Origin of the sequence: Kitasatospora sp. NBC_00240 (assembly GCF_026342405.1) — a bacterium.
Classification (GTDB): Bacteria; Actinomycetota; Actinomycetes; order Streptomycetales; family Streptomycetaceae; genus Kitasatospora.
The window spans coordinates 8887137-8944807 of sequence record NZ_JAPEMU010000001.1 but is presented as its reverse complement, the minus strand read 5'-3'; the positions used below and the strand labels follow the sequence as shown (position 1 = coordinate 8944807).

38 protein-coding genes and 1 pseudogene (2 of these 39 cut by a window edge) are annotated in these 57671 nt (G+C 75.8%); 22 read left to right on the top strand and 17 right to left on the bottom strand.

Annotated features, from left to right (window positions below; translation table 11 throughout):
• Nucleotides 1-469, top strand: the end of a protein-coding gene (locus OG689_RS37975) for a PP2C family protein-serine/threonine phosphatase (RefSeq protein WP_266326104.1). The gene continues 725 nt to the left of window position 1, outside the view; only the last 469 of its 1194 coding nucleotides appear in the window; the start codon falls outside the window, past its left edge; its stop codon occupies nucleotides 467-469.
• 282 nt (nucleotides 470-751) lie between these two features.
• Here the strand turns inward: OG689_RS37975 and OG689_RS37970 are convergent, their stop codons facing one another.
• Entirely contained in the window at nucleotides 752-1288 is a 537-nt protein-coding gene (locus tag OG689_RS37970) for a GNAT family N-acetyltransferase (protein ID WP_266326102.1), read from the bottom strand.
• A 101-nt stretch (nucleotides 1289-1389) separates the two neighbouring features.
• Nucleotides 1390-2175, bottom strand: a complete 786-nt coding sequence (locus OG689_RS37965) for an alpha/beta fold hydrolase (RefSeq protein ID WP_266326100.1) — start codon at nucleotides 2173-2175, stop codon at nucleotides 1390-1392.
• Between the two features lie 374 nt (nucleotides 2176-2549).
• Between OG689_RS37965 and OG689_RS37960 the strand changes: the two genes are divergently transcribed.
• The 4 genes from OG689_RS37960 to OG689_RS37945 all read left to right on the top strand — a co-directional run bounded on the left by OG689_RS37960 (nucleotide 2550) and on the right by OG689_RS37945 (nucleotide 5911).
• Complete coding sequence (locus OG689_RS37960; protein WP_266326098.1) at nucleotides 2550-2981, top strand: VOC family protein; 432 nt, start codon at nucleotides 2550-2552, stop codon at nucleotides 2979-2981.
• Nucleotides 2982-2987: 6 nt separating this feature from the next.
• Nucleotides 2988-3401 carry an MmcQ/YjbR family DNA-binding protein gene (locus OG689_RS37955; RefSeq protein WP_266326096.1) on the top strand — a complete coding sequence of 138 codons (414 nt, stop codon included), beginning with the start codon at nucleotides 2988-2990 and terminating at the stop codon, nucleotides 3399-3401.
• Between the two features lie 231 nt (nucleotides 3402-3632).
• On the top strand, nucleotides 3633-4349 hold the full coding sequence (locus OG689_RS37950) for a hypothetical protein (protein ID WP_266326094.1): 717 nt from the start codon (nucleotides 3633-3635) through the stop codon (nucleotides 4347-4349).
• Between the two features lie 71 nt (nucleotides 4350-4420).
• Nucleotides 4421-5911 carry a bifunctional phosphatase PAP2/diacylglycerol kinase family protein gene (locus OG689_RS37945; protein ID WP_266326092.1) on the top strand — a complete coding sequence of 497 codons (1491 nt, stop codon included), beginning with the start codon at nucleotides 4421-4423 and terminating at the stop codon, nucleotides 5909-5911.
• A 55-nt stretch (nucleotides 5912-5966) separates the two neighbouring features.
• Here OG689_RS37945 and OG689_RS37940 read toward each other — a convergent pair whose 3' ends face one another.
• The 3 genes and pseudogenes from OG689_RS37940 to OG689_RS37930 all read right to left on the bottom strand — a co-directional run bounded on the left by OG689_RS37940 (nucleotide 5967) and on the right by OG689_RS37930 (nucleotide 9693).
• A complete protein-coding gene (locus OG689_RS37940; RefSeq protein WP_266326091.1) occupies nucleotides 5967-8303 on the bottom strand; it encodes a SpoIIE family protein phosphatase in 2337 nt (778 codons plus the stop codon).
• Nucleotides 8304-8651: 348 nt separating this feature from the next.
• Nucleotides 8652-8885 (bottom strand): annotated as a pseudogene (locus OG689_RS37935) (DUF6296 family protein); the annotation flags it as partial.
• A 232-nt stretch (nucleotides 8886-9117) separates the two neighbouring features.
• Complete coding sequence (locus OG689_RS37930; protein WP_266326089.1) at nucleotides 9118-9693, bottom strand: TetR/AcrR family transcriptional regulator; 576 nt, start codon at nucleotides 9691-9693, stop codon at nucleotides 9118-9120.
• Between the two features lie 70 nt (nucleotides 9694-9763).
• Here OG689_RS37930 and OG689_RS37925 point away from each other — a divergent pair, with 70 nt between their 5' ends.
• Entirely contained in the window at nucleotides 9764-10351 is a 588-nt protein-coding gene (locus tag OG689_RS37925; RefSeq protein WP_266326087.1) for a dihydrofolate reductase family protein, read from the top strand.
• 118 nt (nucleotides 10352-10469) lie between these two features.
• Here OG689_RS37925 and OG689_RS37920 read toward each other — a convergent pair whose 3' ends face one another.
• Both OG689_RS37920 and OG689_RS37915 read right to left on the bottom strand, forming a co-directional pair.
• A complete protein-coding gene (locus OG689_RS37920; protein ID WP_266326085.1) occupies nucleotides 10470-11675 on the bottom strand; it encodes a mechanosensitive ion channel domain-containing protein in 1206 nt (401 codons plus the stop codon).
• 190 nt (nucleotides 11676-11865) lie between these two features.
• Nucleotides 11866-12678 carry an alpha/beta fold hydrolase gene (locus tag OG689_RS37915; protein ID WP_266326083.1) on the bottom strand — a complete coding sequence of 271 codons (813 nt, stop codon included), beginning with the start codon at nucleotides 12676-12678 and terminating at the stop codon, nucleotides 11866-11868.
• A gap of 256 nt (nucleotides 12679-12934) precedes the next feature.
• Between OG689_RS37915 and OG689_RS37910 the strand changes: the two genes are divergently transcribed.
• Entirely contained in the window at nucleotides 12935-13078 is a 144-nt protein-coding gene (locus tag OG689_RS37910) for a hypothetical protein (RefSeq protein ID WP_266326081.1), read from the top strand.
• Between the two features lie 192 nt (nucleotides 13079-13270).
• The gene (locus OG689_RS37905; RefSeq protein WP_266326079.1) at nucleotides 13271-13444 is read left to right on the top strand and encodes a CsbD family protein; all 174 of its coding nucleotides are present in this window, start codon (nucleotides 13271-13273) and stop codon (nucleotides 13442-13444) included.
• A 93-nt stretch (nucleotides 13445-13537) separates the two neighbouring features.
• On the opposite strand, the gene nhaA is transcribed toward OG689_RS37905, so the two are convergent.
• The 3 genes from nhaA to OG689_RS37890 form a co-directional block, all read right to left on the bottom strand.
• Nucleotides 13538-15445 (bottom strand): Na+/H+ antiporter NhaA, encoded by a 1908-nt coding sequence (gene nhaA, locus OG689_RS37900; protein WP_266326077.1) that lies wholly within the window; start codon nucleotides 15443-15445, stop codon nucleotides 13538-13540.
• 209 nt (nucleotides 15446-15654) lie between these two features.
• Nucleotides 15655-16932, bottom strand: coding sequence for a GntR family transcriptional regulator (locus OG689_RS37895; RefSeq protein ID WP_266326075.1), 1278 nt, complete (start codon nucleotides 16930-16932; stop codon nucleotides 15655-15657).
• Nucleotides 16933-17297: 365 nt separating this feature from the next.
• On the bottom strand, nucleotides 17298-18506 hold the full coding sequence (locus tag OG689_RS37890) for an aromatic acid exporter family protein (protein ID WP_266326073.1): 1209 nt from the start codon (nucleotides 18504-18506) through the stop codon (nucleotides 17298-17300).
• A 202-nt stretch (nucleotides 18507-18708) separates the two neighbouring features.
• On the opposite strand from OG689_RS37890, the gene OG689_RS37885 reads away from it, so the two are divergent.
• The 4 genes from OG689_RS37885 (at nucleotide 18709) to OG689_RS37870 (ending at nucleotide 25672) form a co-directional block, all read left to right on the top strand.
• Nucleotides 18709-20118 carry a hypothetical protein gene (locus tag OG689_RS37885; protein WP_266326071.1) on the top strand — a complete coding sequence of 470 codons (1410 nt, stop codon included), beginning with the start codon at nucleotides 18709-18711 and terminating at the stop codon, nucleotides 20116-20118.
• A gap of 261 nt (nucleotides 20119-20379) precedes the next feature.
• The gene (locus tag OG689_RS37880) at nucleotides 20380-21651 is read left to right on the top strand and encodes a MoxR family ATPase (RefSeq protein ID WP_266326069.1); all 1272 of its coding nucleotides are present in this window, start codon (nucleotides 20380-20382) and stop codon (nucleotides 21649-21651) included.
• The gene (locus OG689_RS37875) at nucleotides 21648-22901 is read left to right on the top strand and encodes a VWA-like domain-containing protein (RefSeq protein WP_266326067.1); all 1254 of its coding nucleotides are present in this window, start codon (nucleotides 21648-21650) and stop codon (nucleotides 22899-22901) included. Before OG689_RS37880 ends, OG689_RS37875 begins: the two co-directional genes overlap by 4 nt.
• Before the next feature lie 254 nt (nucleotides 22902-23155).
• Nucleotides 23156-25672, top strand: a complete 2517-nt coding sequence (locus OG689_RS37870) for a DUF2156 domain-containing protein (protein ID WP_266326065.1) — start codon at nucleotides 23156-23158, stop codon at nucleotides 25670-25672.
• A gap of 30 nt (nucleotides 25673-25702) precedes the next feature.
• On the opposite strand, the gene OG689_RS37865 is transcribed toward OG689_RS37870, so the two are convergent.
• Together OG689_RS37865 and OG689_RS37860 are read right to left on the bottom strand one after the other, a co-directional pair.
• Complete coding sequence (locus OG689_RS37865; RefSeq protein WP_266326063.1) at nucleotides 25703-28279, bottom strand: right-handed parallel beta-helix repeat-containing protein; 2577 nt, start codon at nucleotides 28277-28279, stop codon at nucleotides 25703-25705.
• Nucleotides 28279-36543, bottom strand: coding sequence for a hypothetical protein (locus OG689_RS37860; protein WP_266326061.1), 8265 nt, complete (start codon nucleotides 36541-36543; stop codon nucleotides 28279-28281). Before OG689_RS37860 ends, OG689_RS37865 begins: the two co-directional genes overlap by 1 nt.
• 222 nt (nucleotides 36544-36765) lie before the next feature.
• Between OG689_RS37860 and OG689_RS37855 the strand changes: the two genes are divergently transcribed.
• Together OG689_RS37855 and OG689_RS37850 are read left to right on the top strand one after the other, a co-directional pair.
• Nucleotides 36766-37578: a hypothetical protein gene (locus OG689_RS37855; protein ID WP_266326059.1), complete on the top strand. Its 813-nt coding sequence runs from the start codon at nucleotides 36766-36768 to the stop codon at nucleotides 37576-37578.
• 110 nt (nucleotides 37579-37688) lie between these two features.
• Nucleotides 37689-37991 carry a WXG100 family type VII secretion target gene (locus tag OG689_RS37850; protein WP_073926773.1) on the top strand — a complete coding sequence of 101 codons (303 nt, stop codon included), beginning with the start codon at nucleotides 37689-37691 and terminating at the stop codon, nucleotides 37989-37991.
• Between the two features lie 104 nt (nucleotides 37992-38095).
• On the opposite strand, the gene OG689_RS37845 is transcribed toward OG689_RS37850, so the two are convergent.
• The 3 genes from OG689_RS37845 to OG689_RS37835 all read right to left on the bottom strand — a co-directional run bounded on the left by OG689_RS37845 (nucleotide 38096) and on the right by OG689_RS37835 (nucleotide 45520).
• A complete protein-coding gene (locus tag OG689_RS37845; RefSeq protein ID WP_266326057.1) occupies nucleotides 38096-42745 on the bottom strand; it encodes an FtsK/SpoIIIE domain-containing protein in 4650 nt (1549 codons plus the stop codon).
• A 166-nt stretch (nucleotides 42746-42911) separates the two neighbouring features.
• Nucleotides 42912-44912, bottom strand: a complete 2001-nt coding sequence (locus tag OG689_RS37840) for a hypothetical protein (protein WP_266326055.1) — start codon at nucleotides 44910-44912, stop codon at nucleotides 42912-42914.
• Nucleotides 44909-45520, bottom strand: a complete 612-nt coding sequence (locus OG689_RS37835) for a sigma-70 family RNA polymerase sigma factor (RefSeq protein ID WP_266326053.1) — start codon at nucleotides 45518-45520, stop codon at nucleotides 44909-44911. Before OG689_RS37835 ends, OG689_RS37840 begins: the two co-directional genes overlap by 4 nt.
• A 276-nt stretch (nucleotides 45521-45796) precedes the next feature.
• Between OG689_RS37835 and OG689_RS37830 the strand changes: the two genes are divergently transcribed.
• From OG689_RS37830 to OG689_RS37795, 8 genes are all read left to right on the top strand, one after another.
• Nucleotides 45797-46780: an RICIN domain-containing protein gene (locus tag OG689_RS37830; RefSeq protein WP_266326051.1), complete on the top strand. Its 984-nt coding sequence runs from the start codon at nucleotides 45797-45799 to the stop codon at nucleotides 46778-46780.
• Between the two features lie 250 nt (nucleotides 46781-47030).
• On the top strand, nucleotides 47031-47813 hold the full coding sequence (locus tag OG689_RS37825) for a glucosamine-6-phosphate deaminase (protein ID WP_266326049.1): 783 nt from the start codon (nucleotides 47031-47033) through the stop codon (nucleotides 47811-47813).
• Nucleotides 47814-48495: 682 nt separating this feature from the next.
• Nucleotides 48496-49704 carry a sedoheptulose 7-phosphate cyclase gene (locus tag OG689_RS37820; RefSeq protein ID WP_266326047.1) on the top strand — a complete coding sequence of 403 codons (1209 nt, stop codon included), beginning with the start codon at nucleotides 48496-48498 and terminating at the stop codon, nucleotides 49702-49704.
• Nucleotides 49701-50489 (top strand): SDR family oxidoreductase, encoded by a 789-nt coding sequence (locus OG689_RS37815; RefSeq protein ID WP_266326045.1) that lies wholly within the window; start codon nucleotides 49701-49703, stop codon nucleotides 50487-50489. Before OG689_RS37820 ends, OG689_RS37815 begins: the two co-directional genes overlap by 4 nt.
• A gap of 94 nt (nucleotides 50490-50583) precedes the next feature.
• Nucleotides 50584-52116, top strand: coding sequence for a GMC family oxidoreductase N-terminal domain-containing protein (locus OG689_RS37810; RefSeq protein ID WP_266327727.1), 1533 nt, complete (start codon nucleotides 50584-50586; stop codon nucleotides 52114-52116).
• Nucleotides 52113-53174 carry a Gfo/Idh/MocA family protein gene (locus OG689_RS37805; protein WP_266326043.1) on the top strand — a complete coding sequence of 354 codons (1062 nt, stop codon included), beginning with the start codon at nucleotides 52113-52115 and terminating at the stop codon, nucleotides 53172-53174. The genes OG689_RS37810 and OG689_RS37805 overlap by 4 nt, the downstream gene beginning before the upstream one ends.
• Before the next feature lie 131 nt (nucleotides 53175-53305).
• On the top strand, nucleotides 53306-54631 hold the full coding sequence (locus OG689_RS37800) for a sugar porter family MFS transporter (protein ID WP_266326041.1): 1326 nt from the start codon (nucleotides 53306-53308) through the stop codon (nucleotides 54629-54631).
• 66 nt (nucleotides 54632-54697) lie between these two features.
• The gene (locus OG689_RS37795; RefSeq protein WP_266326039.1) at nucleotides 54698-55300 is read left to right on the top strand and encodes an HAD family phosphatase; all 603 of its coding nucleotides are present in this window, start codon (nucleotides 54698-54700) and stop codon (nucleotides 55298-55300) included.
• 270 nt (nucleotides 55301-55570) lie between these two features.
• Here the strand turns inward: OG689_RS37795 and OG689_RS37790 are convergent, their stop codons facing one another.
• Nucleotides 55571-57472, bottom strand: coding sequence for a condensation domain-containing protein (locus tag OG689_RS37790; protein ID WP_266326037.1), 1902 nt, complete (start codon nucleotides 57470-57472; stop codon nucleotides 55571-55573).
• Between the two features lie 106 nt (nucleotides 57473-57578).
• A protein-coding gene (locus OG689_RS37785) for a hypothetical protein (RefSeq protein WP_266326035.1) crosses the window boundary here: on the bottom strand, nucleotides 57579-57671 show its final stretch. 804 nt of this gene lie beyond the right edge of the window; only the last 93 of its 897 coding nucleotides appear in the window; its start codon lies beyond the right edge, outside the window; its stop codon occupies nucleotides 57579-57581.

The following is a 57671-nucleotide window of genomic DNA, read 5'->3' as shown; positions in this document are numbered from 1 at the left end:
CCAGGCCGTGTACGGGCAGTACCGCGGCGAGGCCCATGTCTCCGTCCTCCTGCTGGAGTTCCATCTCGACACCGGCCTGGTGGAGATCGTCGACGCGGGCTCGCCCCGGCTGTTCCGGCTCCGCGCGGGCTCGGTCGAGCACATCCCGTTCGAGGCGCAGCTGCCGCTCGGTCTCGCCGACGACACCCCGTACGAGGCGCAGCGCATCCGGGTCGAGCGAGGCGACCGGTTGATCTTCGTCAGCGACGGCGTCCACGCGGTCGCCTCCAGGGCGGGTGAGCTCTACGGCGAGCGCGCCCTGGCCAGGGCCATCCTGGGGACCCGGTTGCTGCCCGCGGCCGAGGTGCCCCGCGCCGTCCTGACCGAGCTCGTCAGGCACCGCGACGACGACGCCCTGGACGACGCCCTGGTCGTCTGCCTCGACTGGTACGGCCGCCATCCGTCGCCCGCCGACGCCTTGCCCGCCTGAGTGGGCGCGGCCGCGGACGAACCGGTGACGGGCGAGCCCTGATCCGGCCCGTCGGGGCCGACCCGCAGGCGGGAGCACGTGCAGCCGCCCGGCGGACCGGTTCGCCGAGCTGCCGGCCGGGCCGGGCTCGACAGCTACCGGAAGCTTGGAACGTCCCGACGCGGCACTCAGGGACGTCGTCACGCGGCAGGCCTGACAGCGGTGGCCCGTTGCCGGGCGCGCATCACCGGCCCCACCAGACCATGGGCCCCCCTCCGGGGCGTCCGTGCCCGGCCCCGCCGCTCAGACGCCGGCCGGTTCGGCGGGCGCGAGCTCCTTGCCGTACCAGACCTCCGCGTAGGGGCCGCTGCTGTAGGCCGGGATCTCGGCGTAGCCGTGCCGGCTGTAGAGCGCGCGGGCCTCGACCAGGTCCAGCCTGGTGTCCAGCACGATCCGGCGGGCACCGAGCCCCCGGGCCGCCTCGTCCACGGCGGCCAGCAGCCGGGCTCCGCCGCCCGTACCGCGCACCTCGGACCGGACGAACACCCGGGTCAGCTCGACCGTGCCGGCGTCCCGCACCCGCAGGCCCGCGCAGGACTGCGGCCGGCCGCCGTGACGGCCGACCAGGAACAGCCCGGTGGGCGGCGCGAGGTCGTCGCTCGGGAAGGCCGCCAGCCCCTCCTCGATCTCGTCGGGGGTGGAGACCCGCCCCTGGTGGTGCAGGAAGTAGCGGTCGCTGACGTCGATCAGGTAGTCGCGGAGCAGCGCGGCCGCCTCCGGCGAGGTGACGGTGGCCGGGGCGACGGCCCAGGTCGGTGGGGTGGCGGTGCCGAGGGTCATACCGGACATTGTCGTCGGCGTCGGATGATCTTGCCAGGGAATTTCCGGCGCCCCGGACGCCGCCCCGGACACGGCCGCGTCCTGCCTCGCGGACGAGCCCGTCAGCCCGTCCGGCCCGGGGCGGCCGGCGCCGCCGCGAGGTCGCGCCGGATCCGGTCGGCGATCTCCTCCCAGGCCTCGGCCAGGTAGAAGTGCCCGCCGGGGAAGACCTGCACCCGGGCGCCCGCCGAGGTGTGCTCCGACCAGGCCTCGGCCTCGGCGACGCCGACCCTCGGGTCGGCGTCCCCCACCAGCACGGTGACCGGTGTGGCGACGGTGGCGCCCGGCGGGCAGCGGTAGGTCTCGACCGCCCGGTAGTCGGCCCGGACGCCCGGCAGGACCAGCGCACGCAGCTCCGGGTCGGCGAGCGCCCCGGGGGTGGTGCCCTGCAGGGCCTCGATCTCCGCCACCAGGGCGTCGTCGTCCAGCAGGTGGACCCGGTCGTCCCTGGTCCGGGACGGCGCCCGGCGGCCGGAGGCGAACAGGGCGAGCGGCGGCCGGCCCGCGCCGGCCTCCAGCCGCCGGGCCACCTCGAAGCCCAGCACCGCGCCCATGCTGTGCCCGAACAGGGCCAGCGGGCCGCCCGACCAGGGGCGCAGCGCGGCGGCGACCCGGTCGGCCAGCGTCCCGATGTCCTCCACCACCGGTTCGTGCCAACGGTCCTGCCGCCCCGGGTACTGGATCGCGAGCACCTCGATGTCGGGGGCGAGCAGCGCCGACAGCCGCAGGTAGAAGTTGGCCGAGCCGCCCGCGTGCGGCAGGCAGACCAGCTTCAGCCGGCTCGTCGGCGCCGGGTGGAAGCGCCTGATCCAGCGCGCTCCGTCGTCGGTGCTGCCCGTCGTGCTCATCCGGTGCCGTCCGCCCCTCGTCGTCCTTGGTCCGGCCTGCTCCTGCTGCCGGCCGGCTGCCCCTGGCCCGCGTGCGTCCGGCCGGCGTGGGCCGCGCCGCCAGGGCTTGGCCCGCCGCCGTCGCCGTCAACGCGGGACCGTACCGAGGATATCGGCGTCACCCGCCCGGTCCACCCCTGTTCCACCGCTCGGGCACCCCTGACCGTCGGCCCCCCTACCGCGCGGCCACCCCTACCGCGCGGCCACCCGGGTGAGGCGCGCCCCGGCGGCGGGTCGCCGGCGCCGACCCGGGGCCGCCGGGGGCGGGAGACTGGTCGGACAGGCGCCGCCGGCCGAGGACCGGGCGCCCCACCCGGACCGGAGGCGCACCGATCATGACCGACCCGACGCCCGCACCGCAGGTGTGGCCCTCACTGCGGGCGAGCGACGCCCGCGCCCTGATCCGCTTCCTGGTCGAAGCCTTCGGCTTCGAGGAGACGGCCGTGTACGGCGAGGGCGACCGCGTCGACCACGCGCAGCTCAGCTGGCCGGAGGGCGGCGGCGTGATGCTCGGCTCCACCCGGCCGACGGACGAGGCCGACCGGTGGCCGTTGCGGCCGGGCCACTTCGGCGCGTACGTGGTGACCTCCGACCCGGACGCCGTGCACGCCCGCGCCGTCGCGGCCGGCGCCGAGGTGGTCGACGGGCTGCACGAGACCGACTACGGCTCCCGGGACTTCGCCGTCCGCGACCCGGAGGGCAACCACTGGTCCTTCGGCACCTACCGCGGTGAGCCGCGCAAGTCGCCGCCGCCGGCGGCGGGCTGACCGGCCGTGCCGCCGAAGGAACCCCCCGTCGGACGGCCGGTCGACCCCACGGCCGGGCCGCCGGCCGCGCTGGAGCGGCTGCGCACGCTCTGCCTGGCGCTGCCCGGCTGCGAGGAGCGGGTGAGCCACGGGGAGCCCAGCTGGTTCGCCGGCGGCAGGCGGATGTTCGTCACCTTCGCCGACCACCACCACGACGACCGCACCGCCTGCTGGACGGCCGCGCCGGCCGGCGTCCAGGAACACCTGGTGGCCACCGACCCCGAGCGGTTCTTCCGCCCGCCGTACGTGGGCCACCGCGGCTGGGTCGGGGTGTACCTGGACCGGCCGGTGGACTGGCCGCACCTGGCCGACCTGCTGCTGGAGGCCTACCGCCTCACCGCCCCGGCCCGGCTGCGCGCCGCCCTCGACGAGCAGGCCTGACGGGCACGGCCGGCGGACGCTCCCGGCTGACGGCTCGTCGCGTCGGCCGGGCGGGCCGACCGTTCGCGGGCTGACGGGCCGTCCGCCGGCGGTGCGGGAGTGCGGCGGTCACGGTTGGGTGACCTTCCGCCCCGGGAAGTGGATCACCCTTTCGGCGCAGTCCCCGGGACCGATAGGTTGCGGCCTTCACCGCTTCCACCGGCCCCGGCCGGACCAGTCCGAAGGATCACGTTGTCCACTCCGCCCATCCAGGCCTTCCCCGGCGCCGAGCAGCACCACACCGCACCCGAGGGAGGCGGGGCGCCCTGGACCGCCCCCGGCCCGTACTGCCGCTTCTGCGGCTCGGTGCCCGCCGTGGAGGCCACCATCCGCGGCCACCAGGGCTTCCTGGTCATCATGAAGTTCCTCAAGCTCAAGGGCCCGTTCTGCAAGCCCTGCGGTGTGGCCGTGCACCGCAGGATGACGGCGGACAGCCTCTGGCAGGGCTGGTGGGGCCTCGCCTCCGCAGTGATCAACCCGGTCACCATGCTGATCAACCTGCCCCAGCGAGCGAAGATCAACAAGCTGGGCGAGCCCGTGCCCGGCGCCCCCGGGCAGCCCGCGGACCCGGGCAAGCCGCTGTACAGGCGCCCGGCGATCCTCGGCCTGCTGGTCCCCGTCGTCGCGGTCGGCCTGATCGCCTTCCAGGCCGGGCGGGACCCGTCCTACGCCGACGTCGGCGACTGCGTGCACAACAAGAACGTGATCACCACGGGCGTCGAGGACACCCACCCGGACGTGGTGGTGCTCTCCTGCTCCGACCCGGACGCCGACGCCCGGATCGTCGGCAAGGTGTCCGGCACCGCGAACGGTGACAGCGCCTGCGCGGCGTACGCCGACTCCGACGGCTACTACACCGAGGAGCAGGGCTCGACACGGTTCACCCTCTGCCTGCGCTTCCTGAAGTAGGCCGCGCGGCGGGGTCGCGCCGGGTGATGTCGCACAGGCCTGCCTGCGGGGATCCGGGGTAGCCTCCGGCCATGGCGACCCTGGACGCGATGGACCGTGCACTGTTCGACCGGGTGGCGACAGCCCGGCTGCCCGGGCTGCACCCGTGGCTGCCCCGGCTGAGCCGGGCAGCCGACCACGGCGTGCTGTGGCAGGCCTCGGCGGCCGCGCTGGCCGCGTTCGGCGGCCGGACCGGGCGGCGGGCCGCCCTGCGCGGCGTGGGTGCGCTGGCGCTGGCCTCCGCCGTGGCCAACGTCGCGACCAAGCACCTGACCCGGCGGCCACGACCGGTGCTGGAGCAGGTGCCGCTGACCCGGCAGCTCCTCCGGCAGCCGTTCACCACCTCCTTCCCGTCCGGCCATTCCGCCTCGGCGGCGGCCTTCGCGGTCGGGGTGGCGATCGAATCCCCGCTGCTGGGGGCGCTGGTGGCGCCGGTGGCGGGCGCGGTGGCGCTCTCCCGGGTGTACGTGGGGGTGCACTACCCCGGTGACGTGCTGGCCGGGGTGGCGCTCGGCGCCGGCGCGGCCGCGCTCACCCTGCGCTGGTGGCCCCGGCACGTGGCCGCGACCGTCCCGGCCGCGCCGCCGCGGGTGGCCGTCCCCGCGCTGCCCGGCGGCACCGGCCTCTGCGTGGTCGTCAACACCGGGTCGGGCGGCGGCAACGGCAACGGCGACGGGCCGGACCCGACGGCCGCCGAGCTGAGCGCGCTGCTGCCCGGGGCGGACGTCCGGCTGTTCGGCCCCGAGGACGACCTGGCCAAGCTGCTGGAGTCGGCCGCCGACGATGCGGCGGGCCGGGGCGGCGCGCTCGGCGTGTGCGGCGGCGACGGCACGGTCAACCTGGCCGCCTCGGTCGCCGCCGCCCGCGGCCTGCCGCTCGCGGTCTTCCCCGGCGGCACGCTCAACCACTTCGCGGTGGACCTGGGCATCAACTCGCTGCGCGCCACCGCCGAGGCGGTGGAGGGCGGCCACGCCTGCGCGGTCGACCTCGGGCTGGCCGCCGACGACGGCCGGCAACGAGTCTTCGTGAACACCTTCAGCCTGGGCGTCTACCCCGAACTCGTCCGTCTGCGGGAGAAGCTGGAGGGCCGGATCGGCAAGTGGCCGGCCCTGGCGGTCTCGGTGCTGCGGGTGCTCGCGACGGCCGAGCCGGTGGAGGTCGAGGTCTCGGGCGTACCGCGCCGGCTCTGGCTGCTGTTCGCGGGCAACGGCGCCTACGACCCGCCCGGCTTCGCGCCCACCCGCCGCGCGGGGCTGGCCGACGGACTGCTGGACGTCCGGACGGTGGACGGCAGCAGCCCGTTCGCCCGGACCAGGCTCGCCGGCGCGTTCCTGTCCGGCACCATGGGACGCTCCCGGGTCTACCGGGCGGCCCGGCTCTCCGGCCTGGAGGTGACCTCGCTCGGGTCGGCCCGGCGGATCTCGGTGGACGGCGAGTCGGTGCCGGCCCACGGCCGCCTGCTCCTGGCCAAGGCCCGCGCCGGGCTGACGGTGTACCGGCCGGCGGAGCCCGACCCGGCCTGACCGGCGCGCGGATGCGCCGGCGCCGGCCTGAGCACCCCTCCGGCCGGGCCCGCACTCAGGCCGGCGCGCCGTCGGCGGGGATCTCCGGGAACGGCTGCTCCGACCAGATCGTCTTGCCGGACCGGGTGTAGCGGCTGCCCCAGCGGCTGGACACCTGGGCGACCAGGAACAGCCCGCGGCCACCCTCCTCGGTGGCGAGCGCCCGGCGCATCCTGGGCTGGGTGCTGCTCGGGTCGGACACCTCGCAGATCAGCACGCCGGCCCGGATCAGCCGCAGCCCGACCGGCCCGCCCGCGTAGCGGACGGCGTTGGTGACCAGCTCGCTCACCACCAGCTCGGTCGGGAACACCAACTCGTCCAGGCCCCAGACGGCGAGCTGACCCGCGACCAGCTGCCGGGCCCGGGAGACCTCCTGCGGGTCGGCCGCCAGCTGCCAGGTCGCGGTGTCCTGCGCCTCCACCGTGCGGGTCCGGGCCAGCAGCAGGGTGACGTCGTCCGGCAGCCGGCCCGGCGTCAGTGCGGCGGTCACGTCCCGGCCGACGTCCTTCAGCGGGCGGCGCAGCACGTCCGCCTTGAGCAGCCGGGCCCGGAGGTCGGCCATGCCCTCGTCCAGGTCGTCGTCGCCGCATTCGACCAGACCGTCCGTGAAGAGCGCCAGCACGCTGCCGCGCTCCACCTCGAACTCCACCGGTTCGAAGGGCAGGCCGCCCACCCCGAGCGGCGGGCCCGGGTTCAGCTCGACGTACTCGAAGCTGCCGTCCGGGCGGATCACGGCCGGCGGCGGGTGGCCCGCGCTGGCCAGCACGCAGGTGCTGGAGACCGGGTCGTAGACGGCGTACAGGCAGGTCGCGCCGATCGCGTCGGGGGCGCCGCGCTCCTCGCGGTGCGGGGCGTCCTCCTCGTCCGGGTCGCCCAGCGCCTCGACGGTGAGCTGGGAGACCAGGTCGTCGAGGTGGCTCAGCAGTTCCTCCGGGTCGACGTCGAGGTCGGCCAGCGCGCGGACGGCGGTGCGCAGGCGTCCCATCGTGGCGGTGGCCTGCAGGCCGTGGCCGACCACGTCGCCGACCACCAGGGCGACCCGGGCGGAGGAGAGCGGGATGACGTCGAACCAGTCGCCGCCGACCCCGCCGGCGGCGTCGGTGGGCAGGTAGATGCTGTCGGTCTGGGCCGCGACGGTGTCGCTCGCCGCCGGCGGGAGCAGGCTGCGCTGCAGGCTGACCGCGGCCCGGTGCTCGCGGGTGTAGCGGCGGGCGTTGTCGGCGGCCAGCGCCGCGCGGCTGGCGATCTCCTCCAGCAGCGACTGGTTCTCCCCGTCGAACGGGGGGCGCTCCGGCCCGCGCCAGACGGTGACGGTGCCGAGGTAGCCGCCCCGGGCCCGCATCGGGGCGCTGATCGGCGGCCGGCTGCCCGGCCCGGGATCGGTCCCGGCGGTGGCGGTGCGGCGCAGCGAGGCGGGCCGCTCGTGCTCGGCGGCGGGCTCGTCCCCGGTGAGCACGGCCGTGGTGATGTCGATCGCGGCGGCGTCGGCCAGGGCCGGCACCAGGACGTGGACCAGGTCCTCGGTGATCCGGGTGACGGACAGCGAGCCGCCGAGGGCGACCGTCGAGGCGTGCAGCACCTCCAGGCGGCGCCGGGCCCGGTCGAAGTCGGTCATGTCGGTGAAGGCGATGGTGACGCCGAGCGGCGGCCCCTGGGGTTCCTGCAGGCGGAACGCGGTGAACATCATCACCCGCCCGTCGCCGAAGTCGTCGAGGGTCCGCACCCGGGTCTCCATGCCGAAGCGCGGCACGCCGGTGTCCAGCACCTCCCGCAGGTGGACGTTGATCGAGTGCGCGTCCTCGGGCTGGAGGAGGTCCTCCATCCGGAACCCGGTCAGGTCCTCGGGCACGCCGGTGTAGGGCAGGAGGTGGGAGTTGGTGCGCAGCAGGCGCAGGTTCTCGTCGAAGACGGCCAGGCCGATCCGGTCCTGCAGGAACAGCTCCTGGGTGAAGGCGTGGTCCTGGCGCCACTTGGAGACCAGGGCGGTCGGCGCGCCGAGGACGAGCAGGCGTCCGGCGTCGACCGGCTGCTGCCCTGCCGTGGCGGCGCCGGCGCCGTCGTCCAGCGGCATCACCCGGAAGTCGACCTCCAGCTCGCCGTCCCGGCCGTGCCGGAGCATGACCCGTCCCACCCAGGACGGCCCGTCGTCGCGCTGCTCCAACACGGTGGCCCACTGCTCGGGGTCGGAGAGCAGCTCGCGGACGGGCCGGCCGCACACCTCGGGAGCGGCGAGCCCGAGCATCCGCTCGGCCTCCGCGGACCAGCCCAGCACCGTCCCGTCCGCCGCGTCGACCAGGACCCCGGCGGTGCTCTCGGTGGCGAAAGGCGACTGGTAGCCGTCCGAGCCGCGCATATGTTCACACCTCACTCCGCACCGGATACCCCCATCATCCGATGCTTCGCGGCTGTCAGCACGGTGTGACCGGTGACCGGCCGGCCCGCCACGGTCCGTGCCCGGCCGCACCGCCGCGGCCGGGCGGTGCGGCCACCGGGTGCGGCCACGGGGTTCGGCGGGGCGGACGACCCGCGGGCTCCCCCGGGGCCCGCAGGTGCTCAACCGCTGCTCAGCCGCTGCTCAGCCGGTCGGTACGCCCTCCCGGACGACGGGACGGCTCGACCCGGCACTGATCCGCCGACCGTGCTCGCCGTCCTGGCCGAGGCCGGGCTCGCGCTCCCGGGGCGCGACGGCCTGCCCGGCCCGGCGGACCCGCACCGGCGAGGTGAGCAACTGGTGCGCCCCGGTGGCCAGCATCCGGGCCTCACCGCGGTCGCTTATCTCGGCGCAGACGATCCCGGTGGCGTCCAGGTAGACGGGGTGCCCGCCCGGGCCGGTGAGGGCGCTGCGGCGGACCACCACCGCGTCCGGCGCGCCGCCGGGGGCGGGCGCGGCGAAGAGGAGTTCGAAGCCGTCGAGGTCGTACCGGTCGTTGCTCAAGTGTTCTCCCTGGGGGCTGGGCAGCTCGGAGCGGCGGGCACCGCCGCCGTCGGGCGGGGGCCTCTGCCGCGGCCCCGCCTACCCCGGATCCCGGCGGCCATGCCCCCGACCGGCGGAAATCACCCGCACGGCCCGGCCCGGGCGGTGTCCGGCGGGGCGCCGGGCGCCGAGCGGGCGGTTCACCCGGCACCTGCGGTCGACCGACCGGGCCGGGCGCCCCCGGCCCGGCGGGTCACGGCCCCACGATGCGTTCGACCGCGGCCTGCACCAGCTGCTCGCGCTCGGCCTCCGAGAAGACGCCGGGCAGGGTGAGCTGTTCGACGATGAGCCAGTTGAACGCCAGGTACAGCAGCCGGACGGCGGTCGCGTCGCCGGGCAGGCCGGACTCCTCGTGGTAGGCCACGTTGGCGTCGACGTCGGCCCGGACCCGTTCGGTCAGCACCGCGCGCAGCTCGGGGCGCCGGGTGGCTTCGAGGCGCAGCTCCAGCAGCGCCAGGTAGCCGGTACGGAACCCGCTGATCCGGCCGACCGTCTCGCGCATCAGCAGCGCGTACGTCTCCCGGTCCGGGGTGGCCGCCCGCTGCCGCGCGACGGTCGCCTCGTCCGGCTGGAGCCGTTCGTAGACCCGGGCCCCGGCCTGGGTCAGCAGGTCGTCGCGGTTGGCGAAGTAGTTGGAGGCCGTGCCGGCGGGCACGGCGGCCTCCGCGTCCACCGCCCGGAAGGTCAGCCCGCGGGCGCCCTCCTCGGCCAGCACCTCGATAGCGGCGTCGACGAGGGCGGCCCGCCGCTCGGCATTCCTGCGCGCCATTGACACCACTCCATCCGTAGTACTACAGTCACACCACTTCAATCAGAGTACTACAAACGGAGTCAACTGCATGCGGAAGCTCGTGTACTACGTCGCCGTCACCCTCGACGGATACATCGCCGGCCCCGGCGGCGAGTACGACTTCTTCCCGCTCGGCGACGAGAAGCAGGCCGCCGCCTACGCCGAGTGGACCAACGCCCGCTACCCGGAGACGCTGCCCACCTTCCTGCGCGCCGCCAACGGCCTGGCGGACGCCCCCAACCAGCGCTTCGACACCGTCCTGATGGGTCTCGGCAGCTACCTCCCCGGCCTGCAGGCGGGCTTCACCAGCCCGTACGCCCACCTGCGCCAGTACGTCGTGTCGAGCACGCTCGCACCCGACACCGACCCGGCGGTCACCGTGGTCGGCGCCGACCCGCTCGCCCTGGTCCGCGAGCTCAAGCAGGAGGAGGGCCAGGACATCTGGCTCTGCGGCGGCGGCCTGCTCGCCGGCGCGCTGCTGCCCGAGATCGACGAGCTGATCATCAAGAGCTACCCCGTGGTCGCGGGAGCCGGGATCCCGGTCTTCAACGGGGACTTCGGCCCCACGCTCTTCCAGGTCACCGACCGCGCCTCCTTCGACAACGACGTCACGATCACATGGTTCGCCCGGCGGTGAAGCGGTCGGCGGCCGGGTCCCGGCGACGGGACCGGCCCGCCGACGGGCAGTGCACGGGCCGCCTCCGGCCGAACGCGCGGCCGGAGGCGGCCCGTGACCGCCAGGTCCCCACCCGGCGCTACCCGCCCTCCACCCGGCCCGCGCGGGACCGGGGCCGACCGGCCGCCGGCCCGTCGGGCGCACCGGCCTGAGGGCCGACATGCGGACGGGTGCGGTGCCCGCCGGACGGGGACTCCCCGCCCGGTGCGTGAGGTCCGTCCCCGGGCTTCCCCGGGTGGTCGTCGGCCCGCCCGGCGGCGTCTGCCAGGGCGACCTTGGGCAGGGCGTACGGGTGATGCTCGCGCAGATAGCCGATCAGCTCCTCCCGGGCCCAGCAGCGCAGCTCGAAGGCGTCCTCGCCGTTGCGCGCCGTCATCAGCAGCCGGACCACCACCGTGGTCGCGGTGGTGTCCACCACCTGCAGCGCCCAGCCCTCGCCGTCCCAGCGCTCGTTGCCCGCCAGCCGGCGCGCGAACTCCGCCCGGAGCTCGGCGACCGGCGTGCTGTGGTCCAGGTGGAGCACTGCCGTCCCGGTGATCCCGGAGCCACCGCGGGACCAGTTCTCGAAGGGCTTGCCGGCGAAGTACGAGACCGGCATCACGATCCGCCGCTGGTCCCAGGTGGCGATCACCACGGAGGTCAGGGTGATCTCCTCGACCGTCCCCCACTCCCCCGCGACGACCACCACGTCCCCGATCCGGACCATGTCCCCGAAGGCCAGCTGGATCCCGGCGAAGAGGTTGGCCAGCGTGCTCTGGGCCGCGACACCGACCACCAGGCCCACCAGCCCCGCCGAGGCCAGCAGGCTGGTGCCGACCGCCCGAACGGCGGGGAAGGTCATCAGGACGGCGGCCAGGGTCACCACCGCGATGCCCGCGTCGCAGATCCGGCCCATCAACCCGGCCTGGGTCCGGACCCGCCGGATCCGCGCCGGGTCGCGCCGGTCGGTGGCATAGCTGCGCAGGCCGGTGTCGATCAGCAGCGAGACCACCCGGGCCGTCAACCAGCCGCAGCTCACCAGGACGGCCAGCAGGAGGGCGTGCCGCGCCACCGGGCGTACGCCGTCCGCCAGCCGCATGGCCGGCTCGCCGGTGAGCAGCAGGACGGCGACCGCCGCCGCCAGGAACGGCACCCGGCAGCGGCGCAGCAGCGGCCAGAGGACGGAGGCCGGGCGTCTCGCGGCGAACCGTCCGAGGGCCCGGTCCATCAGCCGGTCGAGCCCCAGGACCACCACCAGGACCATGACCACCACGGCCAGCGGGCGCACCACACTCCAGATCTGCACGGGTCAGTCTCCTCCGGTCCCCCTCGTCACAGCCGCCAGGCCCCGGGAGGGGACCCGGGGCCTGGGCGATCGGCCGCTGCTCGGTGGCGCGGCCGCACACCCCTCGTCTGCCCCGGCCCCGGGCGGTAAACCTCGGGCGGTCGGCGGCCCGGGAGGAACCGCGAGGGCCGGGGCACCCGGTGCTGCCGGGTCAGCGCCCCGCCGGCACGCCGAGCATGTCGAGGATCAGCTGCGCGACCTGTGCGGGCTGCTCGGTGACCACCAGGTGGCCGGAGTCCGACACGGTGACCAGCCTGATGTTCGGACCGGCCTCCAGTGCGCGCCGCTCGTGCTCGGTGAGCCCGATCTCCGTGCGGTCCCCCCGGACGATCCAGGCCCGGGCCCCCGACGCGCACAGCCGGGCCGCCAGCGATCCCTGGCGGTCCAGGTACGCGAAGTACTGCCGGACCAGGCGGCGGCAGACCCCGGGGGCGTTGTTCCGCAGGTCCGCGGAGAGGGCCGCCCGGCGCCCGGGCGGGAAACTGTCGTCCATCGTCCGGGGCACCAGCTTGAGCATGACCGCCCAGGCCAGGGCGCCGAGGCCGGGCACCCGGCCGATCCGGTCGAGCGTCGCCAGGTCCTTGGCCTCGTCCTCGCGGGAGAAGCTCGGGTCCAGCAGCAGCACCGGACCGCCGAACTCGCCGGCGATCGCCATCTCCATCGCGACGTTCGCGCCGAGGCTGTGTCCGGCCACCAGGTCGCAGCCGAGCTCGGCGGCCAGGCCGCCCAGCAGCCGGGCGTAGTTCTCGACCGAGAGGTCCTCGGGGGTGGCGGTGCGGCCGAAGCCGGGCAGGGTCACGGCCACCACGGCGACGCCCGCCTCGGCCAGCACCGGCTGGGAGGTCACGTCCTCGAGGAACACCGTCGTGCAGAGACCGCCCGGCAGCAGCAGCACCCGGTGGGCGGCGCCGGGCGGGCCGAACCGGTGGATGTCCCAGCCGTCGAACTCGCTCCTCGCGTCCATCCGCCCGCCTTTCGTCCCGGTGCCCGGCCCGTCCACCCGGTCGGCCGGCGCGCTCCTCCTCGGAAGTCAACCGAGGCCGGTCCGGATCCGCATCCGGGACGGGCCGGACGGTCCAGGTACGGTGCGCCGGCGGCCTTGCCCGGCGCCGGGCCCGGCGAATCCGTTAGGGGCCCGCGCCGCCCGGGTAGGCGCCTTGGTGAGAGCCGCCGGCCGGCCCCGGCCGGGCGGCGGCCGCAGGAACCAGGAGGGACCCGCGATGAGCATTCACGCCCCCTCGGACCCGGACACCGGGCCCTGCCCCGCCTCGGGCCTGCCGCCGGGCCCGGACCTGCCGGACCCGCTGCCGCCGCCCGTCCCGCCGAAGCCCGACCCCGACCCGGCCCCGCCGCCCACGCCGTAGCCGGGCGGGGCGGCCGCCTGGGCGCGGCGGGCAGCGGGCAGCGGGCAGCGGGCAGCGGGCAGCGGGCAGCGGGAAACACCTGTACACGAAGAAACCCCCGGCGGAGCGGCGCATGGAACCGGGGAAGCCGGGCAGGCGCCTCCCCGGGCGGGTGGACCACCCCCGGCCGCCGCCCGTCGAGAGGAGTACGCCATGGGTATGAAGGACAAGGCCGAGAACCTCGCCGAGAAGGCCGGCGGCAAGGCCAAGGAGACCGTCGGCAGGGCCACCGACGATCCCGGTCTGCAGGCCGAGGGCAAGGGCACCCAGATCAAGAGCGACCTCAAGCAGGCGGTCGAGAAGATCAAGGACGCCGGCCGGCACTGACCCCGCCGACGGGTGCCGGCCCGGCCACCGATCTTCCTGGTGGCCGGGCCGGCACCCGTCGGCGGGAGGCCGGGCACACCCTCGGCCGACGGGTCAGCGCTGCTCGCGACGGCCCCGGCGCGCCGTCGTGCGGTCCTTCGCCGAGCGGACGGCGGCGGACAGCGTGGCGATGTCGTACGCGCCGTGGTGACGCCGGCCGTTGATGAAGAAGGTGGGCGTCCCGGAGACACCGCTCAGGTCCGCCGACTCGACGTCCCGGGCGACCCGCTCGGCGCCGCGGTCGGCACGCAGCGCGTCGTGGAAGCGCTCCACGTCCAGGCCGAGTTCCTCGGCGTAGCGGAGCAGGTCCCGCGCCGTCAAGGCGTCCTGCCGCTCCAGCAGGAGGTCCCGGACGGCCCAGAAGGCACCCTGCTCGGCCGCCGCCTCGGCCGCCACCGCCGCCAGCTGGGCGTGCGGGTGGACGTCGGTGAGCGGCAGGTGGCGCCAGACGTAGCGGACGTCGCCGAAGTCGGCCAGCAGGTCGCGGACGACCGGCTCCGCCTGGCCGCAGTAGGGGCATTCGAAGTCACCGTACTCGACCACGGTGACCGGGGCGTCGAAGGGGCCGCGGACGTGGTCGTAGGCCGGGTCGACCGGCGTGGCCAGGTCGACGATCCCCTCGGCGGTGCCCAGCAGGGCGCGGGCCCGCAGCGGCTGCGGGAGCCGGCCGAGCACCCAGGAGATCAACCAGGTGGCGGCGAAGGCGCAGAGGACGGCGGCCAGCACCCCGGCCTTGGCCTCGTCCAGCTGGTCGCCCTCGAAGGCCAGGGTGGCGATCAGCAGCGAGACGGTGAAGCCGACGCCGGCGATGGTGCCGCCCGCCGCGACGGACCCCCAGCCGATCGGCGGGCGGGTGCGGCCGGCGCTCATCCGGGTGGTCAGCCAGGAGACCCCGACGATGCCGAGCGGCTTGCCGAGCAGGTAGCCCAGCAGGATGCCGAGGGTGATCGGCGAGGTGGCGGCCCGCCCCAGCAGGTCGCCGTCGAGGGTGATGCCCGCGTTGGCGAGGGCGAACAGCGGGACGATCACATAGCTGCTCCACGGGTGGATGGCGCGCTGCAGCCGCTCGTTCGGCGAGATCGCCGAGGCGATCCCCCGGCGGGCGGAGCGCTCCAGCTCGGGCGTGGGCTGCTCGCGGAAGGACCGGAAGAGGCCGCTGGCGCGCTCCAGGTCGTCCCGGGTGGCCGGGTAGGCCAGGGTCAGCAGCCCCAGCAGCAGCCCGATCACCACCGGGTCCACCCCGGACTTCAGCAGCGCCACCCAGGACACCGCGCCGAGCACCGCGTAGGCCGCGCCGCTGCGCACGCCCTGCGCCCGCAGCAGCAGGACGAGCACCAGCACGCCGCCCGCCACCAGCAGCGCCGGCAGGACGATCCGGTCGCTGTAGAAGACCGCGATGACGCCCAGCGCCACGAAGTCGTCCACCACGGCCACGGTGAGGATGAAGGTCCGCAGGCGCCCGGGGAGCCGGTTGCCCAGCAGGGCGAGCATGCCGAGCGCGAAGGCCGTGTCGGTGGACATCGCCGCGCCCCAGCCATGGGTGGACGAGTGCCCGGCGTTGATCGCCAGATAGATCGCCACCGGGGCGAGCATGCCGCTGATGCCGGCGAGCAGCGGCAGCGTCAGGTGCCGGCGCTCGCGGAGTTCGCCCATGTCGAACTCGCGGCGCGCCTCCAGCCCCACCACGAAGAAGAACAGCGTCATCAGGCCGCTGTTGACCCACTCCCGCAGGTCCAGCGCCACGCCGTGGCCGCCCAGGTCGATCGCCAGACGGGTCTCCCAGAAGGCCTCGTAGGACCCGGGGGCCGCGTTGGCCCAGATCAGCGCCGCGATCGTGGCCACCAGCAGGACGGCCGCACTGCCGGCCTCGGTCCGCATGAACTCCCATCGGGCCGTGCGTGCTTCACCCTCGCTCTCGCCGATGCTCTGGCCGGAGAGGGAGGAGTCGTCCGTGGGTGCCATGCCGTGTGTGTCTCCATGCATCGGTGCGGGCCGCCGGGTCCGGGCCCGTACCCCGTCCGGCGAGCGTGAGCCGGGCCACCCTAACCGGAGCGGCAGGTGAACCGCCCGACCGTCCACCGTTGCGCGTGCCGGGGCGGCGACGGGAACGGACCGCCCGGGGCACCTCCGGCGGGGACGGCCGGCACCCCGTCGCCCGCCGGAATCGGCGCTCAGGTCGCGGCCGACGCCCCCACCCGGCGGGCGGGAGCCCCCGCCGCCGGTCCGCCAGGGGCGGGCGCGGCGGAGGCGGGGCTGACGCCGTGCGCCCGCCAGATCCGGCTGATCGTCGAGGCGGAGAGGCCCGCCTGGGCCGCCATCAACTGCTTGGTCCAGCGCGGCGCGTCCGGGGGCGTGTCGTACAGGGTCCTGGCCAGCACGTCGGCGACCTGCGCGTCGGTCACGCTGCGCGGGCGGCCCCGGCCGCGCCTGGGCAGCAGGCCCTCCACCCGCTTCTCCAGGAAGCGCCCGTGCCACTCCTCCACGGCCGCCTTCGAGGACTGCACCCGGCGCGCCACCGCCCCGGCGCCCACCGGGGCGCCGCCGGCCGCCGCGTCGTCGCAGGCCAGCACGATCCTGGCGCGCTGGGCCAGCGACTCGTCGCGGGCCCCCGGCTGCAGCCAGGCCAGCAGCGCCGCCCGCTCCTGGCCGGTGAGGCGCAGCGGTGGGAGCGCGTCGGCGGCGCGGACGGGGGCCGCCGACCCGGGGCGGGCGGGCAGGGCGTCCAGTGGCGAGGTGCAGTACTCCAGCTCGGCGTGCGCGGCCACCACCCGGAAGTCCGTGATGGCCAGCGGGCGCCCGATGTGGTCGTGGACCACCCGGCGGACGGCGAGGTGCGGCACATCGCCCTCGTTCGGCAGGACGTTGATCCGATCGTGCCGGGTGGGCCGGAGCCCGGCGCCGAGCATCCAGGCGTAGAGGCCGGTCAGGTCGCTCTCCTGGCCGGTGCCGGCGGCGCGTTCGAGCTCCGGCAGCTCCGCGATCAGCTCGGGGGCGAAGTGCGAGCGGGAGTCCTGGAGCAGGTGTCCGTCCGCGTCGTGCACGCGCTGCTGGTGCGCGAGGGCCGGCTCGTCCGGCGGGATGCCGAGGACGGCGGCGACGTCCCCCGCCGGGGTGGCGAAGTGGGTGCGGAAGACCGTCACCACGTCCTCGTGCGGGACGACCATCGAGCCGGGGAAGGTCATCCCCGGGGGGTTCGGCGAGTCGTCCGTGCCGGCCCTGGCGTAGGTGCCGGTGGGATGGCTCTCCACCAGCCCCTGGTCGCGCAGTTCGCGCAGTGCGGCCCGGACGGTCTGGCGGTTCACGCTCCAGGTGGCCGCCAGGGTCCGCTCGGCCGGCAACCGGGTGCCGGCCGGGATCCGGCCGCTGTGGATGTCGGCCCGCAGGTGCTGGGCGATGACCTGGTAACGGTTCTTGCCGGACGTGCCGTGAAGTTCGGATGTTTCGAGCATGGCAGAGCGCCTCCCCACCGGTGGCTTCTACGCAGTGCGAGCACTTCGCTGCGCTCCGTCATCATAGACCATTGGTCTGGACCAATTGCATGTTCCGTCAAAGCGTCATATGCCGTTGCCCCACCGGGCCTGGGCCTCCCGACCCGGGGCAACTGTAGCGTTTTGCATCGTGAAACGACCCCGGTCGGTCCAGGTCGGACAGGACGAACACGGACGGCCCGGAGCCCGCCCCACCGCGTTCGACGCACCGGGCCAGATATTCACCCGGCCCGCACACGACGGCCCCACCGCGCCCGGCGGCCCGCCCGTGCTGGACACCCCGTTTCTGCTCCACGCCCCGCATCTGCTCCAGGCCCCGCACCTGCTCAGCGCTCACCGCGGGCGAACCGCCGGAGCCGGCCCAGCCGGGTGAAGCGCTCGCGGTTCGCGACCGAGGCCCGGTCGAGCTCCTCCATCAGGCGCCGGCCGCGGTGCTCCAGGTCCAGTTCGTCCAGGATGCGATCGATCTCGGCCAGCAGCGAGCCGTGCAACTGCCAGGCCTCCGGGTGCTCCTGGACCCGCCGCAGCAGCATCTGCGCGACCCGCTCACGACTGGCCCAGGCCGCCGAGAGTTCGGCCGCCAGCCGCTCCTCGGCCTCCTCCGCGTTACTGCTGACCTGGGTCGACACCAGCACCGCGAAGCTCACCAGCGCGCCGCCGATGTGGGTGAGCAGCTCCTCCAGCGCCAGCGCCACATCCGGCGGGAACAGCCGTTCGTCCGCGCCCCGACGCTTCGCCAGGTCGGCCAGCGAGCGGGCCAGCACCCGCACCACGACCACGCAGATCTCCAGGGTGTCCAGCCCCGTCCGGAGCACCAGCCGGGAGAGCAGGCCCTCGGAGATCCTCGGGTTGAGGCGCAGGCTGTCCTCCGCCTGTCGCAGGGCCGCGTCCACGTCGGCGATGGCCTGGTCCAGCTTGCGGGCCTCGTGCAGCCGGGCCGCGGCCTGCTCGAACGGGGTCGGGCCGCCCAGCTCCTCGGCGATCCGCAGCAGCAGGTGGCGGGCCCGGCGGGCCAGGTCCTCGATCGACTCACCGGCCGTGTCCACCCAGACCGGCGGGGCGAACACCAGGTTGAAGAGCAGGCCCACCCCGGCGCCGATCAGGGTCTCCAGCACCCGGTCCCAGGCCTGGGTGGCCAGACGGGTGACACCCAGCACCAGCATGGCGCTGATCGCCACCTCGTTGACGAACTCGTCGACCCGGACGAACTGCCCGATCGTCAACGAGGCCAGGATGATCAGCCCCAGGCTCCACCAGGACAGCCCCATCACCGAGCTGAACCCGATCGCGATCAGGACCCCGACCACCACCGAGTTCACCCGGCGGATGCTGGTGGTCAGCGTGGAGTAGAGGGTGACCTGAACCACCAGCAGGGCGGTCAGCGGCGCGGTCAGCGGCGCCGGCTCGCTGCTCAGCTGCAGCGCGACGGCGTAGGAGAGCGTGGCCGCCACCGTCGCACGGACCGTCAGGACCACCACCGGGTCCTTCAGCCGGCGTCTCAGGTAGGCCGTCACCGAATCGCGTTCACCGAACATCCCCTCCTTCTTCCCGCCAGGTCGCCGCCGCACCGGCGCGGCCGCATTCCTCACCAGGATGCTCACAAAGACACCGGCCGCCCGCCGCATCCGGCCCCACCGAAAAGGAACTGACAGGCCCGGCGCCCGGCGATACGCTGCCCGCCATGACATTCCGTTCGGTAGACGAAACGGGGGTCCCGTCCGCGCAAGGTGAGCGCTGATGCTCACTCCGACCGCGTACGGGGATTCCCGGCGTTCCCTCTGGCTGCGCGTGCGTGAGTACGCCGTGCCGCCGTCCATGATCGAGACCGCGACCACCCGGCGTACCGCCGGGGACTGGGCGGGGGCCTGCGCCGCCGCGGGCGTCGACGTCGACCTCGACCTCCGTTCCCTGGCCCGCACCCACGGCCCGGAACTGGCCGCCCGGATCCGGGCGGACCTTCGCCACCTCGCTCCCGACCTGCTGCGCTGGCACCTGCCGAGGGTGGCCCCCGACGGGCTGCTGCGCCCGGGTCTGACCATGACCCTGGCCCGGTACGAGGCCGCGGGGCGGGACGGCCGGCAACCGCTGCACCTCGTCGCCCGCACCCCGCCGGCCTGGGCGGACGCCGGCCAGCGGATCGGCCTCGCCCTGTGGGACGGATCCCGCCGCGAGGCCGGCGACCCCCGCCATCCGCACCCCCGGCCCGCCCCGCGGTTCCGCCTCGACCTGCACCGGCACCTGTGGGACGCCCGCAGGACGGACGAGCTGCGGGTCCGCTCCGGGGCCGACCGGCCACCGGGCGCGCACCCCGCGGTGCCCGGCCCTGACCTGACGGGCCGGCTGCCGCCGGGCGCCCTCGGCTGCGCCGTCGACCGGTGGGCCGCCGAGGCCGGCATCCTGCTGCGGGCGGAGGGACGGCCCACCGCTGCCGTCTCGGTACGGCTCGGGGCCCGGCACCGGCTGGTCCTGGAACCGGTCGCGGGCCGCGACGGGGACGGCCCCGGGCCGCCGACCCTACGGATCGCGGCGGCGCGCCGCGGCGACCGCAGCCGGTGGCCGGTGCTGCCCGACGCCTCGACCTGGGTGCCGCCCGACCTGGAACTGCTCCGCACCGGCTCGATCGAGGCCGGCCGCCTGCACCCGCTGGTCGCCTCCGCGCTGGTCCCCGACCACGCGGGGGCCGGGACACCCCCGCCCACGGACCGGGCGGACGGGCCGCGCCTGGTGGACTGCCGGGGTGCCCGGCACCGGATCGGCCTGGTCGACGGCGTCCTCGTCCCGCTGGACCACGACCCGGCCGAGATCCACCGGGAGGAGCTGCTCGCCGCGCTGACCGGCACTCCGCTCCCCTGCCTCCAGGTCATCGACGTGGCGCACCGTCAACCGGAGTGCCTCACCGGCGTCCGGGAGCGGCTGGACCACGGCGACACGGCCGGCGCCCTGGCCGTCGTCACCGGTCTGCTCGGCCCCGACGCGCTGCTGCGCGGCGGCGCCCTGCGGGACGAGCTGGAGGCGGCGGTGGAGCGGCGGACGGACCACCGGCTGTACCGGGCGGGCCTGGACCTGCCGGCTCACCGCGGGCCGCGCCCCGACCGCCGACGCCCCCGTGACCGCCGCTCGGGACCACGGCACGCCGCCTTCGGCTGATCCACGGGCCACCGTCGCCCGCCCGACCCCCTTCGTACCCCTCGCCACTGCGCACCCGCACCGCTCTCCACACCACTGCGCACCCGCACCGCTCTCCACACCACTGCGCACCCGCACCGCTCTCCACACCACTGCGCACCCGCACCGCTCCACACCCGCACCCCGGCGCGCTCCCGTACCCGCGCCACGTGAGGTTCCGCCGTGCCCGGGGCCACCGCCCCGCACCCGCGCGACCCACCCGAACCCCCGAGGTGATACCCCATGACCCCGTACGCCGAGACGACCCCGTACACCGAGCCCGCCCCCGGCACGCCCGACGCCCCGGCCGCCGCCTCCCAACTGGACGTCGCCGGGCAGTTGCTGGCCCTGCTGCGCGAGTCGACCACCGAACCGCGCCCCGACAGCCAGCTGGAGGCGCTGACCCTCGCCGTCGCCGCCGACCTGCCCGTCCTGCTCTGGGGCGAGCCCGGGATCGGCAAGACCGCCGCCCTGACCCAGCTCGCGACGGCCCTCGACCTGCCGCTGACCACGGTGATCGCCAGCGTGCACGAGCCCACCGACTTCTCGGGGCTGCCCGTCCTCGGCGAGGACCCGGCCGAACAGGGCGTCCCGCTGGCACCGCCGGACTGGGCCGTACGCCTGGTCCGGGCCGGGCGGGGGCTGCTCTTCCTGGACGAGCTGTCCACCGCGCCGCCCGCCGTCCAGGCCGCCCTGCTCCGGCTGGTGCTGGAACGCCTCATCGGCTCCCTGCAACTGCCGCCCGGGGTGCGGATCGTGGCCGCCGCCAACCCGGCCTCCTCGGCCGCCGACGGCTGGGAGCTGAGCGCGCCACTGGCCAACCGCTTCGTCCATCTGCGATGGACGCACGACCACGAGGTGGTGGTGCGCGGCCTGGGCGGGACCTGGCCCCGGGCCACCCTGCCCCGGCTCGACCCCGCACGGCTGCCGGCGGCCGTGGACCGCGCCCGCCGCGCGGTGTGCGCCCTGCTGGCCGCCCGCCCCGCCCTCGTCCACCGGCTGCCCAGCGGCGAATCCCGCCGGGGCGGCGCCTGGCCGTCGCCCCGGAGCTGGGAGATGGCCCTGTGCCTGATCGCCTTCGCGACCGCGGCCGGCTCCTCCCGGGACGTCCTCTCGTTGCTGGTCAGGGGCACGGTGGGGGACGGTCCGGGGCTGGAGCTGCTGGCCGGGCTGGACCGGATGGACCTCCCCGACCCCGAACTGCTGCTCGCCGACCCGACGGGCGCCGAGCTGCCCCAGCGGGGCGACCTGCGCCAGGCCGCGCTCGACGGCGTGGTGGCGGCGGTGCAGCTGCGCCCGGAGAAGCCGCGCTGGGACGCGGCGTGGGCCCTGCTGGTCCGGGCGCTGGAGACCGGGGCCCCGGACCTCGTGGTCGTGCCCGCCACCACCCTCGCCGCCCTCCGCCGGCCGGACTGGGACGTCCCGGCGGCGATCGAGCGGCTCTCCGGCGTGGTCTCGGTCTCCCGGCGGGCGGACCGGGCGGTGGCCCGGGTCGCCGCGCAGGGCGCCCGATGAGCCCGCACGCGCCGGTGGCCCTGGACCTCGACAAGCTGTTCGCCGCGCGGCTGCAGGCGGCCCGGGTCCGGCCCTACCTGGCGACAGCGCTGTTCGCCCTGCACACCGTGGAGTCCCGGAACGTCCCCACCATGGCCGTCGACCGGCACTGGCGGTGCTACGTCTCCCCGGCCTTCGTCGCCCGGACGCCGGTGGAGGAACTGGCCGGGGTGTGGGTGCACGAGGTGTCGCACCTGCTGCGCGACCATCACGGGCGCAGCGACCGGGTCGCCCGCGAGCGCGGCCTGAACGGCCCGGGTGAGCGGCTGCGGATGAACATCGCCGCCGACTGCGAGATCAACGACGACATCTTCGGGGAAGGGCTGGTGCGGCCCCAGGGGGCCGTCGATCCCGCGTCCCTCGGGCTGCCCGCCGGGGAGCTGATGGAGGACTACCTGCGCCGGTTCCGGCTCGGACCGCTGACGCAGGGCCTGGTCTGGCTCGACTGCGGCAGCGGGGCCGACGGGCTGGAGCGGGAGTGGGAGCTGGGCCCGGAGGGCGCGCACGGCCTCGGCGAGCAGGAGCAGGACGCCGTCCGGTTCCGGGTGGCGCAGGGCATCACCGGCCGGCCGGGGAGCGCCCCGGCGGGCTGGCAGCGGTGGGCGGAGGACGCGTTCCACCCGCCGCAGGCCTGGCGGGACCTGCTGGGGGCGGCGGTCCGCTCGGCGGCCGCCGGCTCCGGCGCAGGCGAGGACTACAGCTACCTGCGGCCGTCGCGGCGCTCGTCCGCCGTCCCCCGCGCCGTGCTGCCGAGCCTGCGGCGCCGGCCGCCCCGGGTGTCCGTGGTCATCGACACCTCCGGGTCGGTCAGCGACGCCGAACTGGGCAGCGCCCTGCTGGAGGTCGCCGCGATCTCCCGTGCGCTGGGCGGCCGTCGGGACCTGGTCCACGTGGTGGCCTGCGACGCCGCGGCCGGCGCGGTGCACCCGCTCTGCCGCGCCGAGGGCATCCCGCTGGTCGGCGGTGGCGGCACCGACCTGCGCGCGGGCTTCGCCCGGGCCCTGCGGGCCTCGCCCCGCCCGGACGTCGTGGTGGTCCTGACGGACGGGCAGACGCCGTGGCCCAGCACCCGGCCGCCGTGCCGGACGGTGGTCGGGCTGTTCCCCCGGCGCTCCGCGTCCTGGGACGAGGACCGTCCCCACCGCCGGCCTGACACGCCACCCGACTGGGCCCGGGTGGTCGTCATCGGATCCGCGCCGCCGGGGCGGTGAAGGCCCCTCCCGGGGTGCCGACCACGGGTTCGGGCCCCGCCCGGTACCGGGCGGCACCGCCGCGCCCGGCCGGGCCGGGCAGGCTCGAAGCGGGCTGCTCCAGCACCTCGCTGCCCCGCCCGGCCGCCCCCGCGGCGCGGCGGCGGCCCGGTCCGCCGAAGTCGCGCGCCCCCGGCGGACCGGCAACGATGGGTGCAGGGACAGGCCTGCGGGCCGGCGGTCCGGCCGGCCGGTGGGACGCGCACCGGAGGCGGGTGACAGCAACGATGGAGAACGCCGACGGGGCTCGGTCCAGGCAGGCCTCACAGGAGCAGGATTCGCCGGAGCAGGCGCCGCCGCAACCGGCGCCGGAGCAGCAGAATCCGCAGCGACAGGCCCCTCGGGAACAGGCGGCGAAGCAGCAGCCGGCGCAGCAGCCGGCCCAGGAACAGCCGGCTCATGAGCAGCCCCGGCAGAAACAGAACCCGGCGCCGTCCGAGCAGGCCGCGCGGCAGCAGTCCGAGCAGAAGGCGGCAGCCTCCTCGCAGCGCTCCGCCCCGGAGCGGCCCCCGCAGAAGCAGCAGAAACAGCCGGCCCAGAAGCAGCCCGGCCAGAAACAGCCGGCCCAGAAACAGCCGGCCGCCAAGCAGCCTCCCAAGGAGGGGGCCGGCGCCCCGCCGGACGGCACGCCGACCGGCGCCGAACGGCTCCGCGGTCGGGCCGTGGCGCTGGTGACCCGGCTGCCGTTCACCTGCGGGGCCTGCGTGGCCGTCCTGCTGGTGGGGCTCGCCAGCGGCACCCTGTGGACGTCCGCGGAGGACCAGTCCTGGTACCCGCAGGTGGCCTACGGCACCCCCTCGCTGACCTCCGGGCGCCTGTGGACCTTCGTCACCGGTGCCTTCTTCGCCTCCGACCCCGTGGTGTACCTGCTCGTCGTCATCGGGCTGGCCCTGCTGGCCGGCTACACGGAATGGCGGCTCGGCACCGCCCGCGCGGCGCTGATCTGCTGCGTCGGACAGCTGGCCGCCACGCTCGGCTGCGCCGCCCTGTTGCTGGCCCTGCGACAGAGCGGTTGGGACTGGGCCGAGGCCCTGTCGCACGACCTGGACACCGGGTTCTCCGCCGGCGCGCTGGCGGCCGGCGCGGCGGCCTCGGCGGCCATGCGGGCGCCGTGGCGCAGCCGGCTGCGAGCCGCGCTGATCGCCTTCGCGGTGATCTGGCTGCTGTACTCGGGCACGGTGAGCGACGTCGAGCACTTCCTGGCGGTGGTGCTGGGCCTGGCCGTCGGACGGCGGCTGGCCGGCGACCGGGCGGCGGGCACCGGGCCGCCGAGCCGGCGGGAGTGGCGACTGGGGGCGGTGACCGGCCTGGTGATCGTCGCGGTCACCCAGATCGTGGTCTGGCTCGCGCCCGGCTACGGCCCGCTCGGCGACACCCACGGCCTCTCCGACTCGCACCTGGGCCTGGCCGTCAACCTGGTGTTCATCGCGCTGCTGATCAACGGGCTGCGCCGGGGCAGCCGGCTGGCCTGGCGCTGGACGGTGGGGTTCGCCGTCCTCAATGTGCTGGTCGGCCTGCTGGCCGCGGTGGTCCTGGTGGTCCAGGTCACCACCGACGCGGACGTGGAGGTTTCCGGACTGCCGGTGCTGCTGCCGCAGGCGGTGATCTGGACGATGGAGCTGATCCTGCTGATCGGCGCCCGGGACGCGTTCCGCGCACCCTCGCGGCGCAAGCGGCGCAAGGCGGCCGCCAAGGGCGGCCTGGGCCGCGCGGAGGCCACCGAGCTGTTGAAGCGGTACGGCGGCAGCAACCTGTCCTGGATGACCACCTGGCGGGACAACTCCTACCTGTCGGCGGCGGACGGCCGGGCGTACGTGGCCTACCGCACCCACGCCCGGGTGGCCGTCGCGCTGGGCGACCCGGTGGGGCGTCCGGACGACCGGAACCGGGCACTGACCGAGTTCGCCGGCATGTGCGACGCGTCCGGGGTGGTGCCGTGCCTGTTCTCGGCCTCCGAGCGCACCGCGGTGGCCGCCGAGGCGATGGGCTGGCAGCACGTCCAGGTGGCCGAGGACACCGTGATCGAGCTGGAGGGGCTGGAGTTCCGCGGCAAGTCCTGGCAGGACGTGCGGACGGCACTGAACCGGGCCAAGAAGGAGGGCATGGAGTACCGGCTCGGCGCGCTCGCCGACGAACCCGCCAAGGTGGTGGCGCAGGTCCGGGCCATCTCCGAGGAGTGGGTGAGCGACATGGGTCTGCCCGAGATGGGCTTCACCCTCGGCGGGGTGGAGGAGGCGCTGGACCGGGACGTCCGGGTGGGCCTGGCGATCGACCCGGACGGCCAGGTGCACGGGGTCACCTCGTGGATGCCGGTCTACGGCGAGGGCGGCACCCCGGTCGGCTGGACGCTGGACGTCATGCGGCGGCGCAAGCAGGGGGCGTTCCGCCCGGTGGTGGAGTTCCTGATCGCGTCCACCTGCCTGGCGGTGCGGGAGGACGGCGCGACCTTCCTGTCGCTGTCCGGGGCGCCGCTGGCGCGCGGGGCGAGCACCGCCGACAGCCCGCTGGAGCGGTTCCTGGACCAGCTCGGAGCGGCGCTGGAGCCGTACTACGGGTTCCGTTCCCTGCACTCCTTCAAGGCCAAGTTCCAGCCCGTCCACGAGCCGATGCACCTGGTCTACCGGGACGAGGCCGACCTGCCCCGGATCGGCGTGGCACTGACCCGGGCGTACATGCCGCAGGCCGGGCTGCGGGACTTCGGGAAGATGCTGGTGCCCGCGGGCGACCACTGACCGGCGCCGCCCTCGCCGGCCGGCGGCCGGTCAGCCGAGCAGCGGCAGGTCCTCCGCCTCCAGCGCGGTGAGCTGGCCGGGGGTCGGGTTGCCGAGCTCCGCCATCCGCTGGGCCTGCCGCTCGGTCATCTCCTGGAAGGTCTGCCGGGCCGAGCGGCCGTTGCCGAAACCGGCGTCGCGCGGCACCGTCTCGAAGTGCCGCAGCAGCCGCTGCCGGGCCGCCCCGGTCAGCTCGTACCGGTGCTCCTGGGCCTGGTGCTCGACGATCGCGACCAGGTCGGCGGCCTGGTAGTCCTCGAAGAGCAGGGTGCGGGTGAAACGCGAGGACAGGCCCGGGTTCGAGCCGATGAAGCGGGCCATGTCGGCCGGGTAGCCGGCGGCGATCACCACCACGTCGTCGCGGTGGTCCTCCATCAGCTTGACCAGGGTGGCGACCGCCTCCAGGCCGAAGTCGTGGCCGCCGGCGGCGGGCACCAGCGAGTACGCCTCGTCGATGAAGAGCACCCCGCCGAGCGCCCGGTTGAAGGCCGCGGCCGTCCGCGGCCCGGTGTGGCCGACGTACTCGCCGACCAGCGCGCTGCGGTCGACCTCCACCAGGTGCCCCCGGCGCAGCAGGCCGAGGGCCTTCAGCAGCCGGCCGTAGAGCCGGGCGACGGTGGTCTTGCCGGTGCCGGGGTTGCCGGCGAAGACCAGGTGGCGGCTCAGCGGCGGGGCGGGCAGCCCGGCCTCCTCGCGCAGCCGTACCGCCTGCATCAGCTTCACCATGGAGTGCACGTCGTGCTTGACCCGGTCGAGGCCGACCAGGGTGCCGAGTTCGGCCAGCAGGTCGTCCAGGTGCTCCTCGACCACCTCGGGCGGCGGCCCGGCCGGGGCGAGGGCGGCGGACGGCGGCGCGGCGGCCCCGGCGGGCACCCCGAAGGGAGCCGGCGCGGCGGGCGGGGGCGCCGGGCGGTCGCCGAGGTCGCATTCCTCGAACACGGGCGCCGCGCCTTCCTCGCCGCCGAGCGCCTCGGCGCAGTCCAGGACCCGGCAGCGGCGCAGCCGGGGGCCGGCGCCGGCGGCCAGGTGCAGGGCCGGGAAGGCGGACCGCACCACGTCGCAGGAGGTGAGCAGGCCGCCGGCGTCCTGCGCGAAGTAGACGCCGTTCTTGCCGGCGCCCTCGATCCGCAGGCCGCTGACCACCGGGCGGGCTCCCGTCCACACCACCAGGCCGGAGCCGGCGCTGCCCTCCACCGTGCCGCCCTCCACGGTGACGTCGGAGCCGGTGTCCAGCAGGATCCCGGCCGCGCCGGCGCCGGCCACCCGGTTGCCGAGGAGTTCGGCCTTGGCGCCCGGGCCGATCTCCAGGCCGCTGCGGACGGTCGCGGTGACGGTCGAGTGGGCGATCCGGGAGCCGGTCGGCGAGGAGACGGTGACCCCGGTGTCGGCGGCCGAGATCCGGCAGCCGGTGACGGTCGCGGCGGACTGCTCGGTGACCGCCACGCCGGCCATGGTGACCCCGCTGACCGCGCAGTCGGTGAGGCTGGCGCGGGCGTTGCCGGCCAGGTGCACGCCGTGTTCGGCGCCGCCGCGCACCCGGCTGTCGGTGAGGGTGCCGTCGGCGTCGCCGGAGAGGTGCAGGGCGCTGAAGGCGCAGTCGTCCAGTCGGCAGTCGGTGAGCTCGGCGCGGGCGGAGCCGGTGGCGAGCAGCCCGTTGGCGGCCGGCTCGCGGACGGTGCAGCCGCGGGCGACGAGGCTGCCCTCGTCCTGCACCACCAGCGCGCTGGCGCCGGCCCCGGCGATCCGGCAGTCGGCGAGTTCGGCCCGCGCGGAGCCGGTCACCTGCACGCCGGCGGCGCCGGCCGCCTCCACCCGGGTGCCGTCGGCGCTGGCCCGGGAGCCGTCCTCCAGCAGCAGGCCGGCCCGGCCGGCCCGGTGCAGCACGGAGTCGCTGAGTCGCAGCCGGGCCTGGCCGCGCAGCCGGAGGCCGGAGCCGGTGGTGGACTCCAGGCGCAGCCGGACGGCGTCCAGCCGCGCGGTGCCGGAGAGCACCGCGCCGGTGCCGTCGACGGTGGTGATCACGGTGTCCTCGGCCCGGACCCGGGCCCCGCCGGACAGCCGCAGTGCGGCCAGCCGGGCACCCTCCAGCCGGCAGTGCCGCAGCAGGACGGCGGAGGTGCCCTGCGCGTCGTCCTCCGCGTCGTCCTGCTCGGCCCGCTCCGGGCCGCGGACCTCGATCCGGCCGCCGCGGACGGTGCAGTGGGCGAGCACCACCCCGGCGCCGGGCGCGACCGTGACCGCGGGCTCGCCCGGGTCGGCCGCCTCGATGTCCAGACTGCGGACCAGGCAGTCCGGCCCCTGGACGGTGAGGGCCGGGCCGGCCCCGGCGGGGGCGGCCAGCACCACCGTGCCCGAGCCCTGGCGGGCCACCAGCACCACCCGGCGCTCCAGGACCACCGCCTCCTCGTAGCGGCCGGGGTCGACCACCACGGTGTCGCCCGGCACGGCGGCCCGCAGGGCGTCGCCGATCAGGCGGTGGGCGCCGCGCCCGCGCGGGCCGACGGCGTGGATCCGGGTGGGCTGCTCGGCCGGCCGGGCGGCGTTCTGACGGGTGGTCCGACGATCCATCAGGGGTTCTGTCCTTGCTGCGGGCCGGGGGCCGGCGGGAGCGGGTTGCGGTACCACGGGGGGTTGATGCTCGCCCGGTAGGCGTTGGTCAGCCAGAGCGAGGTGACCGTCTTCTCGAAGATCTTGAACGGCAGCTGGAGCCAGAACTCGCCGAAGCCCTGCCGGTGGAAGAACCGGCTGCCGCCGCCCATGATCACGGCGTTCTTGGCCAGCGCGGCGCTGCTGGCGGTGGTGAGCCCGGCCAGGCCCGCGATGCCGCCGTCCAGGAAGGCGTCCATCCCGCTCAGCACATGGGTCTTGCCGTCGGCCCCGGTGACGCCCCAGACGGCGGCGTTCATCGAGCCGTTGACCCAGCCGACGACGCCGCCGAGGGCCGCGTTGTAGAAGAAGTCGTAGGTGCCGCCGCGCCAGCGGGTCGGGGTCTCGTTGCCGGCCCACTCGTTGGCCCAGTTCTTGTCGTGGTTGTTGGGCCGGCGCATCTCGTGCTTGCCGCCGTCGACGTTGCCCAGCACCGACTTGGGCCCGCCGGTGACGGAGCCGCGGATCTCGTGCATCCCGGTGCTGACCAGGCTCTTGACGCCCGCGCCGACCGCCGCGTTGGCGAACGCCTTCAGGGCGTCCTTGCCGGTGAACGGCTTGTGGTTGGCCGCCGCGACGATCCCGTTGACGGCCAGGTTGGCGCCGAACTCCAGCACGAACTCCTGGCCGAACTCCAGCGCGACCTTCTTCGCCAGCACCTTCCAGTACGGCTGGTAGAGCGCCTCGCCGAGCGGCACCCGGCCGCCGGCCGCGGCGGGCAGGCCGGGGACGCCGTCCAGCGCGTTCTGCATCCGCGGGACGCGCACCGAGACCGAGTCGCCCCAGGGCAGCCGGTTGGCCTCGCGGATCCGCCGGCCGAAGCCGCGGACCTCGGTGAGCGGGCCCCGGAAGTCGTACTCGTTGCCGGTGACCCGCAGGCCGCCGCCCGGGGTGCTCTCCCAGACCAGGCCGCTGTCGGTGCGCTGGGCGACGATCCGGCCGTTGCCGTCGTAGCGGCGCCACTGGCTGCGCCAGGCGTCCTTCTCCAGGAAGGTGCCGTCGCCCAGCGGCTTGCGCTCGCGGACCACCGCGCCGTGGTCGAACTCCTTCCAGGCGCCCGCCGGGTGCGGCGCGCCGCCGCCCGGCACGTACTCGCGCACCCGCAGCGGTCCGTCACCGAGTGCCAGGTGCGGCGGCACCTCGCGGACGGTGAGGGCCGGGCCGCCGCCGGCCGGGCGGAACTCGTCCCGGAAGTGCCGGGCGCCGGCGTGCCACCCGTCCTCCCAGGCCCGGGTGGTGCCGTTCCACCAGCGGCGGACCTGCTGTCCGGCGCCGTAGTCGACGACGACGCCGCCCGGCCCGTACTTCTGGGTGAACCAGCGCTCGCCGCCGCCGGGCGCGGTGCCCCGCCAGGTGTCGGTCCACCGGCCGCCGTCCAGCATGTTCCGCTCGCGGACGAGCGCGCCGGCGCCGTCGACGTCGCGGAAGGAGTCGTCCCAGGGCAGCCGGGGGTCGTCGGAACCGCGGAAGACCGTCCGGTTGCCGGTGGTCACGGTGCCGAGGTGGTCGGTGGCCGTCCAGGTCCAGCGTGCGGAGTCCGGCCGGCCGGTACCGGTGATCCGGGAAGGGTTGCCGTGCGCGTCGCTCCAGATGTCGTGGGTGCCGGTCAGGTTGCCGTGGGCGTCGCGCTGCACCCAGGGGTTGTCGAGGCGCCCGTTGACCTGGCCGGTCGCCGGGTCGACCTGGGGCGGCACCCGGTACTCGCGGACCGAGCCGTCCGGGAAGCCTTCCCGGGCCACCACCCAGCCGGGGCCGCCCGGGTCCTGGAACCTGTCCTGCCAGAGCGGCCGGTTCGCGCCGCCGCCGGGCGCCGGCGCCAGCTCGGCCCGGTAGCCGCGGCGGCCGGGCTCCTCCCAGGGGATGTGCGCGGGGTCGGTCGGCGGGTGGCCGGGCGGGGTGGCGTGGTCGCCGACCTTGAGGGTGTTGCCGCTGTGCAGTTTGACGGTCGAGCGGACGAACCGGCCGTCGGCGCCGAGGTCGACCAGGGCGCCGTCCATGGCGACGTAGCGCACCCCGCCGACGGCGTGCACCCCGCCCGCGTTCACCCCGCCGGTCTTGTTCCAGTGGAAGGTCTGCAAACGGGTGTCGGTCGCCAGGTGGGCGGCGGCGCCCTGCGGGGTTCCGGCGTGCACCAGCCGGTCACGCACCCAGACCGGCGGACGCTGCTCGGACCAGCGGGAGGTGACCAGGACCCCCTGGTCGGTGGCCAGGACCTCGCGCTTGCCGACCTCCTTGCCGTGCGGGGACTGCCGCTCCCAGGTGTGCTGGACGCCCGCCCGCCAGGTGTGCTCCTGGAAGTGGCCCGCCTTGTCCGGGCCGTGCGCCATCCCCCACTGCTTCTGGACGAGCGTGTTGTCGGGCAGCCGGTCGGTCCAGCCGCCGTCCCGGTGCGGGGTGCGCGGGCCGTGCGCCAGCTCCGTGCCGGCGCCGTCGAAGCGGTGCCAGGTCCAGCGCCCGCCGGCGCCCCGGACGGCGAAGGTGTGACCCACCACCCCGCCGGTCTTCTGCAGGCCGTCCCGGTACTCGTGCACGGTGGCGCCCCGGTGGTCGACGTCCCGCCAGCCGAAGCCGGAGGTGTCGTAGCGGCGGGTGCCGTGCCCGGCCAGCGCCCCGGTGTCGTCCCAGTGGGCCCAGCCGGTCCGGCGGTTGAGGTCCCCGAAGGACAGGGTGTCGGTGCGGCGGTAGGCGTCCAGCACCCCGCCGCCGGGCAGCACCCGGCGCTCGAACACCTCCACCGGTGTGTACGTCGAGCCGAGCAGTCGGATCCGGCCGCCGTTGCCGGTGATCTCGACCCGGCCGTGGTGGAAGGCCCCGGTGCCCGCCGGGGCGGGGTGCGCGGCGGCCGGGTGCGGCTGCCTGCTCCAGGTGGCCCCGGCGGCCGGGGTGTGGTCGATGACGTACTGGTGGTCGGTGCGGCGACCGCCGTCCAGCACGTTGACGCCCTGGTGGGTGACGGCCCCGCCGGCCGGGTCGTGCACGGTGAACTCGCCGTCCCGGGGGCCGCCGGGACGGTGGAAGGTGACCTGCAGTCCGCCGTCGGCCCGGACGGTGACCACCCGCTGCGGGACCTGGCCGCCGGCCGCGCCCTCCAGCCGACCGGGCGCCCGGACCCCGGCCGGGCCCGGCTCGGGGACGACCGCGAACGTCCCGTTCGGGTTGCCGTCCGGGCCGCGCAGCGCGGTACCGGCCTCCAGCCTGCTGCCGTCCGCGCCGTACCGGACGAAGTCGCCGCCGGCCGTGGTGTCGGTGATCTGGCGGACGCCGCCGGGTCGTTCGGTGACGGTCAGGTGCGGCAACGGGGTGTCGGTGGCGTCCAGCACGGTCAGGGTGCGCGGGCCACCCTGCGGGGTGTGCGTCACCACCCAGCGGTCGACCGGCGCACCGCCCGGCCCGCGCAGCCGGGTCGCGTCGTCGGTGAGCCGGCCCGCGTCGTCGAAGACCTGGTGGCCGCCGTCGAGGTCACCGACCCGGAACCCGGTGCCGTCCGCGGTGACGACCCGCCGGGGGTCGGGTCGGAACCCGCCGTCCAGCCAGTGCGGGACGGGCGCCAGCGGGTGCGCCGGGCCGCCGACCGGACGCTCCAGGTGGCCTACCTGCGCGCCGCCCGCGTCCAGCAGCTGCTGGCCGCGGGCGTCCAGCGTGCCGTCCGCGCCGTGCCGTTCGTAGCGCAGGCCGCCGCCCGGGGCGGTGGGCAACTGCTCGACCCGGAACCCGCCGCCCGGGTGGGCCACCACCCGCTCGGGCAGCCGGACCCCGGCGGCGTCGGTCAGGACGTGGCCGCCGGCGCCGTCCGGCACCGCGAACCGCGCACCACGCAGACCCCCGCCGTCCACCAGCGAGAGGCCGGTCTCCAGCCGCGAACCGTCGGCGCCGTACCGCACCGACACACCGGTGGCGGCGTCGGTGATCCGGACCGTGCCGTCCGGCAACGTCGTCACCGGCTGCGGCAACCGGGTACCGGCCGCATCGGTCAGGACGTGGCCACCGGCACCGTCCGGCACCGCGAACCGCGCACCACGCAGACCCCCGCCGTCCGCGAGAGACAGACCGGTCTCCAGCCGCGAGCCGTCGGCCCCGTACCGCGCCGACACGCCCGTACCCGCGTCCGTGATCCGCACCGTGCCGTCCGGCAACGTCGTCACCGGCTGCGGCAACCGGGTACCCGCCGCGTCCGTCAGCACATGGCCACCCGCGCCGTCCGGCACCGCGAACCGCGCACCACGCAGACCCCCGCCGTCCACCAACGACAGGCCCTGCTCGGCGAAGCCGCCCTGCGGGGTGTACCGGGTGGACGCCCCGGTACGCGGGTCGGTCACCCGCCAGCCGCCGCCGGCCAGCTGATCGGCGGTCAGGCCGTTCGGCGTGCCGGCCGCGTCGGTGACCCGGTGCGGAGCACCGTCCACCAGGAAATGACCACCCCGGACACCTGCCACGTCGGCCAACGAGAGGCCGGTCTCCACCCGCAACCCGTCGGCCCCGTACCGCGCCGAAGCACCGGTGGCGGCGTCCGTGATCCGCACCGTGCCGTCGGGCAGCGTGCTCACCGGCTGCGGCAGGCGGGTACCGGCCGCGTCGGTCAGCACATGGCCACCCGCACCGTCCGGCACCGCGAAGCGCGCACCACGCAGACCGCCGCCGTCGCCGAGGGCCAGGCCCTCGTCCAGGAACCGGCCCTGAACGTCGACGTGCACGGACCGGCCGGTGACCGGGTGGGTGACCCGCAGGCCGGCGCCGCCGGGCAGCACGTCCAGGTGGTGGCCCCCGCCGCCCGCCAGGGAGTGGGTGACCACGCCGGTGTCGTGGGAGAGGACCAGCACCGGGCCGACCGGCGTACCGGCGGCGTCGAGCAGCGGCCGGCCCTCCTCGACCAGCGTGCCGCCGTGGTCGAAGCCGTGGTGCCCGCCGGTGAGCGGGTCGCGCAGGTCGAAGCCGCCGCCGGGGCGGGCGGTGACGTTCAGCGGCAGCGGGCCGGTGGCGTCGCGGGCCTCGTGGACGGCGTTCCCGTGGCCGTCGAAGTCAGTGTGCACGTACCGCCCGTCGGGGGCACCGCCCAGGCCGCCGAGCGGGACCTCCTCGGCGACCAGCCGGCCGGTGCCGTCGTAGCTCTGCACGCTGCCCAGGTGGGCGTTGTGCACGTCGAAGCCGCCACCGGGCCGGGCCACCGGGTGCAGCAGCGGGTCGGGGACGTTGTGCGCGTCCAGCATCCGGTGGACCGACCCGCCGGGCGTGACGGTGGTCTCGATCCGCCAGCCGTTCGGGCCGGCCACCGCGCTGTCGGCGAGCGGGAGCAGCACCGGCGCCGGGGGCGCGGCCTGGGCGGCAACCTGCGGCACCGGCGCCGGGTTGAGCTGCGGCATCGACTGGGCGCTGCCGGAGCCGCCGAGCAGCCGGGGCCGCTCGCGCAGGCTGTCGGCGCTGAGGCGGGCGAGGTCCTGGTCCATCCGGGCGGGGTCGACGCCGAGCGCGGCGAGCCGCTCGAGGCTCTCGTCGAGGCGCTGCGCGGCGACGTCCACCGAGGCCTGGGCGTGGATCCGGACGGGGCTCGGCCGGGAGCCCGAACCCGGACGGGCGTCCAGGTCGGCGAGCAGCCGCTCGGCCTTGCCGAACTCGTGCCGGGCCAGGGTGAGTTCCTGCCAGGCCTGGAGCCGGGCGCCCCGACCGGGGTCGTCGGCGGCGCCGAACAGGGCGACCACCCGGTCGCTCTGCTGCCGCCAGAGCTGGTCGAGCTGGGCACCTGTCAGCCGGCCGGGGGCGGCGCCGTGCGGGGCCGCCCCGGGCCCGGGCGAATGGACCAGCGGGGCCTGCGCCAGTGGGGCCTGGACCAGCGGCGCCGGGGTGGGGGCGGTCAGGCCCGGGGTGTGCCCGGCGGGCGGCTGGACGGCGGACGTGACCGGGGGCGGGGTGAGGCGCTGGCCGCCGTGGTCCAGCAGGCCGAGCGCGTCGTCGACCCGGGTGACGGCGCCGGCCCCGGCGCCGGGGGCGTGCACGCTCGGCAGGACGGCCGGCGGCGCGGTGACGGCCCGGGGCGGGGCGAACTCGGAGAGGTGGATGTTGATCTGATGGGCCGTCAGGGCCTGGGTGCTGTGCTCGCCCAGGTGGCCGCCGGTGGTGAAGACCGGGGCGTCGGCCCGGTTCAGCGGGGAGCCGGTGGCCAGCAGGTCCATGGCGCCGTGCAGTTGCGTCCCGGGCGAGCCGATCTGGCCGAGGCCGCGCACGGTGGTGGCGGGCGCGGTGGTGACCGGGGTGAAGGCGCCACCGGGATGGACGCCGACGGTCGGGTGCAGGGTGACGGCCGGATTCACGGTGGCGGCCTGGTGGACGCCGTTGCTCGGGGCGAGCAGGTCGGCGGTGTGCACCGTCGGGACGTGCGGGGCGGCGGTGTGCAGCGCGCCGGTCCCGGCGGTGCCGACGGTCCCGAGCCCGTTCACGGCGGTGCCCGGCTGGTGCAGCAGGCCCACCGTCTGGGTCTGCAGGGCCGGCAGGTGGACGGTGCCCGCGCCGGCGCCGAGGCTGTCGGTGAGGTGGGCGGCCGGGGCCACGGGATGCGTGCTGCCGAGCGTCCCCGGCAGGTGCAGGGCGCCGGGGGTGCCGGCGTGGCCGGCCAGGTTGCCGGCACCGACGGACGGGTGCGCGCTCGCCCCGAGCCCGGTGTCCAGGTGCAGGCCGCTCGGGGTGACCGTCAGGTTGGCCCAGTCGCCCATCCGGACGGCGTGCAGCTCGCGCACCGGGGTGTCCAGCAGCGCGTCCAACTGCCGTACCGCGTGCGGGGCGAGCGAGAGCTGGTCGGTGAAGCCGCTGTGCACGCCGAAGGTCGGCGGGCGGGAGAAGCCCAGGCCCAGGCCGCCCGGCTCCAGGTGCGGCAGTTCCAGGCCGCGCGGGCCCGACCAGTCACCGAGCCGGATCTTCGCGAGGTCCGCGCGCGGCAGGTCGACCAGGGCGTCCACCTGGTGCAGCGGCGGCGGCACCGGGATCGCCGCCGCCGTCCGGCCGGCGGTGCCCAGGATCGGCGCGCCGAACCGGAACTTGCCCAGCACGCCACGCTCCACGAACCCGATCCGCAGCGCGCCGCGCAGCCCGTACTGGCCGATCTCGGCGGCGTCCACCGGCAGCACCAGCCGCAGCCACTTGGTGCCGCCCAGCTCGGCGCGGGCGAAGTTCCAGGACGCGGTGCCGAACCGGCCGAGCCCGACGGGCAGGCCGCGGACCAGCCCGGGGATCGCCTTGATGCCCTGGATCACGGCGAGGCCGCTGCCCCGGAAGGTCATACCCGCCCAGTTGGGCAGCTTGGTGATGGAGTTCATCACCCAGAGGCCGCCGGACTTCACCCAGTTGCCGGTCAGCGAGGCGAAGTCGCGCAGACCGGGCAGGAAGGCGAAGCCGTGCAGGCCGCCGCCGGTGAACATGCCGCGGAAGAAGTTGGCCACCGCCTGGCCGACGCCCTTGATGCCCTTCCAGGTGAACTTGGCCCCGGCGCTGATCAGTTTGAGCAGCGGCAGGCCCTTGGTGGTCGGCGCGATCATGCCGAGGCCGGAGAGGAAGAGGTCCAGCGCGCTGGCCTTGCCCTGGGCGAAGTCCACCGCGGTCTTGACGAAGATCGCCAGGTTGACGCCGATCGCGATCAGCGCGATCGGGCCGCCGAAGATCAGGGCCGGCAGGATCAGCGCGATCGCCAGCCACTGGAAGGCCTCCCAGAACAGGTCGCAGTCGGAGACCGGCTGCTTGATGCCCCTGGCGGCGCTGCTGAGCGCGCTGCCGGCCGTCCGCCCGGCCTCGTCCTGGGCGGTGCCGGCCGCCCGGGCGGTGCTCGCGAGTTCGGTCAGCCGGGTGTCGTCCTTGGCCAGGCCGCGCCCCTGGGAGAGCGCGTTGTCGGCGCGCCACTGCTGGTCGCGGACCACGCCCGCGTACGTGGTGAGTGCCCGGGCGGAGTTCTCGAAGGCGTCGGCGACGGACTGCACGAAGCCGCGCAGCGGTCCGCTGATCTTGTCCCGGAGGGCGTCCGCGGTCTGACCGACGAAAGCGCCGTCCCCGGTCTTGTTCAGCACCGCGTCCAGGGCGTCGTCGATCTCCCTGGCGACCCGGCCGAGGTCGGCCAGCGAGCGCTGCACCTCGTCCATCCGCTCCGGGTCCCCTGGGGTGGGGTCGGCGGTCAGGCCGATCGCGTTCCAGTCGGTCGGACGCTGGGCCATCTCGGGTCCTCTCCGTACGCGGCCTGGCGGGCGGGGCCCTCCCCCGGCGTGCGAACAGCACTCCCGGCCTGACCACGTGCGAAGCACCGGTCCGGTTCACCGGGCGGCGCAGGTCCGGATCTCCGTGCCCGGGACGGGCGCCGCGCCGGGCGCGGTGAACCGCCGCCCCCTCCCGCACGTGGTCAGGCCGGAGCAGCACGGCTATCCGACCGGAGGGACCTCTTGCCCGACTTCGCGATGGACTACACCATCCTCAACGAGGCCCGCAAGGACCTGCACGACCTGGCCGACCGGATCTCCCCCACGCTGTCCAACAGCGTCTTCTCCCAGCTCGGTTCGGGAAATCTGGGGGACGCCCAGGCGGTCTTCGGCGACCCGAACGTCACCAACGGGTTCCGCAGTCTCTACCGGCTCTCCAAGGACCCGATGAACCGGGCCGTGGACCACCTCAAGCAGCTGGGCGACGTCTTCGGGGCCGTCGCCGACGGCTACTTCGACGTGGACGCGCAGATCTCCGACGGCCTTGGCGTGATGGGCGCCAACATGGGGCTGGACGCTTGGCGCGGCCGGAAGTCCGCCTGGGACTACCGCAACGCCCACGCCGACCAGTGCACCCCGGACGAGCACGGCAAGGTGCCGGAGTTCTGCAGTGCCACCGACCCGGGCGCGCCGCCGGTCGACCAGACCATCGACACCGCCAACGGCTCCGTCCACACCCACCTGACGCTGGACGGCAACAACAACGTGGTGAAGGAGGAGACGACCGTCACCCACGACGGCCAGACCTACACCTCCACCACCAGTTACACGGACAACGGCAAGTCCTTCACCACCGACACCGTGTACTCGGACGGCACCAAGAACCACGCCGAGACCCATCTGCACGACGACGGCACCGGCGACATGACGGTCACCGACAACGACGGCGTGAAGACCGAGTACCACCGCGGCGGCCCGGGCCAGGAATGGCAGCAGACCGGCGGCGGCAAGCCGGAGGACACCACGGACGACACCTCCTACCCGCCGGTGTTCTGACTGCACACCATCTTATCGGTACGGCCACGAACCGAGGCCGCCCCCGCACCCGCACCCGCACCCGCACGATGCGCACACCCGTATCGACCATCCCCGTTGAGAGGACGACCATGCCCAACATCTCCCTGGACTTCGACAAGATCGAGGCCACCTCGGCCCGCCTGGACTCGGCCAGCGACAACATCGTGCCGATGCTCAACGACCTCAAGAACGACGTGAACAACCTGCTCGGCGACGGCATGGTGTTCCAGCAGTCCAGCCCGGCGATGCAGGAGGCCTACGACAAGTTCAACACCAGCCTGCTGGCCGCGATGGACGGCATCAAGGGCTTCGCCAAGCAGTTCCGCCAGATCAAGGACCAGATGCACCAGATGGACGCCGACATGGCCAGCAGCCTGCGCGAGGGCAGCTGAGCGCAGGACGCCGAGGGGCCGGGACACCCGTCCCGGCCCCTCCCGCGTCCCTGACCCCTCCGGCGTGCCCGGCCGCCGTCAGGTCCCGGGCGGCCGCCGGCGGTTCAGCCGTCCGCGCGCAGCACCGTCAGCGGCACCTGCACCGCCATCGCCTCGCCGGCCCGGCCGGTGGTCCAGCCGCGGCCGGTGACCGGGGTGGAGCGGATCAGGTGGACCGGGAGCCGAATCCCGATCATGTCGCCCTCCTGCAGGCTCTTCGGGGCCAGCAGCAGCCCCCGGCGGGCCCGCTTGGCGGCGGTGACCCAGCCGCCCATCGCCACCTGCAGGGCGTCGGCCGGGCCCGCGTAGAGCAGGCCGAGACCCCGGTCTCGGCCGAAGGTCGCGGTCTCCTTGAGGACCCGGTCACAGGCCGGCATGGCCAGCAGGTCGGCGTCGTCGACCACGATCACCCGGGGGCCGCCCAGGTCGTCCAGCGCCGACTGGACCAGCTCGGCGGCCGGGTCCGGCTCGGTGAGGACCCGGGCCAGCGGATGCCGGGCCAGCGCCCGCAGCGGGGAGTGCCGCGGGGTCAGCACCACCAGTGAGGTGCCGCCGGCCAGCAGGGACACCGCCAGCGAGGCCAGCACCGTACTGCGCCCCGATCCGGGCGGACCGAGCACCGCGAAGGCGGCCGACGGGCCGGCGAAGTCCACCCCGACCGGCCCGGCGTCGTCGCCGCCCATGCCCAGCAGGCCCCACATCGGGCGCCGCAGTCCGGCCCCGACCGTCTCGTAGGCCTCGGCGAAGTCCACCGACCCGGGCAGCGAGGCGACCGGGAAGGGCCGCCGGGCGGCGGGCACCCCGGCGTCCCGGCGGGTGGTCTCGATGCCGATCGCGGCGAGCGCCTTCGCCTGCTCCTGGCCGCCGTCACCGGGGGCCAGCAGTGCCACCTGGGTCTCGGTGCCGCTGAGCGCGTGCCAGCCGCGGCCGGCCGGCACCGCCGCGGGCACCTTGCCCGGGGAGAGCCCGACCAGCTGGTAGTCGTTGCGGTCCCCCTGGCGCAGCAGCAGCTTGTGGTCGTTGTGGGCGGCCAGCCGGCCGCCGAGCAGCGAGCGCTCGGAGCTGGCGACCACATGGATCCCGGCCGCGGCGCCCTCCCGCAGCAAGCGGGTGACCAGGTCCACCAGCCGCCCGTTGTCGTGGTCGTCGAGCAGGCTTGAGAGCGCGTCCCAGCCGTCGATCAGCAGCAGGATGTGGGCCGGCCGCTCGGCCTTGGGGAGCAGCGCGCGCAGTTCGTTCAGGCCGGCCGCGTTGTGCTCGCTGCAGCTCTCCTGGCGGGCGGTCAGCTCGGCGGTGAGCCGGTGCAGCAGGCGCTCCAGGCGCTCCAGGTCGTGCCGGGACACCACCGCGCCGCAGTGCGGCAGGGCGGACAGCGCGGCGAGGCCGCCGCCGGCCGCGTCGATGCCGTAGATGTGCACGTCCGCCGAGGAGGCGGTCCGGGCGGCGGACCCGGCCAGGGTGCGCAGCACCTGGGTGCGGCCGGAGCGGGGCGCGCCGATCACGTACAGGTGGCCGAAGGACGCGAGGTCGGCGGTGGCCACCCGGCGCTCCTGGAGCTGCGGGACGTCCTCCAGTGCGTACGGGATCGGCGGCAGGGGGCCGTCGTGGCCGGGGAGCAGCGCGGTGAGGTCGTCCAGCAGGACGCGCTCCGCCAGGGCGGGCAGCCAGGGGCTCGGCTGCGGGACGAAGTCGTCCAGGCCGGCCGCCGCCTCGCGCAGGGCGGCGACCAGGGCCTGCAGGTCGGTGGGGGCCGGGGCGGCGGGGGCGCCGGGGTCGCTGTCGCCGAGGGGCATCGCGACGGGCCGGCCGAGCCTGGCCCAGGAGAGTTCGGCGGCGCGGACCGGCGCTCCGGAGGGGCGGGCCGGACCGCTGCCCGTGCCAGGGCGGGCGGCGCCCGCCCAGGCGCCCTGGAACGGCACGGTGGAGCGGTGTCCGAGCCGGACCAGGGCCCGGCCGGGGGCGGAGGCGGGGATGTGCACGGCCTCGGAGGTGTCGATGATGTCCTGGCTCTCGGTCGAGTCGGTGACCCGCAGCGCGATCCGGAGGTTGGTGTTGGCGCGGATGTCGCTGGTGACGGCGCCGGACGGGCGCTGGGTGGCGAGCACCAGGTGGATGCCGAGCGAGCGGCCGCGCTGGGCGATCCCGATCAGGCCGGGTACGAAGTCCGGCACCTCGCGGACCAGGGTGGCGAACTCGTCGATGACCAGCAGCAGTCGGGGCAGCGGGGCGAGGGTGGGATCGGCCAGCCGCTTGGAGCGGTACTCGGGGTGGTCCTTGGCCGCCACCTCGGCGAGCAGCCGCTCGCGGCGGCGCAGTTCGGCGCCGAGCGACTCCAGCGCGCGTTCCACCAGGTGGGCGTCGAGGTCGGTCACCATGCCCAGGGTGTGCGGGAGTTCGGCGCACTCGCGGAAGGCCGAGCCGCCCTTGTAGTCGACCAGGACGAAGGTCAGCTCGTCGGGCCGGTTGGCTGCGGCCAGCGAGGCGACGAAGGACTGCAGCAGTTCGGACTTGCCGGAGCCGGTGGTGCCGGCGACCAGCGCGTGCGGGCCGTCGCGCACCAGGTCCAGGGTGAGCGGCCCGTCGTAGCCGGTGCCGAGCAGGAACGAGGTGGACGCGGGCCGGCGGCGCCAGCGCGCCAGCAGTTCGGCCGGGGCGGGCGGCTCCAGGCGCAGCAGGTCCAGCAGTTCGACCTGCTGCGGCAGCCCGGCGTCGTGCTCAGGGCTGACGTCCCTGACCGGGGCGAGCGCGCGGGCGACCTGCTCGCACCAGTCGGTGTCGACCAGGTCGGCGCGGACGTCCGTGATGTCCGGCGCGCCGGTCCGGCGCACCGTCAGACGGTGGCCGGCCGCCAGCACCACGGCGGCGCACTCCTCCGGCAGCAGCCGCTCCTGCTCGTCCAGGCAGACGCTGAAGACCCGCACCCGGGGGCCGTCGGTGAGCACCTGGACCATGCCGGGCACGTCGCGCAGCTGCCGGGCCCGGTCGGCGATGACCAGCACGTCCGGCTCGTTGAACATCGCCTTGCCCATGGAGGAGCCCAGCGCCCGCTGCCGGGCCTGGATCTGGGCGACCAGCTCGGAGATCCGGTTGGCGGTGGACTCCGGGTCGTTGCCGATGCTCACCACCGGGCCGCCGGCCGCGGCCGGCCGCAGGTGCGGCAGCCACCGCACCCACTCCCAGCTCTCCGCCCCCGCGCGCTCGGTGAGCACCACGATCCGCAGGTCGCGCGGGCTGTGCAGGACGGCCGACTGGGCGACCAGCCAGCGGGCCAGCGCCTGGACGGGCTCGCCCGCCCCGGCCACGCCGACCACGCCGTACTCGGCGATCTCCACCCCGATCGGGACGTCCGGGATGTTCCAGCGCACCGTGCGGTGGTTCTCGTCGCGGGCGGGATCGTCGAGTTCCTTCACGGACGGCTGGTCGACGGTGCCGAGCCGCAGGACCAGGTGGTCCGGGTCGCGGCGACGCCGCTCCCAGAGTCGGCTGCCGGGGCCGACGGCGGTCAGGCCGACCGTGGCCGGGTCCGGCCCGGCGAGGCCGCGGACCACCCGTTCGCGGTCGGCCGCGGTGCGGATCTCCCCCTCCAGGGTGCGGCGGCGCAGCCGGTAGCGGGCCTCGGCCAGCTCGTGCGCCTTGCGGTTGCCGCGCCGCCCGACGATCCAGTTGGAGAGCGCCATCAGCGGGCTGAAGAGGATGAACACCAGGTAGAAGTACGAGTGGAAGACCGCCACCATCACCATGCCGAGCACCATCGGCGCGACCATCAGCAGCAGCGGGAACGGCCGCCGGGACGGCGCGGTCGGCGGCATCGGCAGTCGGACCCGCTCCGCGTCCAGGTGCGGGGCGATCCGCGGCGGGCGGTTGTAGTCCACGCCGATGCCGTCCGCGGAGGGCACCACGGCGGCGTCCGGTTCGACCGGCTCGACCAGGCGCAGCAGCGCGGCGCCGGCGGCCACGTCGCCGCCGAGCGGCCAGGCGGTGGCACCGGGCGGCAGCGCCTCGGCGGGCGGGAGCGTACCGGCGGCGGGCCGGGTGGCGGCGGTCGGACGGGGGAGGTCGGGCGTGCCGGGACCGGAGGCGGAGCCGGCCGGCGGGTGGCCGGGGGCGGGCGGCTCGGCCGCCGCGCTGCCGGGCGGGCCCGGGACGCAGGGCCTGACCTCCACCGGGGAGCCGCCGGAGCGCTGCCAGAAGGCCGAGCCGTCCTGGCCCACCGTCAGCCAGAGACCCCCGGTGGGGACGCCGGCGCCGGACAGGCGGACGGCGCAGTCCTGGTCCGAGCCGATCTCGTGGCTGCCCGGCCCGAGCCGCCAGCTCCGACCGGCGCCGGGGCCCGACACCAGGTGCAGCTCCAGCTGCGCCGGACCGCCCGGCCGTCCGTCCGGTGCGGGCACCCGCACCCGGTCCTGGTCGTCGACGGGGGCGCCCAGGCCGAGCACCGCCCCCTCCAGCACGCCCGCCCCGGTGACCGGGGCCGCCGGGTCCAGCGCGGCCGGGCCCAGGTGCAGAGCGCGCGGGGCGACGGCCGAGGCCTGGCCGGCCGCGAACGCCGCCGGGCCGCCCGCCGCTCCGGCCTCCCCCCGGGGGCCGTACCCCTCGGGCGGGGTCCGGTCGACGGCGGCGGCCAGGTCGCCGACGGTCGCGTACGGCGGCAGGTCCAGCACATGGTCGCGGCGGCGGGCGTCGGCGCTGTCGACGAGCGTGACGGTGAGCTTCACCGGGTGGTCTCCAGGGGTCGGGCTCGGGTGTCGGGGACTGGGCGCGGGGTGGCGGAGGGCGGGCCGTCGGGCCGTCAGGTGGCGGGCTGGCGGGGTCGGGGTGGCGGGGTGGCGGGGTGGCGGGGTGGCGCCCCAGGGTGCGGCGACGGCCTGGTCGGGACGGCGGTCAGGTCGGGACGGCGGCCGACACGCCGGGCGGGCCCGAGCCCGGTTCGGGGGCCGGCTCGGCGAGATCGTCGTCGGCCGGGTCCCGGACGACCGGGACATCGGGCCGGGCGCCCGCCGGAGCGGTGACCGGGCCCGGCAGGGCGGGCGCGAGGACGGTCGCCCCGCCGACCGCGGGCGCCGCGCCGACCCGGCCGAGGTCCGGGCCGCCGGGGGGCCGGACCGGGCCGAAGGTGTCCTCGTCGCCGGCGGGGACGGCCGGCGGTGGCAGCCGGAGCCGCCCGCGCACCCCGGGGATCGCCGGGTCGGTGCCGGCGGCGGGCGGACCGAACGGATCGGCCGGATCGGGCTCGCGGGGTACCTGGCCGGAGGCGGGGTCGGCGCCGTCCGTCGGCGCGGGACGTTGGACGAACCGTGGCCGGACCGGCGGCGGCACCGCACCCCTGGGCCGGGGAGCGCCGGGCGGGATCGCCCTGCCGGGGACGATCACCCGGCCGAGCACCAGCGGTGGTGGGCCCGGGTCGGGTTCCGGTGCTGCGGGTGCCGAAGGTGCCACGGGTGCCACGGGTGCCGGAGGTACTGCCGGACCGGCCGGGCCGGAGGGGCCGTCAGGGCCGGTGGGGGCAGCGAGGTCGGCGGGACTCGTGATGCCGTCCGGGCCGACAGGATCGGCCGGGCCACCCGTACGGTCCGGCGCGTGAAGGTCCGGCGTGTGAAGGTCCGGCGCCCGGCGGTGCGAGGTTGACGGCGGGGCGAGGGCGGAGCGCCCGGGGAACTCGGCCGAATCCGGCCGGTGTTCCACCGCCTCCCCCGTGGCCGGACCGACCGGACCGACCCTGCGACCCGCGCCGGGGGCGGACCCGGTGCCGGTGCCGGCGGCGGGAGCGAGCTCCCCGGCCGGAACGCCGCCGGGGAACGGCCCGGGTGCGGTCCTGACCGGCACCGGCTTCGGGCCCAGCGCGGAGCGGCCGGGCAGCCCGGCCGGCGCCGGCTGCTCGGGCCCGCCGGGGGCGTCCACGCCCAGGGCCGGCTCGGCCAGGTCGCTGTCGTCCGTAGGGCCCGCGTCGTGGGCGGGGTAGGGCGGCAGCAGCGGGAGGCTGCGGGCGGTCGCCCTGGCCAGCGGGACGGCGTCCACCCGCAGACCGGTGCCCAGGACGCTCAGACCGGCCCGGTCGGCGGTGAGCAGCCGGGCCGAGCCCCGGGCGCCGCTCAGGGCCAGCAGTCTGGAGCCGGCGGCGGGGCGGGCACCGGCCGGCAGTTCGGCGCAGACCGCGAAGGCCGGGGCGCCGCCGGTCGCGGCCCGCTCGGCGAGCGCCAGCGCGGCGGCCGGCTCGGGGCCGGTGTGACGGGGGTTCACCCCCTCCGCAACGGTGACGGCGCCGGCCGGCAGTCGGGCGTCGAGCTGGGCCGCCAGGGCCTGCAGCACCGCGCGGGCGGTGCCCTTGTCACCGCCCAGCACGGTGACGGCCGGCCCGGTGGCCAGGTCGAGCAGGACGGCGTGCCGCCCGTCCGTACCGAGCGCCGCGAGCAGCGGGGCCGGGCGGCCGCCGGTGGCCACCCCGGCCGCGTCCGCGCGGTCGAGCCACCAGAGCCGCGGGTCGGTGTCGTCCGCCGCCCAGGGCTCGGGCGGCCGCGGCGGCGCGGCGGGCCCGCAGGCCACCAGCACCCCGACCACGGACCGGCCGAGCAGCACCCCGTACGGCTCGACGCCCGGGACCCGGCCGGCGCCCAGCGCGGCCCGCTCGGCGTCGGCCCAGCCGGACCGGTCGCCGAGCAGGCGGACCAGCAGCCGCAGGTGGCGGCGGTAGCGGAGCTGGGCACGGACGGGTGCGGCGAACGCGGCGGCGGTGGCGGCCGCCTCCCGGCGCAGGCGACGCCGGACGACCCGCCAGCCGCCGGCCCGCCGGGCGCCCAGCTGGGCGAGCACGACGAGCAGCAGGAGCAGACCGGCCAGGCCGAAGAGTGTGGCCGTGCCGCCGGGCACGGCGGGCAGGGCGCTCACGAGGCGATCCCGTGCGCGACGACGCCCCGGTCGGCGAGGTTCCGGCGCAGGGCCTGCACCCCGTAGTGGGTACGGGACTTGAGGGTTCCGCCGGGTATGCCGAGCAGCCGGGCGGCGTCCGGTCCGGCCCGGCCCAGCAGGTGGACGTGCACGACGGCCTCCCGGTGGATCGGGTCCAGCGAGCGCAGCGAGTCGACCAGCACCTGACGGTCCAGCACCTGCGCCGTCTGGTCGGCGACCGGTGCCTGGTCCGGGAAGCCCTCGGCGGCGATGCCGACCGGGACGGCGCGGTCCTTGCGCCGGCCGTCGATCAGCAGGTGACGGGCGACGCGGAACAGCCACATCCGGATCGGCAGGTCGCTCCAGTCCAGCCGGTCCGCCAACTGCCAGGCCCGCAAGAGGGTTTCCTGGACGATGTCCTCGACCTGGTGCGGGTCGTGGCGGGCGAGGCTGGTGACGAACCGCTGGAGCCGTTCGCGTTCGGCCAGCAGGAGTTCGGCGCGCCGTTCCGGGGCGGGCGGTGCGGCCACCGCTCCGGGACGAACGCCCCCCGAGGGCTCGGACTGGCTGGCGGATGCCCGGTGGGTCGGGCCGGCGGTGCGCTCCATGACACTGCTCTTCCTGATCGTACGGCGATCTGCTGCGGCGGAGACCCCCATGTCATGTGCGCGCAGGTCGCACATCCCCAACCGGCGGCCACGGTACTGACGCCAGTCGTCCGAAAGTTCGTGCCGGGGTGAACAGCAGGCCAAGTCATGTCGTTCAACCAGCCAACCGGCAGCACATCTTGACTGCCCGCCACCTTCGGAGCGGGAACTGTTCACCCGCCCGTGGTGTGCCGGGAGGAAGGTGTCGCCCACACCCTCACGTCCTCTGGAGGCCCGGTGCCCCCGTCCGACCCGCGGCCGGCGCGACCGCAGCCAGCCGACCGGTTCGCCGACACCTTCGTCCGGCACACCCCCTCGCCGCCGCGCGGGCTGCTGCCCGGCGCCCGGGCCTGGGGCGCGGCGGCGGCGGTCGCTGCCCTGGCCGGGGCGGCCGTGCTGGGCGCCGCCCAGTTGCCGGGGCTGGTCCGGCAACCCGCGACCGCGAACGCCGGGCGGCCGGCGGCGACCCCCGCGAACGGCGCGGCGCCACCCTCACGTACGGCGGTCCCGCCGGCCGGGTCCGCACCGGCGGCGTCCGGGCCGGCCCCCACCGTCACCGTCCAGGCCGCCGCGCAGGGCGCCCCGGGTCCCGCCGCACCCGCCGAGGCCGGACCGCCCGCCGCGGGCGCCGCCCCGCCGGCCGCGGCCGGGGGATCAGCGCCGCAGGGTGCCGACCGCGCCGCACCCGGCCGTACCCAGGCGGCCGCGCCGGCCCAGGTCGTGCCCGCCGCACCGGCCGCGGGCGCCGCCGCTCCCCCTGCGGCGGTGCCCGCGGCGTCCGCCGCCCCGGCGCAGGCCGTCCCGCCGGCCCCCGCCGTCGCCCAGCCCGCGCCCGTCCCGGGACGGCCGCTGGCCGGCCGGGCGTCCGGCCGCTGCATCGGCGTCCTGGGCGGGAAGGGTGCCGACGGCACCCCGCTGGAGCTGCAGGACTGCAACGGCTCGGCCTGGCAGAAGTGGGACTTCCGGGCCGACGGCTCGGTCCGCGCGCTCGGCCTCTGCATGGACGTGGCCTGGGCGTCGGTGGCCAACGGCGCCGCCATCCAGCTGGTGAACTGCAACGGCGGCCCGGCCCAGCGCTTCGTCCTGAGCGGCGCCGGGGACCTGGTCAACCCGCAGGCCGACAAGTGCGTGGACGCGAAGGACCAGGGCACCGGGGGCGGCACCCGCCTCCAGCTCTGGAACTGCGCGGGCACCGCGAACCAGAAGTGGGACCTCCGCTGACAGCACCTCACCGCCGGACCGGCCGCCGGCCGGGGCCCGCAGGGCGGCCGGGCCGCGGGCCCGGGACGTCCGGCGGCGCGGGCCCGGGACGTCCGGCGGCGCGGAGCGGCAGGCCAGGGGCCGACGGGCGGTCCGGCGGGGGCCCGCCGGCGGAACGGTGATGTCCACCGACCGGACTGGACCTGAGGGGCGAGTTCACGGCAATATGGTCTAGACCTCTCTATGTCGCTCCAGAAATGGCGGACCCCGTATGGAAATCGTGATCGTCCCCGACGCCGCCGCCGGCGGTGAGCTCATCGCCGCGGCGATCGCCGATCTCCTGTCCGCCAAGCCCGACGCCCTGCTCGGCGTCGCCACCGGCTCCACCCCGCTGCCGATCTACCAGGCCCTGGCCGCCCGGGTCCGAGCCGCGACGCTGGACGCCTCGCGGGCCCGGATCTGCCAGCTGGACGAGTACGTCGGCCTGCCCGCCGGCCACCCCGAGTCCTACCGTTCGGTGGTGCTCCGCGAGGTCGTCGAGCCGCTCGGCCTCACCGAGACGTCCTTCCTCGGCCCGGACGGCAACGCGCAGGACATCGCCGCCGCCGCCATCGCCTACGACCGCGCGCTGGCCGAGGCCGGCGGCGTGGACCTCCAGCTGCTGGGCATCGGCACCGACGGGCACATCGGCTTCAACGAGCCGTGCTCCTCGCTCGCCTCGCGCACCCGGATCAAGACGCTGACCCGGCAGACCCGCGAGGACAACGCCCGGTTCTTCGACAGCCTGGACGAGGTGCCGCACCACGTCATCACCCAGGGCATCGGCACCATCCTGGAGGCCCGCCACCTGGTGCTGCTGGCCACCGGCGAGGCGAAGGCCGAGGCCGTCGCGCTGGCCGTCGAGGGTCCACTGTCGGCCGCCGTCCCGGCCTCCGCGCTCCAGCTGCACCCGCACGCCACCGTGGTGGTCGACGAGGCCGCCGCGGCCGGCCTCAAGCTCGCCGACTACTTCCGCGACACCTACGCGGCCAAGCCCGCCTGGCAGGGTCTCTGACCCCGGCCGCCCGGGGGCGGTGACGGCGGCGCGCCCGGGACGGGCGCTCCCCCGTACCGACGCCTGAACCCGAGCACCTGATCGGCGGCTCCGGAGCGCACATCCGCTCCGGGGCCGCCGATTCGTTTCTCCCCGCCGGAGCACCCGGCCGCCACCGGCCAGCACCGGGCCCGACACCACGCGAACCACCCGCCGCATCCCCACCGGCCGGCCACTCCCGAAGCAGCCACCACCGAGCGTGGCCCGCGCCCGGGACCACCCGGCAAGAGGCGCGTCATGTGCGCTGCGTCACTTCTCCACCCCCGGCGAGCGCGGAACGTGACCGTCGACATCCGGAGCGTGGCGCGATCGTCGCAGGCCAGAGCGGGCCGCCCGGCGTCGGGGCTCGCCCCGGGGGCCCGTGCCGGGGCGCCGACTCCCGTACGGGGAGTCCTTGATTGACGCGACGTCATATGACTACGGTGAGTTCACCGCTTGAACGGCCGGAGTTTCCCGGACGTCAGATCCGACCTGGCGCGCCCTCCGGCGGCACGCCCCCGCACGGCCGGCCAGTGCTGCCCTGCCTGCGAGAGCCTCACCTCCTTCGAACGACACCACCGACCGCAGCACCCTGCGGTTCGTCCGCCATGTCGCGAAGTTCTGACGGCGGGTGTCGTCACCTCTGACAGTTGAGGATCAGGCCTTGAACTCAGCAGCCCAGTCCCGAGAGCCCCTGCGCTGGACGATCAGGACCCAGCTACCCGTCGCCTACGAGATCGTCGAGACGCCCGGTCTGCTCGACCCGGCCAACCCGGAACTGCTCAGCCTGCCGGGCGGTGGCACCGGCACCGAAACCCGCCTGGTCGTGCTGGACCACTCGGTCTCCGACCTCTACGGCGAGCGGATCCGCGCCTACTTCGACGCCAACGACGTACCCGTCACCTACCTCTCCATGCCGGGCGACGAGGAGAGCAAGTCGATCGGCAACGTGCTGGACGTCGTCGCCAAGCTCAACGAGGTCGGCACCAACCGCCTCAGCAACCCCCCGATCGTGATCGGCGGCGGCGTGCTCGCGGACGTCGTCGGACTCGCCGCCAGCCTCTACCGCCGGGGCATCCCGTACATCCGGGTGCCCACCACCCTGCTCGGCCAGGTCGACGTCAGCGTCGCGGCCAAGACCGGCATCAACTTCGGCGGGTACCGCAACCGGCTGGGCAGCTACAGTCCGCCGCCGCGCACCCTGATCGACCGCGAGTTCCTGGCGACCGTGCCGCACCGGCAGATCCGCAACGGCATGGGCGAGATCTTCAAGATGGCCCTGATCAAGGACATCCGGCTGTTCGAACTCCTGGAGGAGTACGGGGCCGACCTGATCGAGGCCCGGTTCCAGGCCTCGACCGGCGGCGGACGGCTGCCGGCCGGCGTCCCGGACGAAGTGATCGGCCGCGCCATCGCCGGTATGGCCGAGGAGCTCCAGCCCAACCTCTGGGAGAAGGACCTGCGGCGCAGCGTCGACTACGGGCACTCCTTCTCCCCGTTGGTGGAAATGCGGGCGCTGCCCGAGCTGCTGCACGGCGAGGCCGTGGCGATGGACTGCGTCTTCTCGGCCGTCCTGGCGGCGCAGCGCGGCCTGATCGACGAGGCCGTCCTGGAGCGGATCGTCGCCGCCGCCGTCCGGCTCGGCCTCAGCCCCTCGCACCCGCTGTTCTGCGACGTCGACCTGCTGACCGAGGCGCTGGCGGACACCGTCCGGCACCGCGACGGCAAGCAGCACCTGCCGATCCTGACCCGGATCGGCGCGGTCTGCTTCCTCGACGACCTCTCCGTCGCCGAGATCGCCTCGGCCGCCGACCGGATGGGGCGGCTGCTCGGCCCCGCCGCCGTGCCGGTGACCGCCGGGCGGCTCGGGTGACGGTGGCGGACCACGCCGGCCGGCCGGTGCCCGCGGGCCCGGCCGGCCGGGTGGTCGTCGTCACCGGCGGCAGCACCGGCATCGGCCGGGCCGCGGCGCTGGCCTTCGCCGAGGCGGGGATGCGGGTGGTGCTCGCCTCCCGCCGGGCCGAGCAGGGCGAGGACGCGGCCGCGGAGATCAAGGAGGCCGGCGGCGAGGCGCAGTTCGTGTCCTGCGACGTCACCGACCCCGCGCAGGTGCGGGAGCTGTTCGCGACGGTCCGCTCGGCGTACGGCGCGGTGCACCACGCGTTCAACAACGCGGGTGTCCCGGGCGACGGGCGACTGGTCGACCTGACCCCCGAACAGTTCGACGCGGCATACGCGGTGAACACCCGCGGCCTGTGGCTGTGCATGCGGGAGGAGCTGCGGCTGATGGCGGCGCAGGGCTTCGGCAGCATCGTCAACAACACCTCGGTGCACGGGCTGCGGACCGTCTTCCCCGGGATCGGTGCCTACGTCTCCTCGAAGCACGCGGCGATCGCGCTGACCCGGATCGGCGCCCTGGAGCACGCCCGGGACGGGGTCCGGGTGAACGCGGTGGCCCCCGGCCCGATCGAGACCGAGATGCTGGCCGCCTCCGAGGCGGCGGTCGGCGGCGCCACCACCTGGCGCGGGCTGATCCCGTCCGGCGTGATCGGCACCCCCCGGCAGGTCGCCGACGTGGTGCTGTGGCTGTTCTCCGACGCGTCCGGCTACGTCAACGGCCAGGTGGTGGCCGTGGACGGCGGCTTCCTCGCCGTCTGAGCACCGCCCGACCCGCTGTACCGGCCGGCGGTCCCCCCGCGAGGCCGCCGGCCGGCCCCTGACAGACCACCCGCACGCAGGATGAGAGGTGTCCATGGAGATCCCGGCCCGGACGTACGACTTCGTGGTGATCGGCGCGGGAGCGGCGGGGTGCGTCCTCGCCGCCCGCCTCAGTGCCCGGCCCGAGCGGAGCGTCCTGCTGGTGGAGGCCGGCCCCGCCGACCACGACCCGCGGATCGCCCGCCCGGTGGCCTGGCCCGCACTGCTGGGTGGCGAGCTCGACTGGGGGTACCGGACGGTGCCGCAGGCCGCGCTGAACGGGCGGCGCCTGGCCTGGCCGCGCGGGCGGGTGCTGGGCGGGTCCGGCGCGATCAACGCGATGGTGCACATCCGCGGCGCCGCCTCCGACTTCGACGCCTGGAGCCGGTGGGGCGGCGAGCTGTGGAGTGCCGAAGCCTTCCTCCCGTACCTGGAGCGGCTGGACGCCCCGGCGGACGCGGCCGTGCCCGGGGCGATCCCGATCGCTGAGAACACCGAGCCGCACCCGTTCGCCGCCGCGTTCGTCGCCGCCGCCCGGAAGGCCGGCCTCCCGGCCAACCCGGACTTCAACGCCGCCGGCCAGGAGGGCGTCGGCCTGTACCGCACGACCGTCACCGCCGGCACCCCGCAGGCACCGGCCCGACGCGCCAACACCGCCTTCACCCACCTGGGCCCGGTGCTGGACCGCCCGAACCTGACCGTGCTGACCGACGCCACGGTGCTGCGGATCGAGGTCGTCGGCGGCCGGGCCCGCGGCATCCGGGTCGGCCACGGCGGCGAGGTCCACAGCGTCGGCGCCTCCACCGAGGTGGTGCTCAGCGCCGGCACGGTGGCCAGCCCCCAGCTGCTGCTGCTCAGCGGCATCGGCCCGGCCGACCGACTCGCCGCCCTCGGCATCGCGTCCACCGTCGACCTGCCGGGCGTCGGCGACAACCTGCACGATCACGTCCAGGTCTCGCTGGCGTACGACACCACCGAGGGGCACCCGGTCGCCGACCGCTCCAACCTCGGGGAGGCCGGCGGCTTCGTCACCGTGCTGCCGGGCTCCCCCGCGCCGGACATCCAGCTGTCGTTCGCCCCCATGAAGGACCTGAACAACGCCTCCCGGCTCGGCTGGGGCTTCACCATCGGCCCGGCCCTCACCCGGCCGCGCAGCCGTGGCCGGCTCACCCTCGACCCGGCCGGACCGCTCGGCCACCCGCTGATCGACCCGGCCTACCTGGACGACCCCGCCGATCTCGACACCCTGCTGGAGGGGGTGCGGCTGGCCCAGGAGATCGCCGCCACCGAGCCGCTCGGCTCGTTGCGGTCGGCGCCGGTGCCCTCCCCGCTCGCCGGCCGGGCCGAGCTGACGGAGTTCGTCCGCGGCAACGCCCAGACGCAGTTCCACCCGGTCGGCACCTGCCGGCTGGGCGCGGACGACGACGAGCAGGCGGTCGTCGACCCGTGGCTGCGGGTGCGGGGTGTGGCCGGGCTGCGGGTGGCCGACGCCTCCGTCATCCCCAGCATGATCACCGGAAACATCCACGCCGCCGTGGTCGCGGTCGCCGAGCGCGCCGCCGACTTCATCCAGGAGACCACCCGATGACCTCACCGACCCCCGCCCGCCCCGAGGGAGCCGAGCTGCGCTGGGGCGCCCTCGGCGCGACCGCCTACATCAGTGGCCTCCTGCTGCCCGCGATCACCCGGACGGACGGCTGCGTGCTGACCGCCGTCGCCAGCCGCCCGGATCGGCACGCGCAGGCCGTCGAGGTGGCCAAGCCGTACGGCGCGACCGCGCACGAGGACTACGCCGCGCTGATCGCCGACCCGGACGTCGACGCCGTGTACATCGCCCTCCCCAACACCGACCACGTCGAATGGACGGTGCGGGCGCTGGAGGCCGGCAAGCACGTCCTGGTCGAGAAGCCGATGGCGATGGACGAGGACGGCGTACGGCGGATCGAACGGGCAGCCGCCGACGCGTCGCGGATCGCGACGGAGGCCTTCATGTACCGCTTCCACCCGCAGCAGCGGCGGGCCGCGGAGCTGCTGGCCGCCGGGACGATCGGCGAACTCCGGGTCGTCCGTACGGCATTCGCCTTCGAGATCCCCACCGGCAGCGGCAACATCCGGCTCGACGCTGCCCTCGGCGGCGGCGCCACCTGGGACGTCGGGTGCTACGCCGTCGACGTCCCGCAGCTCTTCTTCGGCCGCGCGCCCGACCGGGTCGGCGCCCGCTTCAGCCGCCGCCCCGGCCAGGACGTGGAGACCAGCGCCATCGGCTGGATGGACTTCGGCGGGGGCCGCAGCGCGGTCCTCGACTACGGCATCGACTACGGACCACGCGCTTGGTACGAGCTGCAGGGCACCCGCGGCACGATCAGCGTCCGGAACGCCTGGGCGATGTCCGGCGAGGACGGCGTCGTCACCGTCCGCACCGCCGACGGCGTCCGCACCGAGACCGTTCCGGCCGCAGACCACTACCAGCTCCAGGTGGACGACTTCGCCCGAGCGGTGGCCGCCGGCCGCCCCGGGCCGTACCCGATCGCCGACTCCCGGCGGGCCGCGCGCGTCGGCGCGGCACTGGTGGCGTCCGCGGCGGCCGGCGGCGCGCCGGTGGCCACGGCCGACGGCCCGGCCGGAGCCGGACCGGTGCCGGCATGACGGATGCCCGGGTGACGGATACCGCTGGGGCGGCCGCCGGAGAGGTGGGTACCGGTGGGACGGGTACCGGTGGGACGGGTACCGGTGAGGCGGGTGCTGGTGCGACGGGTACCGGTGCGACGGGTCCCCGCGTGGTGACCACCGGGGTGCGGGGAGCCCGCGGCCGGGCCCTGGCGGTCCTGATCCCGTCCACCGGCGGGCTGCTCTTCGGCTACGGAACCGGAGGGATCGCCGGAGTCCTGCCCCTGATCGGCGAACAGTACGGCCTGTCGGCGTGGACCCAGGGGGTCGTGGTGTCCGCGGCACTGCTCGGCGCGGCCCTCACCGCCCCCGTCAGCGGCCGGCTCACCGACCGGTTCGGCCGCCGGCCCGTGATCGCCGCCGCCGCCGCGGCCTTCGCCGTAGGCACGGCGGTGTCCGCGGCGGCCGGCGGCCCGGCCGCCCTCGTCCTCGGCCGGTTCCTGGTGGGCCTGGCCCTCGGCGCGATCTCCTTCGCGGTACCGCTCTACATCGCGGAGATCGCGCCGCCGGCCCGCCGCGGCGCACTGGTGACCCTCAACCAGCTGATGATCACCATCGGCCTGCTGCTCGCCTACGCGGTGTCGTACGCCCTCCAGTCCGACGGCGCCTGGCGGCTGATGCTGGCGGCGGGGCTGGCGCCCGCGCTGGTCCTGCTGGTCGGCATGGCCGGCGTCCCGGAGTCGCCGTCCTGGCTGGACAGCGCGGGCCACCGGGAGCGGGCCCGCGCCGCGGCCGTGGCGCTCGGTCTGCCGCCGGCACCGGAGCGGCCGGCCACCGCCGGGCCGCGTGGCGGCGGAGCCCGGTTCCGGGAGGCACTCGCCGAGGCCGGACCGCGGCGGGTCGCGCTCGGCCTGGGCATCGCCGTCCTGGTGCACCTCACCGGCCTCAACACCGCCATCTACTACGCCCCGACGATCCTCGCCGCCTCCGGACTCACCCCGTCCGGCGGCGTCCTCGGCGCGGTCCTGGTCGGCGTCTGCAACGTCGCCGCGACGGTGGTGACGATCGCCCTCCTCGACCGGGGCGGCCGACGGCCGCTGATGCTGGGCGGGCTCGCCGCGATGGCCGCCGCTGCCGCCGGGATCGCCGTCACCCAGTGGTCCGGCGGGCCCGCCGGCGCCACCGCGCTGCTCCTCTGCGGCTTCATCGTCGCGGGCGCGATCGGCCCGGCGCCGGTCTTCTGGGTCTTCGCCGCCGAGATCTACCCGCGGCGGGCCCGCGGCGCACTGATGAGCCTGGCGACGGCGGCGCACTGGGCGGCCGACTTCGTCGTCGCCACGACCTTCCTCCCGCTCGTCAAGGCACTGTCACTGGGCGGGGCGTTCGCCTTGTACGGCGCCGTCACGCTGGCCGCCGCGCTAGGCCTGGCCCGGTGGATGCCCGAGACCAAGGGCATCAGCCTGGACGACACACCGGCGGAACCCGTCCGCGTGTGACAGCGTCGACCGCAGAACCCCCGGGCCCGCCCGGGTCCCCCTCCGACCGGGAAGGCCACCGCCACCTTGCACCCCGAACTCCACCCGGGCCGCGCCGAAGCACTCCTCTTCGACTGGGACGGCACGCTCGTCGACAGCCAGTACGCCAACTACCGCGCGATGGCCGACGTCCTGGCTCCGCACGGGGTGACGCTCCACCAGGAGTGGTTCGACGCACGGACCGGCCTGTCCTCCGCCGACCTGATCCGGACCCTGGCCGCCGAGACGGACGCCGGGCCGGACCTCCCGGTCGAGGAGCTCGTCGCCGCCCGGGACCTGCTCTTCCTGGCCAACGCCGACCGGATCCGGGTGCACCCAGAGGTGGCGGAGGTGGTGCACACGCACCACGGCGCGCTCCCGATGGCGGTCGCGTCCGGCGGCGCCCGCCTGATCATCGAGACGACCATGCGGCACCTCCCCTACCAGGGCCTGTTCACCGCCCTGGTCACGCGTGACGAGGTGCGGCGCGGCAAGCCCGCACCGGACATCTTCCTGCAGGCCGCCGACGCCCTGGCGGTGCCGCCCGCCCGCTGCCTGGTGTACGAGGACAGCGACGAGGGCATCGAGGCGGCCCGCGCGGCCCGGATGGCGGTCGTCGACGTCCGGCCGGTCACCCGGCGACAGCGCTGACGACGGTGGGGGCCGGGCGGTTGACGGAGGGTGGGTTGACGGACGGCGGGGCAGGTTGACGGACGGCGGGGCGGGCCGTCGGGCGGCGGGTGCCGGGCCGTCGGGTGGCGGGCGGCGGGCGGCGGGCCGTCCGACGGCCTGCCGGCGCACGCCTTCGGCGGAGCCGCCCGCGGGTTCTGCCGGCCGTCCGGCCACACAGCCACCCGGCTGCCCGGCCACCCGGCTGCCGCTTCCGGAGGGAGCAGCCGAGCGGAGGTACCGGGCGCCCGGTCAGGCCGGCTGCCCCTGACGAGCGGCCGTCTCCGGGTCGCGGCCGTCGCCCTCCAGCAACACGGACACCTCCCCGGTGTCCCGCTGTCCCGACCCGGCGGCGGCGCTCCGATGGATCACGTAGTGGTGCGGAGCCATCGCGGTGTCCCGTCCGGGCAACGCGTCGACCAGCGCGCGGTGCACGAAGAGCGGGGTGAGTCCGGGCTCGTCGGAGGCCACGGCGCCCGTCCACAGGTGGGCGATCAGTCGGCCTTCGGTCAGCTCCACCCGGGCGGTCACTCCAGTGACCGGCACGGCTGCGTTCGGCACGAACACGTTCGGAACGTCCACGTTCGGAACGTCCGCGTTCGGCACGTGCACATCCGTCACGACCGCGTTCGGCACACCCATGTTCGGCACGAACGCGTTCGGCGCGACCACATTCGGCGCAGCAACGGTCAGCACGTCCGCGCCCAGCACGTCCACGAGCAGCTGGCCGACGGCGTCCAGATCGATCCAGGACCCGTCGACCTGGTGCCAGTCGCCCTCCCGCACACCTGGACGGACCGTGGTCAGCGCGTCCAGCCCGGCCAGCGGCACCGGGCCGGTCGCGGCGGCCCGTACCACCGCGAGCAGTCCGCGGGCGAACTCCTCGATCTCCGTCCGGTCCAGCACCTGCGGGCAGGCCAGCAGGGCGAGTTCGAGCGAGCCGTTGACCCGCAGGATGTTGAACATCAGCCGGACCGGCACCCGCTGGTCCGGGAACCAGCTGATCTCGGGGTCGGCCACCGCGGCCGGCCGCGCGTCCGAGGCCGATTCGGGGATGGTCAGGCTGAGGTCGTTCACCACCACGTGCCGGGCGAACCGGGAGCCGCGCAGGTGGGCGATGTCGTCGATCATCCGCCAGATCTGCTCGGCGTCGAAGGTACTGTGCCAGTATCCGGCCAGCGAGGCCGCCTTGGTGTGGCCGATCACCTCGTCCAGATCGCGCAGGCCCGTGTCCACCGCCATGAAGGCGTCCTGGGCGAGGGTGCCGATGTGGTCGGCCATCACCGGGCGGTGCCGGTTGGCCGACAGCGCAGCTATCACCAACCGCGGCTGAGCCGCGCGGTGCGCCACCAGCGCGGCGAAGGCGGCCAGCAGCACCACCGAGGGGCTGGCCCCGGTCCGCAGCGAAGCGGCCGCGAGGTCCTCCGCCGCCCGGCGCGAGCGGAGAATGAGCGTCGAGACCACGTCCGGCGGGCCGGTGATCCGGGAGTCCGCGAAGACGGCCTGCGGGCCGGTGCGCAGGATCCGCTCCCAGTGCCGCAGCGAGGCGGTGGCGCGGCGGCGGCCCAGCGCGGAACTCTCGAACGCGGCCACCTCCAGCGGCGTCCGCGCGGTGGCGGGCGACAGTTCCTTGCCCGCGGCGAGCAGCAGCCATTCCTGGATCAGCAGGGCGGTGGCTGCACCGTCAGCGCCGGAGTGGCAGACCACCACCGCCATCCGGACCGGCCGGTCCTCCGCGGTCACCAGGGTGCAGCGCAGCGGGAAGTCGGTGGCCAGGTCGAACGCCACCGCGTTGTCGGCGCGCGCCAGGTCGTCGGCCAGCCGATCGAGTTCGAGGTCGCCGAGCGGACCTGCCTCCACCACCCGTACGGTGAACTCCCCCTCCCCCTGCACCTCCTGGCGGGCGGGGAAGCCGTCCGGGCCGTCCGGGAAGACGGTGCGCAGCGAGGCGTGGCGTTCGGCCAGGGTGCGCAGGGCGGCGAGCGCCGCGGGCAGGTCGGTGCCGGCCGGCACCGGCCAGACGGCTTCCTTGTTGATCTGCTCGGGATCGTCGCGCCGGATGCAGCGGATCATGTTGTCCTGGCCCATGGTGAGCGGCCCCGAGCCGCCGCCCTCGGCACTGTAGCGGACTGTGATCCGCCTGGTCCGTGTCACGTCGCACGCGTCCTTCGGCCGGCCCGTCTCAGCGGGTGTGGGTCGGGACACTATCAGCGCCCCCGATCATTGGTCCATACCAGAGCGGTCGCCCGGTGACGTCAACTCAGTTGCCGCCGCGGATCGCCGTGATGAGAGACTCCGGCCACTCGGCGGGGCGCCCGCCGTGGGCGTGCAACAGCGCGAGGGCGATCCGCTC

Bases quoted from the DNA above. Each gene is read 5' to 3' on its own strand.
- OG689_RS37915 (WP_266326083.1), bottom strand. From the start codon at position 12,678: ATGGACGCGAGGAGCGAGTTCGACGGCTGGGACATCCACCGGTTCGGC.
- OG689_RS37835 (WP_266326053.1), bottom strand. From the start codon at position 45,520: ATGGAGCGCACCGCCGGCCCGACCCACCGGGCATCCGCCAGCCAGTCC.
- OG689_RS37895 (WP_266326075.1), bottom strand. From the start codon at position 16,932: ATGCTCGAAACATCCGAACTTCACGGCACGTCCGGCAAGAACCGTTAC.
- OG689_RS37875 (WP_266326067.1), top strand. From the start codon at position 21,648: ATGAGCCCGCACGCGCCGGTGGCCCTGGACCTCGACAAGCTGTTCGCC.
- OG689_RS37850 (WP_073926773.1), top strand. From the start codon at position 37,689: ATGCCCAACATCTCCCTGGACTTCGACAAGATCGAGGCCACCTCGGCC.
- OG689_RS37885 (WP_266326071.1), top strand. From the start codon at position 18,709: ATGCTCACTCCGACCGCGTACGGGGATTCCCGGCGTTCCCTCTGGCTG.
- OG689_RS37805 (WP_266326043.1), top strand. From the start codon at position 52,113: ATGACCTCACCGACCCCCGCCCGCCCCGAGGGAGCCGAGCTGCGCTGG.
- OG689_RS37960 (WP_266326098.1), top strand. From the start codon at position 2,550: ATGACCGACCCGACGCCCGCACCGCAGGTGTGGCCCTCACTGCGGGCG.
- OG689_RS37860 (WP_266326061.1), bottom strand. From the start codon at position 36,543: ATGGCCCAGCGTCCGACCGACTGGAACGCGATCGGCCTGACCGCCGAC.
- OG689_RS37965 (WP_266326100.1), bottom strand. From the start codon at position 2,175: ATGAGCACGACGGGCAGCACCGACGACGGAGCGCGCTGGATCAGGCGC.
- OG689_RS37810 (WP_266327727.1), top strand. From the start codon at position 50,584: ATGGAGATCCCGGCCCGGACGTACGACTTCGTGGTGATCGGCGCGGGA.
- nhaA (WP_266326077.1), bottom strand. From the start codon at position 15,445: ATGGCACCCACGGACGACTCCTCCCTCTCCGGCCAGAGCATCGGCGAG.
- OG689_RS37905 (WP_266326079.1), top strand. From the start codon at position 13,271: ATGGGTATGAAGGACAAGGCCGAGAACCTCGCCGAGAAGGCCGGCGGC.
- OG689_RS37865 (WP_266326063.1), bottom strand. From the start codon at position 28,279: ATGGATCGTCGGACCACCCGTCAGAACGCCGCCCGGCCGGCCGAGCAG.
- OG689_RS37910 (WP_266326081.1), top strand. From the start codon at position 12,935: ATGAGCATTCACGCCCCCTCGGACCCGGACACCGGGCCCTGCCCCGCC.
- OG689_RS37925 (WP_266326087.1), top strand. From the start codon at position 9,764: ATGCGGAAGCTCGTGTACTACGTCGCCGTCACCCTCGACGGATACATC.
- OG689_RS37880 (WP_266326069.1), top strand. From the start codon at position 20,380: ATGACCCCGTACGCCGAGACGACCCCGTACACCGAGCCCGCCCCCGGC.
- OG689_RS37930 (WP_266326089.1), bottom strand. From the start codon at position 9,693: ATGGCGCGCAGGAATGCCGAGCGGCGGGCCGCCCTCGTCGACGCCGCT.
- OG689_RS37945 (WP_266326092.1), top strand. From the start codon at position 4,421: ATGGCGACCCTGGACGCGATGGACCGTGCACTGTTCGACCGGGTGGCG.
- OG689_RS37940 (WP_266326091.1), bottom strand. From the start codon at position 8,303: ATGCGCGGCTCGGACGGCTACCAGTCGCCTTTCGCCACCGAGAGCACC.
- OG689_RS37825 (WP_266326049.1), top strand. From the start codon at position 47,031: ATGGAAATCGTGATCGTCCCCGACGCCGCCGCCGGCGGTGAGCTCATC.
- OG689_RS37970 (WP_266326102.1), bottom strand. From the start codon at position 1,288: ATGACCCTCGGCACCGCCACCCCACCGACCTGGGCCGTCGCCCCGGCC.
- OG689_RS37890 (WP_266326073.1), bottom strand. From the start codon at position 18,506: ATGTTCGGTGAACGCGATTCGGTGACGGCCTACCTGAGACGCCGGCTG.